The organism is Polynucleobacter sp. AM-25C3 (assembly GCF_018882335.1).
In the GTDB taxonomy this organism is placed as follows: Bacteria; Pseudomonadota; Gammaproteobacteria; order Burkholderiales; family Burkholderiaceae; genus Polynucleobacter.
On the sequence record NZ_JACVOS010000001.1, the window covers coordinates 1 to 57,671 of the forward strand.

The 57,671-nt window shown below is 46.2% G+C and carries 56 protein-coding genes, 1 tRNA gene and 1 pseudogene (1 of these 58 running past the window's edge); 25 read left to right on the forward strand and 33 right to left on the reverse strand.

Going from position 1 to position 57,671, the window contains the following annotated elements; translation table 11 throughout:
- Positions 1-444 (reverse strand): annotated as a pseudogene (locus tag ICN12_RS00005) (transposase); the annotation flags it as partial.
- On the opposite strand from ICN12_RS00005, the gene ICN12_RS00010 reads away from it, so the two are divergent.
- On the forward strand, positions 415-1,269 hold the full coding sequence (locus ICN12_RS00010) for a hypothetical protein (RefSeq protein ID WP_216269962.1): 855 nt from the start codon (positions 415-417) through the stop codon (positions 1,267-1,269). The pseudogene ICN12_RS00005 and the gene ICN12_RS00010 overlap by 30 nt on opposite strands.
- Positions 1,270-1,372: 103 nt before the next feature.
- On the opposite strand, the gene ICN12_RS00015 is transcribed toward ICN12_RS00010, so the two are convergent.
- From ICN12_RS00015 to ICN12_RS00025, 3 genes are read right to left on the reverse strand one after another with little or no spacing between them, the layout of a single operon-like run.
- On the reverse strand, positions 1,373-2,200 hold the full coding sequence (locus ICN12_RS00015) for a DNA adenine methylase (RefSeq protein ID WP_216269963.1): 828 nt from the start codon (positions 2,198-2,200) through the stop codon (positions 1,373-1,375).
- Between the two features lie 38 nt (positions 2,201-2,238).
- Positions 2,239-3,582: a hypothetical protein gene (locus tag ICN12_RS00020; RefSeq protein ID WP_216269964.1), complete on the reverse strand. Its 1,344-nt coding sequence runs from the start codon at positions 3,580-3,582 to the stop codon at positions 2,239-2,241.
- Between the two features lie 49 nt (positions 3,583-3,631).
- Entirely contained in the window at positions 3,632-3,778 is a 147-nt protein-coding gene (locus ICN12_RS00025; protein WP_216269965.1) for a hypothetical protein, read from the reverse strand.
- Positions 3,779-4,117: 339 nt separating this feature from the next.
- Here ICN12_RS00025 and ICN12_RS00030 point away from each other — a divergent pair, with 339 nt between their 5' ends.
- Genes ICN12_RS00030 through dacB form a run of 4 tightly spaced genes read left to right on the forward strand, consistent with a single transcriptional unit; the run spans position 4,118 to position 9,622 of the window.
- Positions 4,118-4,945, forward strand: a complete 828-nt coding sequence (locus tag ICN12_RS00030; protein WP_216269966.1) for a diguanylate phosphodiesterase — start codon at positions 4,118-4,120, stop codon at positions 4,943-4,945.
- Entirely contained in the window at positions 4,945-5,568 is a 624-nt protein-coding gene (locus ICN12_RS00035; protein ID WP_216269967.1) for a response regulator transcription factor, read from the forward strand. The genes ICN12_RS00030 and ICN12_RS00035 overlap by 1 nt, the downstream gene beginning before the upstream one ends.
- Before the next feature lie 7 nt (positions 5,569-5,575).
- Complete coding sequence (locus ICN12_RS00040; RefSeq protein ID WP_216269968.1) at positions 5,576-8,005, forward strand: response regulator; 2,430 nt, start codon at positions 5,576-5,578, stop codon at positions 8,003-8,005.
- A 57-nt stretch (positions 8,006-8,062) separates the two neighbouring features.
- Complete coding sequence (gene dacB / locus ICN12_RS00045) at positions 8,063-9,622, forward strand: D-alanyl-D-alanine carboxypeptidase/D-alanyl-D-alanine endopeptidase (protein ID WP_216269969.1); 1,560 nt, start codon at positions 8,063-8,065, stop codon at positions 9,620-9,622.
- Here the strand turns inward: dacB and ICN12_RS00050 are convergent.
- The 7 genes from ICN12_RS00050 to ICN12_RS00080 all read right to left on the reverse strand — a co-directional run bounded on the left by ICN12_RS00050 (position 9,568) and on the right by ICN12_RS00080 (position 17,108).
- Entirely contained in the window at positions 9,568-10,662 is a 1,095-nt protein-coding gene (locus ICN12_RS00050) for an L-threonylcarbamoyladenylate synthase (RefSeq protein ID WP_216269970.1), read from the reverse strand. The genes dacB and ICN12_RS00050 overlap by 55 nt on opposite strands.
- Positions 10,663-10,664: 2 nt before the next feature.
- On the reverse strand, positions 10,665-11,849 hold the full coding sequence (locus ICN12_RS00055; RefSeq protein ID WP_216269971.1) for a 5-(carboxyamino)imidazole ribonucleotide synthase: 1,185 nt from the start codon (positions 11,847-11,849) through the stop codon (positions 10,665-10,667).
- Between the two features lie 4 nt (positions 11,850-11,853).
- On the reverse strand, positions 11,854-12,348 hold the full coding sequence (purE, locus tag ICN12_RS00060) for a 5-(carboxyamino)imidazole ribonucleotide mutase (RefSeq protein ID WP_216269972.1): 495 nt from the start codon (positions 12,346-12,348) through the stop codon (positions 11,854-11,856).
- An 81-nt stretch (positions 12,349-12,429) separates the two neighbouring features.
- Entirely contained in the window at positions 12,430-13,326 is an 897-nt protein-coding gene (locus ICN12_RS00065) for a phosphoribosylaminoimidazolesuccinocarboxamide synthase (RefSeq protein WP_216269973.1), read from the reverse strand.
- A 7-nt stretch (positions 13,327-13,333) separates the two neighbouring features.
- Positions 13,334-14,398 carry a class II fructose-bisphosphate aldolase gene (gene fba, locus ICN12_RS00070; RefSeq protein ID WP_216269974.1) on the reverse strand — a complete coding sequence of 355 codons (1,065 nt, stop codon included), beginning with the start codon at positions 14,396-14,398 and terminating at the stop codon, positions 13,334-13,336.
- A 59-nt stretch (positions 14,399-14,457) separates the two neighbouring features.
- Positions 14,458-15,894 carry a pyruvate kinase gene (gene pyk / locus ICN12_RS00075; protein ID WP_216269975.1) on the reverse strand — a complete coding sequence of 479 codons (1,437 nt, stop codon included), beginning with the start codon at positions 15,892-15,894 and terminating at the stop codon, positions 14,458-14,460.
- Between the two features lie 2 nt (positions 15,895-15,896).
- Positions 15,897-17,108, reverse strand: coding sequence for a phosphoglycerate kinase (locus ICN12_RS00080; RefSeq protein ID WP_216269976.1), 1,212 nt, complete (start codon positions 17,106-17,108; stop codon positions 15,897-15,899).
- Between the two features lie 201 nt (positions 17,109-17,309).
- On the opposite strand from ICN12_RS00080, the gene ICN12_RS00085 reads away from it, so the two are divergent.
- From ICN12_RS00085 to ICN12_RS00105, 5 genes are read left to right on the forward strand one after another with little or no spacing between them, the layout of a single operon-like run.
- A complete protein-coding gene (locus tag ICN12_RS00085) occupies positions 17,310-18,233 on the forward strand; it encodes a branched-chain amino acid transaminase (RefSeq protein WP_216269977.1) in 924 nt (307 codons plus the stop codon).
- A 14-nt stretch (positions 18,234-18,247) separates the two neighbouring features.
- Complete coding sequence (locus tag ICN12_RS00090) at positions 18,248-18,439, forward strand: zinc-finger domain-containing protein (protein ID WP_216269978.1); 192 nt, start codon at positions 18,248-18,250, stop codon at positions 18,437-18,439.
- Positions 18,440-18,484: 45 nt separating this feature from the next.
- Positions 18,485-19,522, forward strand: a complete 1,038-nt coding sequence (gene waaF / locus ICN12_RS00095; RefSeq protein ID WP_216269979.1) for a lipopolysaccharide heptosyltransferase II — start codon at positions 18,485-18,487, stop codon at positions 19,520-19,522.
- Positions 19,523-19,556: 34 nt separating this feature from the next.
- Positions 19,557-19,991 carry a YybH family protein gene (locus ICN12_RS00100; protein ID WP_216269980.1) on the forward strand — a complete coding sequence of 145 codons (435 nt, stop codon included), beginning with the start codon at positions 19,557-19,559 and terminating at the stop codon, positions 19,989-19,991.
- A gap of 29 nt (positions 19,992-20,020) precedes the next feature.
- Positions 20,021-20,635, forward strand: a complete 615-nt coding sequence (locus ICN12_RS00105; protein WP_216269981.1) for a DUF2946 family protein — start codon at positions 20,021-20,023, stop codon at positions 20,633-20,635.
- Here the strand turns inward: ICN12_RS00105 and ICN12_RS00110 are convergent, their stop codons facing one another.
- Positions 20,636-22,315 carry a M48 family metalloprotease gene (locus tag ICN12_RS00110; RefSeq protein ID WP_255537621.1) on the reverse strand — a complete coding sequence of 560 codons (1,680 nt, stop codon included), beginning with the start codon at positions 22,313-22,315 and terminating at the stop codon, positions 20,636-20,638. It abuts the gene before it with no gap.
- 62 nt (positions 22,316-22,377) lie between these two features.
- Here ICN12_RS00110 and moaC point away from each other — a divergent pair, with 62 nt between their 5' ends.
- Positions 22,378-22,863, forward strand: a complete 486-nt coding sequence (gene moaC / locus ICN12_RS00115; RefSeq protein WP_216269983.1) for a cyclic pyranopterin monophosphate synthase MoaC — start codon at positions 22,378-22,380, stop codon at positions 22,861-22,863.
- 5 nt (positions 22,864-22,868) lie between these two features.
- Here moaC and ICN12_RS00120 read toward each other — a convergent pair whose 3' ends face one another.
- The 10 genes from ICN12_RS00120 to ICN12_RS00165 all read right to left on the reverse strand — a co-directional run bounded on the left by ICN12_RS00120 (position 22,869) and on the right by ICN12_RS00165 (position 30,399).
- The gene (locus ICN12_RS00120) at positions 22,869-23,768 is read right to left on the reverse strand and encodes an alpha/beta fold hydrolase (RefSeq protein ID WP_216269984.1); all 900 of its coding nucleotides are present in this window, start codon (positions 23,766-23,768) and stop codon (positions 22,869-22,871) included.
- Positions 23,769-23,833: 65 nt separating this feature from the next.
- Positions 23,834-24,331, reverse strand: coding sequence for a pilin (locus ICN12_RS00125; RefSeq protein ID WP_304608756.1), 498 nt, complete (start codon positions 24,329-24,331; stop codon positions 23,834-23,836).
- A 121-nt stretch (positions 24,332-24,452) separates the two neighbouring features.
- Entirely contained in the window at positions 24,453-25,160 is a 708-nt protein-coding gene (locus tag ICN12_RS00130) for a TerC family protein (RefSeq protein WP_216269986.1), read from the reverse strand.
- Between the two features lie 82 nt (positions 25,161-25,242).
- Complete coding sequence (gene sucD / locus ICN12_RS00135) at positions 25,243-26,136, reverse strand: succinate--CoA ligase subunit alpha (RefSeq protein WP_216269987.1); 894 nt, start codon at positions 26,134-26,136, stop codon at positions 25,243-25,245.
- Between the two features lie 15 nt (positions 26,137-26,151).
- A complete protein-coding gene (gene sucC / locus ICN12_RS00140) occupies positions 26,152-27,321 on the reverse strand; it encodes an ADP-forming succinate--CoA ligase subunit beta (RefSeq protein WP_216269988.1) in 1,170 nt (389 codons plus the stop codon).
- Positions 27,322-27,511: 190 nt separating this feature from the next.
- Positions 27,512-28,048 (reverse strand): RecX family transcriptional regulator, encoded by a 537-nt coding sequence (locus ICN12_RS00145; RefSeq protein ID WP_216269989.1) that lies wholly within the window; start codon positions 28,046-28,048, stop codon positions 27,512-27,514.
- A gap of 7 nt (positions 28,049-28,055) precedes the next feature.
- Complete coding sequence (gene recA, locus ICN12_RS00150; protein ID WP_216269990.1) at positions 28,056-29,144, reverse strand: recombinase RecA; 1,089 nt, start codon at positions 29,142-29,144, stop codon at positions 28,056-28,058.
- Positions 29,145-29,276: 132 nt separating this feature from the next.
- Positions 29,277-29,795 carry a DUF2878 domain-containing protein gene (locus tag ICN12_RS00155; protein ID WP_216269991.1) on the reverse strand — a complete coding sequence of 173 codons (519 nt, stop codon included), beginning with the start codon at positions 29,793-29,795 and terminating at the stop codon, positions 29,277-29,279.
- 65 nt (positions 29,796-29,860) lie between these two features.
- Positions 29,861-29,937 (reverse strand) — tRNA-Met (locus ICN12_RS00160).
- Between the two features lie 54 nt (positions 29,938-29,991).
- The gene (locus ICN12_RS00165) at positions 29,992-30,399 is read right to left on the reverse strand and encodes a hypothetical protein (protein ID WP_216269992.1); all 408 of its coding nucleotides are present in this window, start codon (positions 30,397-30,399) and stop codon (positions 29,992-29,994) included.
- A 49-nt stretch (positions 30,400-30,448) separates the two neighbouring features.
- On the opposite strand from ICN12_RS00165, the gene ICN12_RS00170 reads away from it, so the two are divergent.
- Positions 30,449-31,069 (forward strand): MOSC domain-containing protein, encoded by a 621-nt coding sequence (locus ICN12_RS00170; protein WP_216269993.1) that lies wholly within the window; start codon positions 30,449-30,451, stop codon positions 31,067-31,069.
- Positions 31,070-31,161: 92 nt separating this feature from the next.
- Here ICN12_RS00170 and ICN12_RS00175 read toward each other — a convergent pair whose 3' ends face one another.
- On the reverse strand, positions 31,162-32,832 hold the full coding sequence (locus ICN12_RS00175; protein WP_216269994.1) for an MFS transporter: 1,671 nt from the start codon (positions 32,830-32,832) through the stop codon (positions 31,162-31,164).
- Positions 32,833-33,052: 220 nt separating this feature from the next.
- Between ICN12_RS00175 and ICN12_RS00180 the strand changes: the two genes are divergently transcribed.
- Positions 33,053-34,651, forward strand: coding sequence for a gamma-glutamyltransferase family protein (locus ICN12_RS00180; RefSeq protein ID WP_216269995.1), 1,599 nt, complete (start codon positions 33,053-33,055; stop codon positions 34,649-34,651).
- Here the strand turns inward: ICN12_RS00180 and ICN12_RS00185 are convergent.
- Positions 34,638-35,267, reverse strand: a complete 630-nt coding sequence (locus ICN12_RS00185; protein ID WP_216269996.1) for a trimeric intracellular cation channel family protein — start codon at positions 35,265-35,267, stop codon at positions 34,638-34,640. The two genes, ICN12_RS00180 and ICN12_RS00185, sit on opposite strands and share 14 nt — an antisense overlap.
- A 79-nt stretch (positions 35,268-35,346) precedes the next feature.
- Here ICN12_RS00185 and maiA point away from each other — a divergent pair, with 79 nt between their 5' ends.
- Positions 35,347-36,027 (forward strand): maleylacetoacetate isomerase, encoded by a 681-nt coding sequence (gene maiA / locus ICN12_RS00190; RefSeq protein WP_216269997.1) that lies wholly within the window; start codon positions 35,347-35,349, stop codon positions 36,025-36,027.
- Here maiA and ICN12_RS00195 read toward each other — a convergent pair.
- From ICN12_RS00195 to ICN12_RS00205, 3 genes are read right to left on the reverse strand one after another with little or no spacing between them, the layout of a single operon-like run.
- Positions 35,998-36,927: an AEC family transporter gene (locus tag ICN12_RS00195; protein ID WP_216269998.1), complete on the reverse strand. Its 930-nt coding sequence runs from the start codon at positions 36,925-36,927 to the stop codon at positions 35,998-36,000. The genes maiA and ICN12_RS00195 overlap by 30 nt on opposite strands.
- 20 nt (positions 36,928-36,947) lie before the next feature.
- Positions 36,948-37,472, reverse strand: a complete 525-nt coding sequence (locus ICN12_RS00200; RefSeq protein ID WP_216269999.1) for a gamma carbonic anhydrase family protein — start codon at positions 37,470-37,472, stop codon at positions 36,948-36,950.
- A gap of 35 nt (positions 37,473-37,507) precedes the next feature.
- Complete coding sequence (locus ICN12_RS00205; protein ID WP_216862109.1) at positions 37,508-38,737, reverse strand: ammonium transporter; 1,230 nt, start codon at positions 38,735-38,737, stop codon at positions 37,508-37,510.
- 111 nt (positions 38,738-38,848) lie between these two features.
- Between ICN12_RS00205 and ICN12_RS00210 the strand changes: the two genes are divergently transcribed.
- Complete coding sequence (locus tag ICN12_RS00210; protein WP_216270000.1) at positions 38,849-39,211, forward strand: Rap1a/Tai family immunity protein; 363 nt, start codon at positions 38,849-38,851, stop codon at positions 39,209-39,211.
- Between the two features lie 48 nt (positions 39,212-39,259).
- A complete protein-coding gene (locus ICN12_RS00215) occupies positions 39,260-39,547 on the forward strand; it encodes a YMGG-like glycine zipper-containing protein (RefSeq protein ID WP_216270001.1) in 288 nt (95 codons plus the stop codon).
- Positions 39,548-39,650: 103 nt separating this feature from the next.
- Here ICN12_RS00215 and htpG read toward each other — a convergent pair whose 3' ends face one another.
- Together htpG and ICN12_RS00225 are read right to left on the reverse strand one after the other, a co-directional pair.
- Positions 39,651-41,552 carry a molecular chaperone HtpG gene (htpG, locus tag ICN12_RS00220; protein WP_216270002.1) on the reverse strand — a complete coding sequence of 634 codons (1,902 nt, stop codon included), beginning with the start codon at positions 41,550-41,552 and terminating at the stop codon, positions 39,651-39,653.
- 84 nt (positions 41,553-41,636) lie between these two features.
- Positions 41,637-42,047, reverse strand: a complete 411-nt coding sequence (locus ICN12_RS00225; protein WP_216270003.1) for a rhodanese-like domain-containing protein — start codon at positions 42,045-42,047, stop codon at positions 41,637-41,639.
- 81 nt (positions 42,048-42,128) lie between these two features.
- Between ICN12_RS00225 and ICN12_RS00230 the strand changes: the two genes are divergently transcribed.
- Genes ICN12_RS00230 through ICN12_RS00270 form a run of 9 tightly spaced genes read left to right on the forward strand, consistent with a single transcriptional unit; the run spans position 42,129 to position 52,127 of the window.
- Positions 42,129-43,391, forward strand: a complete 1,263-nt coding sequence (locus ICN12_RS00230; protein ID WP_216270004.1) for a putative Na+/H+ antiporter — start codon at positions 42,129-42,131, stop codon at positions 43,389-43,391.
- A 57-nt stretch (positions 43,392-43,448) separates the two neighbouring features.
- Positions 43,449-44,807: a tRNA (N6-isopentenyl adenosine(37)-C2)-methylthiotransferase MiaB gene (miaB, locus tag ICN12_RS00235; protein WP_216270005.1), complete on the forward strand. Its 1,359-nt coding sequence runs from the start codon at positions 43,449-43,451 to the stop codon at positions 44,805-44,807.
- Between the two features lies 1 nt (position 44,808).
- Complete coding sequence (gene ybeY, locus ICN12_RS00240) at positions 44,809-45,285, forward strand: rRNA maturation RNase YbeY (protein ID WP_216270006.1); 477 nt, start codon at positions 44,809-44,811, stop codon at positions 45,283-45,285.
- Positions 45,286-45,341: 56 nt separating this feature from the next.
- On the forward strand, positions 45,342-46,181 hold the full coding sequence (locus tag ICN12_RS00245) for a CorC family transporter (protein ID WP_216270007.1): 840 nt from the start codon (positions 45,342-45,344) through the stop codon (positions 46,179-46,181).
- A 56-nt stretch (positions 46,182-46,237) separates the two neighbouring features.
- Entirely contained in the window at positions 46,238-47,716 is a 1,479-nt protein-coding gene (lnt, locus tag ICN12_RS00250; protein WP_216270008.1) for an apolipoprotein N-acyltransferase, read from the forward strand.
- Between the two features lie 60 nt (positions 47,717-47,776).
- Complete coding sequence (gene glyQ, locus ICN12_RS00255; RefSeq protein WP_216270009.1) at positions 47,777-48,661, forward strand: glycine--tRNA ligase subunit alpha; 885 nt, start codon at positions 47,777-47,779, stop codon at positions 48,659-48,661.
- 16 nt (positions 48,662-48,677) lie between these two features.
- Positions 48,678-50,816 carry a glycine--tRNA ligase subunit beta gene (gene glyS, locus ICN12_RS00260; RefSeq protein ID WP_216270010.1) on the forward strand — a complete coding sequence of 713 codons (2,139 nt, stop codon included), beginning with the start codon at positions 48,678-48,680 and terminating at the stop codon, positions 50,814-50,816.
- Complete coding sequence (gene gmhB / locus ICN12_RS00265) at positions 50,813-51,385, forward strand: D-glycero-beta-D-manno-heptose 1,7-bisphosphate 7-phosphatase (RefSeq protein WP_216270011.1); 573 nt, start codon at positions 50,813-50,815, stop codon at positions 51,383-51,385. Before glyS ends, gmhB begins: the two co-directional genes overlap by 4 nt.
- 7 nt (positions 51,386-51,392) lie before the next feature.
- Complete coding sequence (locus ICN12_RS00270) at positions 51,393-52,127, forward strand: lysophospholipid acyltransferase family protein (RefSeq protein ID WP_216270012.1); 735 nt, start codon at positions 51,393-51,395, stop codon at positions 52,125-52,127.
- Positions 52,128-52,146: 19 nt separating this feature from the next.
- Here the strand turns inward: ICN12_RS00270 and rsmA are convergent, their stop codons facing one another.
- The 4 genes in view from rsmA to ICN12_RS00290 are tightly spaced (each overlapping or abutting the next) and all read right to left on the reverse strand, a layout consistent with a single transcriptional unit that may run on beyond the window.
- On the reverse strand, positions 52,147-52,923 hold the full coding sequence (rsmA, locus tag ICN12_RS00275; RefSeq protein WP_216270220.1) for a 16S rRNA (adenine(1518)-N(6)/adenine(1519)-N(6))-dimethyltransferase RsmA: 777 nt from the start codon (positions 52,921-52,923) through the stop codon (positions 52,147-52,149).
- Positions 52,923-53,942: a 4-hydroxythreonine-4-phosphate dehydrogenase PdxA gene (gene pdxA / locus ICN12_RS00280; RefSeq protein WP_216270013.1), complete on the reverse strand. Its 1,020-nt coding sequence runs from the start codon at positions 53,940-53,942 to the stop codon at positions 52,923-52,925. The genes rsmA and pdxA overlap by 1 nt, the downstream gene beginning before the upstream one ends.
- Positions 53,917-55,368, reverse strand: a complete 1,452-nt coding sequence (locus ICN12_RS00285) for a peptidylprolyl isomerase (protein WP_216270014.1) — start codon at positions 55,366-55,368, stop codon at positions 53,917-53,919. The genes pdxA and ICN12_RS00285 overlap by 26 nt, the downstream gene beginning before the upstream one ends.
- Positions 55,365-57,671: the 3' portion of an LPS-assembly protein LptD gene (locus tag ICN12_RS00290; RefSeq protein WP_216270015.1), read on the reverse strand. It continues 237 nt past the right edge of the window; only the last 2,307 of its 2,544 coding nucleotides appear in the window; the start codon falls outside the window, past its right edge — the gene reads right to left on this strand; its stop codon occupies positions 55,365-55,367. Before ICN12_RS00290 ends, ICN12_RS00285 begins: the two co-directional genes overlap by 4 nt.

Here is a 57,671-nt window from a genome sequence, read left to right on the forward strand (position 1 = left end):
TACGCTGGTTCTGAGTAAGGCGCACCAGCCAATCAGCAATGAGGGCATTGTCGGTCGATAGCTTCGGGTGATAGCGATAGCAAGTCTGGCTAATGACAAAGGTATCGCACGCTAAACGGATGCTCATTCGACCACTGTGAACCTGTTGGCTGGCCATCTCGCGCCTACGAGATGGCCGAGTTACTTTTTTTGTAAGACTTCTTTAAGGACATCGGCTTGGAGCTGAACCTCCGCATACATCTTCTTTAAGCGGGCGTTCTCAAGCTCTAGTTCTTTAACGCGAGACATCAGTGAGGCATCCATGCCGCCATACTTGGCGCGCCACTTGTAAAAGCTAGCAATGCTAATGCCGTGTTCACGGCATAGCTCTGGGGCTGGCATGCCAGCCTCGGCTTGTTTGAGGATGGCCATGATTTGGCTATCGGTAAAGCGGGAGGTTTTCATAGAATTTCCTTTAAATCAAACAACTTAGAAATTCTACTTTTAACTCAGGTTAAGGGGCGGGGGTATTACCAAGGGGCGGGGGTATTACCGCTCGACATCTATGCCGATCTCGCAACAACTGTTGTTCATACGAATAATGCTAGCACCTTACCTCGTATAAACGTTTATGCAGAAGATGGCGAAGGATTTGATTTTCTTAATGCCCTATTAATAAGGCACAAAGGGAAGAAATTTATTAAAGCAATGCGCCAAATAACGTTGGGCTGTACTAACTACATGCAACTTATTAAGAAAGGGATTCCTGAATTTTCAGAAAAAAGTTTAATTGCCCTTGACGGCGATGCGCAAGAAGCAAAAAAATTTAATTCCGTTATTTTACTTCCGGGAACGCTCCCGCCAGAACAACTAATATTTGAATTTTTATATAACTTAAAACCAGATGATGAAATTTGGCAGAATGGAATTAGATTCAATAGACCGGCACTAACAAATATCTCTCGTGAAATATCTCGTACGCTTTCAATCACACAAGATCCGATCAATCTTACTGATTTAATTTCAGCTTTTCGCACAAACCATGGCGGTAGCAACCCAAAAGCAAAGCACCCCTCCTTAAGGGAAATTTTTAAAGATTTCTATCAATCCCCTGAATTTCAAGCCTTTCTTAGCCTGAAGGGCCCAAAAAATCCTTGGAATAGGTGGATTAGAGAACACCAAGCGGCAACAAAGACTTTTGGCAATTCATTTAGTCAAAAGCTTGTGGCAACAATGATCAAAGGCTATGGTATTGAAGCCTCTAATATTCCAGATATTACCGAAAGGTAGGTTAGCCCTCATCAATTTTTAACTAAAATTTAAAACAAAATAAAAAATACAAGGAAAAAGAGTTGCCCATCATCCTTCTTCCATATAAATTTATCCATTCGAATTAAATACACAATTCTTTGCTGGATATAAGCAACTCAACTCCTATTCTCTTTTCTTGCGCTGAATACTGAAGATTCTTTGTATACATCGGAAAATTTGAATACAAGCTTCTAATCTCATCAACATCATCATAAGTTACCATCCACTTACGTTTTATTTTTGAAATGCCTTGGGCTAGTGATGCATGATCCGCAGGCTTATAGAAGTTTGTATATAACCCACTTCCCTTGCAAAAATATGGGGGGTCTATATTAATGAAAGAATTTTTAGCAGTTTTAGGGATATTTTTTTTAATAAATATTTCTGCATCCAACATCGTAAGCGTAATTCTATCCCCGTAAAGGGCTATTCGGCTTATTTTGCGAATCAAGTCAACCTTATTAAATCTACAATCTAACTTATAGTTTCCAGATTGCTCAAGCCCGCCAATAACACCGCCTTTAATAATTCCAGATCTATTTGTTCTATTTAAGAACAGGGTTGCAAAACCAATCTCTAGAATACTTTTCTTTTCCGGGGTAGCCAGTATCTTCTTTTGACGATGCCATTGATCAATAGTAACCTCGGTCTTATCTATAAGACGACAGAGCTCTTTGGATTCATAAATTACAGAATGCCAAAATGCATAGATTGAATAGTCTAAGTCATTTAAGTAAATCTGAGATACGTAATCATTTAACAATAAAGATACCGCAATTCCTGATCCACCAGCAAAGGGCTCAACATACTCCCCATAAATTAAGTCATTTTTTTTTAGGATTTCAATCACTAACGGTAAAAGCTGTGTCTTACCTCCTGGATAACGTAGTGGAGTGTCTGTTATTGGCATACTAAGATCCTAAACAATTTTCAAGCTGTTGGCCAGAGTTATTTATTTACTACAATTTCCTTCAAAATTTCTTCTAACGTAGGCTGAAATGTATCCCATAGTTTAATGATATAGACCCTATTTGGAATGGCTCCTCCATGAACAAAATTTCCTATCGTATCCGGAGAGTATGTAGAGTTAACATCGCTTGCCATTTTATTGAGCGCCTTTAATCCTCTGCCGCTATATCCACTAGCCTGCAATTCTTTTGAGACAGCCCCAAGTTTTAAATGTAATTTATCAGGTAAATTGGGCACCTTCATTTTCTTCAGATACAACACAGATGCTTGCTCAATCAGCGCCCTCATTAAATACACCCCCGCAAAGCTAAAGGTCTCAGCATCCAGCTCTTTCAATTCCCTGAATAGTCTAGAGAAAACTGGATCTTTTACTTTAGATACAAAGCCAGAAGGAATTATTTTCTTGTCTTTATCTCTACTCTTTGCGCTCTTTCCAGCGCTCACTCGCTTTTGAGTTACAGGCGTCAATCCATTTGATGCCTGAGAGCTCATCCTGATGCCCGGAGAGTGAATAGCTACCCCTCTATTTTTTGGAGAAAACCCACGAACTCTAAAATTTTCTGCATAAAGCTTTCTATCCTCTGCATTTGCTCTTGAGTTTATAGCTCCATCGGGATTGGATGCGTCTTCTAAAAACTTTTTTAACGCCTTATTAAAATCACTATCCTGGACATTAATCTCAATTCCACTGGTCGAAGCAAGCCCAATTGCCGACCTCACATCTGGTGTACTTAAAAATCTAGTTAAAGTAGTTATTGGAATATTTTGCAAAAGAGCCTCCGACAAAAGCCCTTCAGCTCTTGCGTAGTCCATAAGATCCAATGCTCTAGCATTGGGCGTATCCGCTCTTCCAAGTTTATTAAACCTCCCCTTTTGGCTCGCATCCCATCTCTTGGTGCCTACCCCAGTTTGAGGATCATGTCTTAGCTCCACCCAAGGCCTAGCTAATTCAAAACTTTTAAAAATAACCCCAGATACGGTTGTTATTTTTAATTTCATCCCATCTTTTAACTTTTTGAAGTAAGCCTTGTCTTTTTCATATTTAGCCTTGTCTGGATCCACCAATAATTTAAGTGCGCATAATCGTCGATTGCCTTCGGCCGTAAAGTAAGCATTTTTAATCTTAGAGTGCGGAACTAATGCCATCAACTCCAGCGGACTAGTACTCCCAATCTCTGCAATATGCTTAGCTAATACCTTCACATCCTCGTTAGCTATTAAATATTCTATTGCCTCTGACTCACTTTGTTGCTGCGTATAGCGTGGATTATTTAAGTCCAAATATATGTCCTGAATCTTCACTATAGAAGTTGCATTAACCAAAATAACCCCTTTAAAAATTGAATCAAATAAATTTCTTCAACCTATATATCTAATTTGTTAAATAATGCCACTCAAGATCCCGCCTTGCCTCATCAAGTTGCTTTTTAGCCTGTTTTTTACCCCTATTCATACGTTTTTCTGCTTTTTTAATACGTTTAATCAGTTTTATTGGCTTTTTTGAGGGGGTCAAATCCATAACTAATATTTATTAAAAATGAGTAGCTGGGTAGCTGCCTATGAATCTAATGCACAAATCCAATTTGGCAAAATCCCAACTTAAGCTTCGGAAAGCCGGAAAAATCCCAACTTAAGCTTCCAGAACAACTTGAAATAGCATTTCGGTATTTTCTCTAAGTTATTGAATTTAAAAGAAACTATAGTACCAACTTAAACTGCAAGCGATAAAATGGGCTTCCCACACTTTCTATAATAGGGGCAGGCAAGTAGGTAGATTCCTACGCATAAATAAGCCTTAAGCCCTTACCGCTCCAATCTGTCATGCCTAGACTGGCTAATCAATGATTGGAGAATGCTGATGAGCCCGAAATCCCGGCTGTACACGCTTGTAAAGGCTTGGAAGAACAAACCCTTCCAAGAAGTGCGCGATGCCTGCGGCCAGCCTTGGCTTGGCCTTAGTAGCGAAGCGCTTGAAGAACACCAATCCTGGTCCCAGCGACAAGCGATTAGTAACGAACCCATTTTTAATGCTCAAGGAACAAAGCTGACGAGCTCTTTATTTAGACCATTACTGACCGCCACCGACACGCAACTCCTCAGATTTTTCATGGAGGGCTTAGACACAATCACGTACTGGTACCGTAGCGGTCGCTTTATTCCAGGCATCTTGCCCATTCCTGCTCAGCATCTAGCATCCAGCGGCTTTATAGATGCCTTAAGCGACCTCATCCTAAACTTACGACTCCCAGTCGGTCTAGTCAATTTAGGTGTGTACAAACTGAATGATGCAGATTCCATAGATTCCTGCACGGAAGGCTTATTGCGTATGCGTCGCCTTGGCGTCTTAATGCATCTTCTCGATTTTTCTGGGGCCAGCTCGCAAATCCGCTGGATTGAAGCAATGCAACCCGAAGGTATTCATCTGGAGATAGGCCAATTCAGAGCTGCAGGACTGCCGATTGACATGATCGCTCTTGGCCAGAAATTTCAATCTCAAATCTATGTCAGCAATGTCACCTTGGTTAAGGATTTAGAAAACGTCATTGCATTAGGAGCAAACCACAGCTACGGCGGACTCATGATGCCGCCAGTTAGTCGCCATCAGATGCTACACATTAGCGATAGCCGCATCGCTAAAGCCATTTTTTCGCTGCACCCTCATAAAAACCTAAACGGAGACAAGTAATGAGAAAACGCGTGATGTTGGTGGATGACCATCCAGCTATGCTGATGGCATTAAAAAGTATGTTGCAAGATCAATTGCTTTTTGAGATAGCGGGACAGGCGCAAAACGGTGAAGAGTGTCTACGCTCAATCAAAGAAGTCAATCCCAATATGGTGATATTGGATTTAGATATGCCAAAGACAGATGGGTTTGATGTCATACGCCGTATTGGCTTAATGTATCCAGAGGTTCGCATTCTGGTTTTATCTAGCTTAGATGAAGCGGTCTATGGCGGCAGAGTGCGATCCTTAGGCGCACATGGCTTTGTCAATAAGACTGCTGGAGCAGATGTCATCTTGGCGGCATGCGTTGCTATCTCACAAGGCTATACATTTTTCACGCATGGGAAAAATGGTAATACCTCACTGAGTGACAATGACAAATTGGCATTGATATCGGATCGTGAATTGCAAGTCATGAAGTATCTGGGTAAAGGCAATACCAACCAACAGATATCGGACTTACTACACATCAGTAACAAGACAGTCGCAACCTACAAGACCAGAGTCTTTGACAAGCTAGGTATTAACAATATTGCCGATTTGATCTTGTTCTGCCGCATGAACAATATTATCGAAAGCTAAACCGAGTATGCATCGATTCATATTGAAAAATCTTGTATTAATCTGCTGTGTTTTTACAGGCTTTGCTCATGCAGGGCCTTTCAGTGCAGCGGAACAATCCTGGATCGATGCTCACCCTATCGTGCGATTTAGTATTCATGAAAAATATGCGCCCTACCTAGCTCAATCAAATAAGTCACAAGAAGCAGGCGTATTCAGAAAGCTGATATCAAAAATTGAAGAATGTACTCGTCAACAATTTATACCGGTGTGGAGAAAATCAGACCCAGAAGGTCTACAGCAAATCGCCAGGGGAGAGGTAGATTTCATCATTGATCCACCAAACATTAATGAACACATCTTGCAATTTGGCTCTCTATCAGAGGCTATCTTCTGGGGGCAGGATGCCATCATCGCTAAAGCATCAAGCAAGCTAGACTCACCTAATCTCAAGATTGGCTACTTCGATCGAGGTCTTGAGAATGCACCCTCTAGTATTGATGACCAAAGCAAAAGCAGGGAAACACAGTACCCTAATGGATTAATTCAATCCCTCATTAAGAGTGATATCGAGGCGCTAGTCATGCCCATTCGCTTGGCGCACCAACTGATAAAAAGCTCCCAAAACCCAGATCTAAAAATAGATGGCTTATACAGTCGCGATCCTTTTGCATATCGCTGGCTGATCTCAGACCAAGCTGCGCCCTTGCACGACGTCATCAGCCACTTTCTAGATGACCTAGACCCCATTGCATCACGCCAACTCTTCGCATTGGGAGGTGACTCTGAGCCCAGATCAACCATGTTACCTTGGCTGGGCGCCATCCTCTTCTTCCTTTTTGGTAGTGTGATGTTCTACCAACTCCAAAGAAAATATTTTCATCAAAAGAAAACTGCTCTTGAATTGCTGCACTCAAAGGAGCTGGCTGAAAAGGCAAATGCAGCAAAGTCTGCTTTTCTGGCAACGATGAGCCACGAAATTCGCACGTCCATGAATGCCATTCTTGGAGTTCAGGAACTGCTTCTAGGTAGTGCACAATTTCCTAAAAAAGATAAACCCCTATTGAAGAGTGCTCAAGCTTCAGCCGAATCTCTCTTAGGCATGCTGAATCAAGTATTGGATATCTCGAAGATTGAAGCGGGTAAGCTGACCCTCAATTTAGAGCCCTGCAATCCACATCAATTGGTAATGGATATTCATGCTGCATTCTCTACGGTAGCCAAGAAACAAAATCTCTTACTCCATACTTCGATTGACCCCAGAATCGCTGAAGTTCTCATGATCGATTCATTGCGTCTGCGACAAGTTCTCCAAAATTTACTGAGCAATGCAATTAAGTTCACAACTCAAGGCGAGGTGTACTTCTCCGTTACCGTTCTTGCCGATGATCATGCAGGCCAATTACTAGAATTCAGAGTCATTGATACTGGAGCAGGCATGGGGAGCGATCAAATCAAATTAGCCCTTCAAGCTTTTGAGCAACTGCCTGCAGCACAAGAATCTCACCTCTGCGAACAAAAGAAGGGGACCGGTCTTGGGCTTACTATCACCAATCACCTAGTTAACTCCATGAATAGTCATCTCTATTTTGAGAGTGCTCCAGGATTTGGGAGCAATATCCATTTTTCAGTCGCCTTTCCAAGAACCAGCATTGCCGCTACGCAGGCTTCTTGTTTTAATTCACTAAGGCAAAAATCTACAGCGTTGATTTCTAAAAGACCTGGCCGAAAAAACTGCGCCATTCAAGCTTTGGTAGTTGAAGACCACCCAGCGAGCCGTCAAATTTTGTCATTGCAATTAGAGGCGCTCGGGATCAAAACAACGGTTTGTGAAAATGCCACTGCGGCGCTGGAGCTGATGAGAGACCATCATTTCGATCTCATGCTGACAGATCAATCTATGCCTGGAATGCAAGGCTCTGAACTAGCTAAACAAATCCGATCTTTGGGTAATCGCGATTTAATCATTATTGGCGTTACAGCAGATATTTACGCTTTAGACTCACGTCATCAATTTTTATCTTCGGGCATGAATGGCGTCCTCATTAAGCCACTCAGCCTGGGCGCCCTTGAGAATGCGCTCATGCGCTACTTTGACTCTAGCAAAGCCTCCGCCTGTGTCGGGGAAGAGTATTCGTTTGACGCCTTTTCTAATCTCATCAAGGATGACCCCCATCAAATCGTTGTGATCTTGGAAGAAATTGAGAAAGTACATCTAGAAATTCTGGGTCAATTACTCTCAGACACCAATAGAGCCTCAATTGATGAAGCGCAATTTCAAAGTCTGGTTCATAAAGTTAAGGGTGGAGCCCAACTACTGAATGCCTCGCAATTTACTGATGCCTGCAAAGCCCTGGAAACGAAGGGCTTGCTTACTGAGCGCATCGAACAATTCATTACCCTTCTGGAAGAGCAAAACCAGACCATCGAGAATTATAAAAAAAGACTTCGACATTAATTTAGGATGACTAGGATACTTTTAGACTGGTGAGCGCCAAGGTTTATCCTATGGGGAATGCGCGCCCAATTCAATCCGCCCTCCACCCTATGTCTGCTGACCCTTCTTTGGGTCAGCCTCCTGATTACGAACCAAGCCCACTCTGCCGACCTGGTTTCTCAAGAGACTGCCCTGCAGTACATTCCCAAGGCCATAGCGATTAGCCTTGAGAAAAACCAAATCCCCAAAGAGGCTATCAGCATTTCCGTGGTCGAAATTGAGCCAGGACGACCAGGAAAAATAACGGCAAAAACAGAGCTGGATTGGCGCTCTAAACAGGCAATGAACCCTGCTTCAACAATGAAGCTTGTTACCACCCTCACTAGCTTAGATATCTTGGGGCCTCAATATCGTTGGCGCACCAATGTTTATACCGATGGATTAATCCGTCAAGGCATACTGAAAGGCAATCTGTATTTACAGGGCACGGGCGATCCAAAACTGATCCCCGAAGAATTAACCAAAATGATGAAGGCCTTACAAAATCTTGGTATTCAGAAAATCGATGGCAATTTATTTTTTGATCGAAGCGCTTACGCCACCAATGTCATGGAGCACAACACCATCGATGGTGAATCCTTGCGTGCCTATAACGTACCCCCAGACCCTCTGCTGTATGCTTTCAGAACGCTCTCGTTTCAGCTGGGTAAATCCCGAACAGCGGACTTCATCGACATTAGCTACACGCCACCCCTATCCCAACTAAAGGTGATCAACCAAATGCTATTGGTTGATCAATCCTGCGATAGTTGGAAAAGTAATATCCGCTTTAACTTAGATCCAGAAGGTAGTAACGCCAACACCGATCAACTGCTGACTGCGCAGTTCTCTGGCAGCTTTCCCAGCTCCTGCAAGGGAGTGAACTACAACGTCGTTGCCTTAGATGCCAATACCTTTCTCACTCAAGGATTTGCGGCAGCTTGGGAGCTAGCAGGCGGAACTTGGACTCAAGCACCCATTGGAAAGTCTGGCACGGTTCCGCTAGCAGCGCGATTACTGCTTCAGTTTGAAGGTATCGCCCTTGCAGATGATGTACAGGATATTAATAAATATTCCAACAATGTGATGGCTCGGCAACTCATGCTGACCTTAGCTTTGGAAAAAATGGGTAAACCAGCAACCACTGAAAATGGTGAGCTCGTGATTCAGAGTTGGTTAAAAGGCTTAGGATTGCAGTTTCCTGAACTCGTAATTGAAAATGGTTCTGGTCTCTCTCGAAACGAGGCAATCTCTGCAGAGCATCTCAATCAATTATTAGTTGCAGCACGCAATCTATCAATAGGTGATATTTTTTACAACAGCCTGCCAATCGCAGGAACGGATGGCACGATGCGCAATCGCCTCATGGCACATTTACGAAAATTCCTGCATTTGAAGAAAAAGCCTGAGGCGCGCATTAAAACTGGCTCACTCGCAGATGTCCGAGCAATTTCAGGCTATGTGATGAGTAAATCAGGAAAGATGTATGCAGTGACCTCATTTATTAACCACCCCAATGCTTGGAGAGGTTTAGAGGCGCACGATCAATTATTGGCGTGGCTACTGGACGATGGGCCAGAACCAAAACACGCGCGCTGAAGTCGATCTCTTACGCCATCCCACTCCTCACCGGCAGGCGGCTCCGGAAACAGAATTAAATCCCAACCCTGTTGATCAAGATCTCGTAAGGTGCGATACAAACGACTTGCGAATGCCGCACTATCACTTGGCACCAGCACTTCTTCAAAATGCACTGAGGGATGTCCATCCTCCCCTAATGAAGAATCCGAATCCCATACGGCAACAGCAACCCGGGATTTGATGTCCGGGAACTCACTGAGTGCATCTAAGACCCTGCCAGATGAATACATTCTTAATGGAGTCGTTGGGGCGTAATGGGCACGCAAACTGCCAGAAACTCTTGGTAAATCGCCGTCCTGCTTTGTTAAGCTGCCGTCACCAGGTAGATAGACTTTGATACCTGTTTTGGCAAAAATTTCTCCGGGAGTAATGAGGCCTGGACGTAATAAGACTGGGTGATCACCAGAAGATAAATCAATGATGGTGGATTCAATACCCACTTCGCAATCGCCGCCATCCAAAATCATGAGGTCCAGCATGCCTGCAAACTCACTTCGAACATCAGCGGCACTCGTTGGTGACACCTTGCCAAAACGATTGGCTGATGGAGCAACAACTCCACCCTTAAATTTACGCAACAACTCTTGTGCAATAGGATGAGCGGGTGCACGAATCGCTACCGTATCTTGGCCACCAGTCAACTCCGTCAAAACACTTTTATCTTTTTTAAATACTAAGGTGAGCGGGCCTGGCCAGAAAGCATTAATCAGCTTGAGCGCATCTTCTGATAAATCTCTTACCCATGGGGTCAATACTGGCACCCAGTCGACTTGGGTCTGATCAAATTTATCAGGTGCTGCTAAATGGACGATGAGAGGATGATTAGAAGGCCTGCCTTTGGCAGTAAAGATTTTTTTGATTGCATCGGGGTTTTTCGCATCTGCCCCCAAGCCATAGACCGTCTCTGTTGGAAACGCGACTAAGCCGCCATCCCGTAAAGTCTGCACTGCCTCATTAATCACCGCGGATAATTGGGGGGAGCTACTATCGCTGGGCATTTTTAGGGCTCGATCCCTAATTCAACGGCGACAGCAGCACAATTTTGGCGAGCCTGATTCAGTGATTCGCCCAAACAATTTATATGGCCCATTTTTCGACCCATACGTGGATCAGACTTGCCGTACAAATGTAACTTGGCATCCGGATGGGAAAGCACTTGATCCCAGGCGGGCTCTCTTGCCTTGTCTTCACTACCTTCGTACCAAAGATCTCCCAAGAGATTGAGCATAGAGACCGGCGCTAGCAAGCGGGTGTCACCTAAAGGCAAACGAGCCATACTTCTGACTTGCTGCTCAAACTGACTGCTCACACAGGCATCCATGGTGTAGTGGCCAGAGTTATGTGGGCGCGGTGCAATCTCGTTCGCCACAATGTCGCCACTCTTGAGTACAAAAAATTCCACACACAAAACACCTACGTAATCAATCTTACGAATCAGCGCTTTAGCGGCTTCAATAATTTTCTTCTCTTGCGCAGGCTTGAGTGATGGCGCCGGCACCGTAGAAGTGTGCAATATCCCATCGCGATGGCTATTCTGAGAAACAGGATAGGCCACTACGGCATCGTCATAGCCACGCACCACTAAAGCAGACACCTCAAAATCCAAATCCATGCGCTTTTCAAGAACGCAGGGAACCTTTCCTAATTCAGCCCAAGCTGCAACCAGATTGGCAGAGTCATAAACGGTAATTTGACCTTTGCCGTCGTAACCCATGCGAGCTGTTTTCAGAATGCCAGGAAATAGATCTGCTGGAACATGCTCAATATCTGCATCGTGATCAACTACAAAGTAAGGCGCAGGGCCAATATTGGTTTCTGCTTTCCAGGTGGCCAAAAAATTTTTCTCGGCAACGCGGTTTTGAGCTAGAGATACGCAACTACTGCGAGGTGCAACAAAAACACCCAAAGACTCCAACTCATCTAAAGCTTGAGCGGGAACATTTTCAAATTCAGTACTCACCGATTTACAGAAGCTCGCCATCTCTTTGAGAGCGGCAGAGTCGGTGTAATTGGCTTGAATAAATTTTTCAGCAATGGAGCCAGCAGGGCTATCTGAACCAGGATCGAGGACACAGACCTTGTATCCCATTGCTTGAGCGGCTTGTGTAAACATCCGTCCCAATTGACCGCCACCTAATATTCCTAAATACGAACCCGGCAAGATGGGTTCCAAACGATCTGCCATCTTTTTAATATCCCGGCAAATTCATTGAACGCGCAGTGTCGGACTGCTTCGCACGAAACTCTTCTAGCTGCTTTGCCAAAGCAGGATCATTGAGGGCTAAATTGGCAATCACATGCAATGCTGCATTCGCTGCGCCCGCTTCACCAATAGCAAATGTCGCCACTGGAATGCCTTTAGGCATTTGCACGATCGAGTAAAGAGAATCCTCGCCACGCAGATACTTGCTAGCGACTGGAACACCATAAACCGGAACAATAGTTTTAGATGCCAACATGCCTGGTAAATGGGCAGCGCCACCAGCACCAGCAATAATTGCCTTTAAGCCATTCTTAGAAGCATTTTCTGCATACTGGAACATATCGTCAGGCATGCGGTGGGCAGAGACAACCTTAGCCTCATGAGCAACACCAAATTGCTCAAGCATGTGAGCGGCGTGTTGCATGGTGTCCCAATCTGAATTGGAGCCCATGACTATTCCGACTACTGGCTTCTTGCTCATCTACCCCTCCAAATGCCCTGATCTAACTCATTAATCCATCTAAGACCTTATTATCCCAGCCTTTTTAGGGGCCTCAGGAAATTAGGCCTTAGTCAGACGAGTGAGGGCTTCGCGGTACTTTTCCGCTGTTTTATCAATTACATCGGCTGGCAAAGCTGGTGCAGGGGCTGTTTTTGACCAAAGCTTGCCATCCACCATAGCGGTTTCAAGCCAATCCCTGACAAACTGCTTGTCATAAGAAGGTGGATTCGCGCCCACATAATAGGTTTCAGCAGGCCAAAAACGGGAAGAGTCAGCGGTCAGGATTTCATCCATCAATACCAACTGGCCAGCATCATCCAAACCAAACTCAAACTTGGTATCGGCAATGATAATCCCGCGGGTTGCAGCATATTCAGAAGCTTCTTTGTACAAACGAATACTGACTTCACGAATTTGCCTAGCTAACTTCTCACCAATCATCTCGATCACTTTGTCAAAAGAGATGTTCTCATCATGCTCACCCATTTCTGCTTTTGCAGCAGGAGTGAAGATGGGCTCAGGTAACTTCTGCGCATTTTCCAAACCGTCTGGCAATGGAATCCCGCAAACCTTGCCGGTCTCTTTGTAATCTTTCCAGCCGCTGCCAGCAAGATAGCCACGGACCACCGCTTCAACCAAGATCGGCTTAAGGCGTTTCGCAACCACCGCACGGCCTTGAACTTGTTCCACTTCATCAGCAGGCACAACGCTTTCAGGATCAATACCAGTCAAGTGATTCGGAATCACATTAGCCAATTTATCAAACCAAAAGTTCGCCATCTGATTGAGCACAATACCCTTCTCAGGAATGGGCTGACCCATGACTACGTCAAAGGCAGACAAGCGATCCGTCGTAATCATTAATAGCTTATCGTCACCGAGCGCGTAGACATCACGCACTTTTCCTTTGGATAGCAAAGGCAGTGACTTAATAGAGGTAGCGTACAAAGCTGGCATATTTATCTCACTTCACAATCTGGGCCAATTTGCCACTCTTATACAGCTCAGCCATTTTCTCTAATGGAATTGGCTTAATTTTTGATGCTTGACCCGAGCTGCCAAAGGCATTGAAGCGCGCAATACACACTTTCTTAGCAGCTTCACGTGCAGGCTTGAGGTAATCACGGGGGTCAAACTTGCTTGGGTTTTCGAACAAATAACGACGAATAGCGCCAGTCATTGCAAGGCGAATATCGGTATCGATATTGATCTTACGTACACCGTTCTTAATGCCCTCTTGAATTTCTTCTACAGGAACGCCGTAAGTTTCTTTCATGTCGCCACCGAACTCACGAATCTCCGCGAGCAACTCTTGTGGAACACTAGAAGAGCCATGCATGACTAAATGCGTATTTGGGATACGAGTGTGGATTTCTTTAATGCGCTCAATTGCCAAGATATCGCCCGTAGGCTTCTTAGTAAACTTATATGCGCCATGGCTAGTACCAATCGCAATCGCCAATGCGTCGCACTGAGTTGCTTTAACGAAATCCGCCGCTTGCTCAACATCAGTCAGTAACTGTTCGCGCGTCATCTTGCCATCGGCGCCATGACCATCCTCTTTGTCACCTTGCATTGTCTCTAAAGAACCAAGAACGCCTAACTCAGCTTCAACAGTCACCCCAATAGAGTGAGAGAACTTCACGACCTCTCTAGACACATCAACGTTATATTCATAGCTAGCGACAGATTTGCCATCTGCCTCCAGGGAACCGTCCATCATCACACTAGTAAAGCCGCTCTTAATTGCGGCCATACAGACTGCTGGGCTTTGGCCATGATCTTGGTGCATCACGACAGGGATATGTGGATATGCTTCAACTGCTGCAGAAATCAGATGACGCAAGAACGATTCACCTGCGTATTTACGAGCACCAGCAGAGGCTTGCATGATGACAGGAGAATCCGCTTCATTCGCAGCCTCCATAATCGCCGTTACTTGCTCCAAATTATTTACATTAAAGGCGGGCAAGCCATAGCCGTTTTCAGCGGCATGATCCAAGAGTTGTCGTAAAGATACTAAAGCCATGATGATCTCTTAATTAAAATGTTAGTAATGAATGTTTAAATCAATGTTTAAAAAGTGAATTACTTCACCTGAATAATTTTGAGTGAATTCGTGCCACCAGGCTCACCCATCGGCTCACCGGAAGTCAGAACAACAACGTCATCCTTCTTCACCGCACCCAACTTCTTCAAGCAATCCTCCACTTCCTGCAAAGCGGTATCACGGTGCTTGGTGTAATCCAAACCAATGGGGAATACATTGCGATAAGTGCTCAAAGCACGCTGAGTTGCAATCTTTGAAGTTAAGGCAAAAATAGGCAAATGAATATTGTGACGACTCATCCATACCGCGGTAGATCCAGAATCCGTCAAAGCGGCAATGGCATTGGCATTGAGGTGATGCGCTGTAAATAGCGCACCCAAGGCAATGGTTTGATCAATGCGTGAAAAAGTTTGATCCAAGAAATCGGTATCCAGTTTTACGCGGTGCGACTTTTCAGTTTCAACACAAATCTCAGCCATTGCTTTGATGGTTTGCACTGGGTACATACCGGCAGCAGACTCAGCAGAAAGCATCACTGCATCAGTTCCATCCAATACGGCATTCGCCACATCGCTCACTTCAGCACGCGTTGGCACCGGAGCATTAATCATGGACTCCATCATTTGCGTTGCAGTGATCGTAAATTTATCTGCTTTAAGTGCAAGCTTGATCATGCGCTTTTGCAGGGCTGGCACGGCAGCATTACCAACCTCAATAGCCAAGTCACCACGCGCAACCATAATGCCGTCACTCTCCGCAATGATGCTGTTGAGTGCATCAGACTCAATCGCTTCAGCACGCTCAACTTTAGCAATCGTACGAACTTTACCAACGCCATACTTTGCGCTAGCAGCATCTGCCAACTTACGGGCATAGGCCATATCTGCGCCATCTTTTGGAAAGCTGATTGCCAGAAAATCAACGCCCATCGCAATTGCTGCATCCAAATCGGAAATATCTTTTTCTGTCAGAGCAGGTGCTGTTAAGCCGCCGCCAGCACGATTAATACCTTTGTTATTAGAGAGTGGGCCGCCTTGTTCTACGAGGGTAAAAATTTCACCACCCTTCACACTTTCCACACGCAGCACGACCAGGCCATCGTTCAATAAAAGACGATCACCTGGCTTTACATCTTGCGGCAGCTCTTTGTAATCCAAGCCTACGCGCTCTTGATTGCCGAGCTCACACGCTACATCCAAAATAAATTGCGCGCCTTCTTTTAAAAGGATTTTGCTATCGACAAATTTACCAACACGAATTTTTGGACCCTGCAGATCGGCCATGATGCCAACTTCTTTGCCCACTTCCGCAGAAATACTGCGCACTAAATCGTGACGGGCTTTATGGTCAGCAACAGTGCCATGAGAAAAGTTCATCCTCACTACATCCACGCCTGCACGAATCATGTCCCGCAAAACTTCGGGCTTTTCTGATGCAGGCCCTAATGTGGCAATGATCTTTGTTGCTCTCAACATATTTACTCTTTCGCTCTTTCGGCAAGTACTGCAAAGGCTGGCAAGGTTTTGCCTTCCAAGAACTCCAGGAAAGCGCCGCCGCCAGTAGAGATGTAATCCACTTGATTCTCAATGCCGTACTTCGCAATGGCTGCCAGAGTATCGCCACCACCAGCAATTGAAAACGCTGGTGAATGGGCAATTGCTGCCGCCAACATCTTAGTGCCGCCGCCAAACTGATCAATCTCAAATACGCCTAATGGGCCATTCCACACAATCGTGCCGGCATGCGCCAGCATGATAGATAAACGCGCAGCGGTTTTAGGGCCAATATCCAAAATCATGTCATCTTCAGCCACTTGATCTGCAGGAACTCGGTTGGCACGAGCCAATGGAGAAAGTTCGTTTGCAACAACCACGTCTTCAGGAATAGGAACATGCGCACCGCGCTTTTCCATGATCTCCATAATTTCACGAGCTTCATCAACGAGGTCTGGCTCAGCCAATGATTTTCCAATCGGCAAGCCTTTTGCCAACATAAATGTATTTGCAATGCCACCACCCACTATCAACTCATCCACTTTGTCAGCCAAGGCTTTGAGTATGGTGAGTTTCGAAGACACCTTAGATCCCGCCACAATTGCCACCAAAGGACGCTTAGGGCTGGCTAGAGCACGACTCAATGCATCTAACTCGGCAGCCATTAAAGGGCCTGCGCAAGCAATAGGCGCAAATTTCGCTACACCATGTGTCGTCGCCTCAGCACGGTGGGCGGTTCCGAAAGCATCATTGACATACACATCACACAGAGCGGCAATCTTCTTGGCCAGCTCATCGTTATTCTTTTTCTCACCTACATTGAGGCGGCAGTTCTCTAACAACACCAATTCGCCTGGATTAACTTCAAAACCCCCATTCACCCAATTACTGATTAATGGGACTTTACGATTTAAGAGAGTAGCAATTCGGTCGGCCACTGGAGCCAAGCTATCTTCGGGCTTGAACTCCCCTTCAGTTGGGCGCCCTAAGTGAGATGTGACCATCACGGCTGCACCAGCGTCCAAACACATTTGAACTGCCGGCATGGAGGCTCTAATTCGAGTGTCTTCTGTGATATTGCCGACATCGTCTTGGGGCACATTAAGGTCAGCGCGGATTAAAACCCGCTTTCCCTTTAAAAGACCTGTTGCAGCTAGTTCGCTAAGGCGTTTAACTTTAAATAGAGATTCCGGCATGAGAATGGGTAAATTTAGTGGTTTATGGGGAATGCTCCATTCTAAATCGTCTGAGCTTCCCACCCCAAAGGAATTGGGCTGTCTGCTCTACAATAAAGGCTTGGACGCTTTCCAGGGTCCGGGGGCCAAAACCCCCTACCTGGCGCCCCGTTTTACCGAATTGAATCACCCAATTTATTACATATTTAAAAGGTAGAGAAAATGTCGATGTCCGACCGCGATGGCTTTATTTGGTCCGATGGGAAGCTCGTTCCCTGGCGTGAGGCCAATGTTCATGTGCTCACCCACAGTCTCCACTATGGAATGGGCGTATTTGAAGGCATTCGTGCCTACAAAACACCCCAAGGCACCGCCATTTTCCGCCTTTCTGAGCACGTTAAGCGCCTATTTAATGGAACTAAGATTTTCCAGATGAATATGCCCTGGACTCCTGAGCAGATTACCAACGGCATCATCGACGTGGTCAATAGCAATAAATTGGAGTCTTGCTACATTCGCCCAATTATCTTTATCGGCTCCCAAAAGCTCGGGATCTCGCCAAAAGGTAACAGCATTCATACCGCGATCGCCGCCTGGGAATGGGGTGCATATTTGGGTGAAGATGGCCTGAATAAGGGTATCCGCGTTAAAACCTCCTCATTTACCCGCCACTTTGTGAATTCCTCACTAGTACGCGCTAAAGCCTCTGGCTATTACATTAACTCCATTCTGGCCAACCAAGAAGTGACAGCCAATGGCTACGATGAAGCCCTGCTATTAGATACAGAGGGTTATGTATCCGAAGGATCTGGAGAAAATATTTTCATTGTTAACAATGGAATCATTTACACCCCAGATCTTGCATCTTGCTTAGACGGCATTACCCGTAACTCCATTATGCAAATTGCCAAAGACCTTGGTTTCGAGTTGCGCGAAAAGCGCATCACACGCGATGAAGTATATTCAGCAGATGAAGCCTTCTTTACCGGCACTGCTGCTGAAGTAACACCAATTCGTGAGTTGGATGACCGTACCATTGGTGATGGCAAGCGCGGTCCAATTACCGAGAAAATTCAGAAGACGTATTTTGATGCCGTCTACGGCAGAAGTGATAAATACAAATCTTGGCTGACATACGTTAAGTAATAGGAAATCAGAGAATGAGTGAAGCTCAAGTTGTGATGATTGATGGCAATACCGATTTGCCTTTACATTGCCCAACCAATAAAACCCCTAGCTGGAATTCACATCCACGCGTATTTCTAGATGTTGCTAAAACGGGTCAAGCAAAGTGTCCTTACTGCGGCACTGAGTACAAGCTCATTCCTGGTACCGAGCCCCACGGGCACTAAGCCTATCAGCACCCCATACCGGGGTGCTGTATCGGGATACCTCATATGAACCGTATTCTGATCATCGCCCCCAATTGGATTGGTGATGCAGTAATGTCCCAGCCTCTACTGGCCAATATCAAGACGCTCTACCCACAATCTCAGATTGATGTACTGGCAAGTCCTTGGGTTGCACCCATTTACCGAGCATGCACTGAAGTTGGTCAAGTCATTGAAGCCGGCCTCGTGCACAAAAAATTGCAATGGGGTTTACGCAAGCAATTAGCAAGGCAGCTAGAAGCAAATCAATATGAAGCCTGCTTTGTATTACCCAATAGCTTTAAGTCTGCCCTCATTCCTTGGCTTGCTAATATTCCTTTCCGTATTGGCTATCGTGGAGAGATGCGCTTTGGGCTCATCAATATTGCTTTAGATAACCCAAGCAAAGTGAATCGTCCCCCAATGGCGAATCATTACCTTGCACTCAGCAATGCGCTAGATCACTCACATGAGATGGATACCAGTCATCGAGCCGATCCTAAACTGAATGTTTCACCGATAGCCAAACAATCGGTCAGCATAAAACTGCAAGCAGACTCCATCAATGAAAAATCTCTTTACGTGCTCTGCCCAGGTGCTGAGTATGGAACAACAAAGCGCTGGCCTACTGAGCACTTTGCCGATCTCGCGAAAAAATTAATTGGCAATGAAGCCGATGTCCGTGTGATTCTTCTTGGTAGCAAGGGAGATCATGCCTTGGGCGAGGAAATTACTTCCTTAGCAGCGAACACCTCTCAGATACATAACTGGTGCGGCGATACTTCACTCGATGAAGCGATTGCACTCATCGGCGTAAGTAAAGCGCTGGTTAGCAATGACTCTGGCCTAATGCATATCGGTGCTGCATTGAAGGTTCCGCAGGTAGCAATTTTTGGCTCAAGCGATCCGCACCATACGCCACCACTATCTGATAAAGCCAAAGTGATTTGGCTTAACTTGCCCTGTAGCCCCTGCCATAAAAGAGAATGCCCCCTAGGGCATCTCAAATGTTTAAACGATATCTTGCCTGAAACTGTATTGAACACCATCCAAGCACTCCATTAATTTTGTAGCTTCTCAGATCATCAGAAAGTAAGCCATGCCCAAACTTGCCAGACTCTTTCACAATGCCGATGATGTAGTGGAGGCTTGGCGTGATGCATTAAAGCATCGGGACGTTAAAGGTGCTCTGGCAATCTGGCTAGACGATGACTCAATTACCTGCGTTCTACCAGAGGGTCAACGCCTAAGTGGTCATGCAGAAATTCGCGCAGGTCTAGATCGCCTCCTCGCAAAACAGGCTCTCTTTCTAGAGCCGATTGCCTGTATTAGTCACTCCGTTTTAGGGGCTGCGGTCTACGACACCACTGAGGCCGTTCACCTTAAACCCGATCAAATTGAGGCAGCGTTCTTTCTCAATATCACCTTGGTCCTACTGCAGGATAGTCAAGGCTGGCGCATTGCCCATCTCCATGCCAGTCACTCTACCGAAGATACTTTTGATGCACCCTCCACTCCACACGGATTGCATTAATTAGTTAACGCTAAAAGGATTGCTGTCTGATGGATGAGCAAGTACTGCGGTCTCTGATTAAGTGGCCCAACGTTCCACACTGCTTCGGCTGGCTAGCACTAGATCGTCGTGGCCAATGGCGTATGCGCGATGAGTATGCTCAAGCAAATCAATTACCTGGTAATGTCATTCAACATGCTGCCCTGAATGAATTTATTGGTAGAAATTATGCGCATGACTCCTTAGGTAGATACTTTTTTCAGAATGGCCCTCAAAGAGTGTTCGTCACACTAGATGCCACGCCATGGATTGCAAGGATGATGCCTAGTGAAGGGGGTTATCGGCTGCTAACCCAATGCGGCACAGAAATGAAACCACATAGCGCTCTGAGTGATGAAAAAGGCAATATCTACATCACTGGCTTAATCTCGCAATCACTCTCCGATCAAATCGATGGCACGGCATTTACTAAAACAGAATCTCTATCGGTCGCGCTTTTGCATGATCATGATTTAGATCTATTTTCAGAGCAGTCCAAAGTCCAAGAAGATGCCTGTAGCTTTAAGGGGTCTTGGCAATGGGGCGGTAAAGATATGCCGATTGAACCCATCCACTCAGCAGAATTAAGTCACCGCTTTCACTTTATCAAAGCACCAAGCAATTAATTAGCTGGGCATATTCTTGCCCTGCTCCTTTAGCTCTTCTTGGTATTGCTTTTGCATTTCACGAAGCCGCGCATCAATGCTGGAAGCCTGATAGAAATCTGCCCCTCCAGAAGATCTAGCAATCTTGAGTTGCTCAATTGCAGAAGGCCACGCACCCTCAAGCGCATATTTTTCCCCAAGGGCGTAATGACGCATGGGCACATTCTTTGCCTGGTCATACGCATTAGAAAGCATGGTCCACCAAACTACTTCATTGGGCTGCAACCTAGTTCGTGCCCTTAGCCAGGTAATGGCGTCATTGGTACGACCAAGCTTGAGATAGGCATTCATCATCGCTGCACCGGCAGCATAGGACTGGGGATAGGCTTTTAAAGTAGCTTGGGCAATTTGCAATGCCTCTTCACTCTTACCCCTGGCTAATGCCAACTCTGAAGCGGTAATGTCCAAAGAAAGACTTTGCCGCTGAACAGGTGATCCTGGTGCGCTAGCGCTATTCGCTAGATTGCGCGCTTGTTGCAAGTAGCTAACAGCCTGATCAAACTTACCTTGTTTTTGGGCAACCAATGCAAGCCCATAAAACCCTTCCATTTGCTTCCCGGGGATCGACTGTTTACTCAAACCCTCAAAGGTATTTTTTAAGTCATACATCTGACTAGAGCTTCCAGATTGCTCCATACGAGCACGTGCTTTTATGAAATAAAACTCCACCGCTGTCGGTACATTTCTATTGGCGATATTGCGAGCACGGTCTTGCATGTCCGCAATACGATCAGTAGTTAATGGGTGAGTACGTACATAGGATGGAACACCGCTATCCATGATGCCTGTTGCTTTTTGTAGGCGCTGGAAAAAACCTGGTGCGCCATTCACATCATAACCACTCGCCGCCAGAATCTGAAAGCCAATGCGATCCGCCTCGCGCTCAGCATCTCTGGAGTAAGAGAGTTGGTTATTCACAGCCAAAGCCTGACCTCCCTGCATGAGGCCAGAAGCAGCGCCAGGATTACGTGAGGCAGCTAAGGCACCCAACAGTATGCCGGCGAGGGCAATCATCGTATTCGTGGTTTGCTTATCCATCTGACGTGCCAAGTGCCGCTGTAAAACGTGTCCGGTCTCGTGCCCCATAACTGAAGCCACTTCAGAATCTGATTCAGCACTAACCAATAACCCCGTATGAAAGCCGATAAAGCCACCCGGTAAAGCAAACGCATTAATACTGCTATCTTTAACAGCAAATACCTCAAAGTTGTAAGCACCACCTCCTTGCTCGTTAGCGCCACCTAATTGCAAACGTTTTGCTGCCTGTAATAAGCGTCGCTCCATCTGATTTAAGAAATCATAGATGGGCAAGTCATTGGAATAATCAGGATCAGGACGAATCTGGCGCATGATCATCTCGCCATATTTTTTCTCATCCATGCGGCTTAAGCTATCACCCCCAGGATCGCCCATATCTGGCAATACAAAACTCGGTTGTATCAGGGGTGTATTGCGTGAAGGCAAATTCGAAGAGCGAGCATCTGGCGACTGAACTGCTCTGCCCAAGTTTTGCAGGGCAGCAGAGTCGCCTTGCACTGAGACATCTCCCGTAACCGAGGTAGGCGCAGGTCCAGCCGCATAAACAAGGCCAGCGCTTGGCCAAGCCAAGGCCAAAATCAATTGGCCAGCCAAAATTCGCATAAATAACGATGATTTTTGTGATCTCTTTATGACTTGCATCCCTATATGGTAAAACTTATCCCATGAACAAACTAACTCATTTTGATGTCAGCGGCCAAGCCCATATGGTCAATGTTGGGGACAAGCCCAATACCCATCGAATTGCTATTGCAAGCGGCAAGATCACTATGCTGCCAGAAACCTTCAGCATGATTGAGGCAGGAACCCATAAAAAAGGAGATGTTTTAGGTATCGCCAGAATTGCAGGTATTCAGGCATCCAAGAAGACATCGGACTTGATCCCGCTTTGTCACCCACTAGCCCTGACACACGTCAGTCTGGCATTTACCCTAGACAAAGACACCAGCAGCATTAGCTGCCAGGTCAGAGCTGAAACCACGGGACCTACCGGGGTGGAAATGGAAGCCCTCACCGCAGTTCAAGTTGCCCTCCTCACAATCTACGATATGGTCAAAGCAATCGACCGAGGCATGGTCATGGGCGACATCAAGCTGCTTGAGAAGAGTGGAGGCAAGTCTGGGGAATGGAAGTCGGTAAACCCGATTTAAGAAACCTACCTCCGCTTCAAAAACCCAATATACCTAAGACTAACTTCTTTGGGTTTTTCTAACATCAGTAAATGTCCGGCGTCGGGCATGATGTAATGTTGATTGCCTGGGTACTTCAATTGCAAGGCACCCACCCCGCCAACAGTAAAAATTTCATCTTGCTTACCCCAGATTATAAAGGTCGGAATACGGGCTGGAGAACTCTTTGTAATTTGGTTCATATATAAATTCACAATATTCCAAACCTGCTGGTAATGTTGATTGGATTGCTGATAATCCGTTAGCAATTGATCCCTGATCGTTTCTGGAACTTCTGGTGGCTTGTAAAACAACAGCTCCATCTCTAAATTGAATTGGTCTATGGTGATCGGAATGAATGGGTTTATACCTTGAGAGAGTGCATCTTTGACTTTGACCCCCCATGGACCTATGCCTAGCGGAGACCCAACAAATGCCAAGGAATAAACCTGGCCTGGGTACTTATTGACATACATGCTAGCAATAGCACCACCCATCGAACTCCCTGCAATATGTATTTTCCGAAGTTCCAGTAAATCGATAAATCGATGCAAGAGCCCTACTTGATTCTCTAAGCGGTAATCCTCTACTGGAAAATCAATACTTTTTCCATATCCCGGTAAATCTGGCGCAAACACCATAAAACCAGCAGAGGATAGCTTGCAGGTCACTTCAATCCATTGCTCCTTTTGCGCAAAAAGTCCGTGCAATAAGACGACCGGCGTACCTCCACCGGCTTTCATATACTCAATTGACCCGGCCCCAACTTGCTTGCTCTCTACCTCAATTGCACATGGTGCACCAAGCAGTGGCTCCGCTTTCGCAGTAGCGAGCAACATAAAAATAATGGCAAAGCATTGGATTAATTTTGCAAATAACGTATTCATGTGCTTAGCTTAACAAATGCGACCTGAGGGTGACTTCATTTCTATTAGATCCGCTGTTAATAACTTTATTTACTACTGCGGCACTCAGAAGGTAAAAGCTGAGGCAGTAAATTGGCTTCTGTCGAGCGACATGACCAACCACCAGCCCAAGCAGAGCCGCTTGGTTTGGATAGATCGATGGGCTTCGGAACGCTGGCATCCGGATCATTCGTGGGCACGAGGTGCAGAGTATTTTTGCCTTCTGGCGCCACATTATTCTGAAAATCGATTGTAATCACTCCCGAAGGTGCTACTTCAATAAGCTTCACACTGCGTGTTGGCACAAAGGTAAATGAACCATGAGTTGCCTCATCCATTGCTACAGTGCCCCTGCTTGCAAAAGCTTCTGTCACTGCCAGCTTAGCGCTAGAGGAAAGATTCATACCCTCTACGATCCTGCTGCGGGCAATGTAATCTTGGTACTGAGGGACTGCAACGGCAACCAAGATGCCAATGATGGCAACCACCACCATCACTTCGATTAAGGTAAAACCAGATTCTTGCTGCTGATCTTGTGTAGACATATTCATTGGCTCCTGAGCTTAAATATCCCATCATCCAGTCTATACCCAGTCAACTCAAGATATCCAAATGTAAGAAAAGCCGGCTTTAGAAGTCGGCTTTTCTGATTAATGCAAAAGAAAATTAGTGCGCTGCTTTAGCTGCGTTCCTTTTCTTCATATAGCTACCTAGAAGAATCACTATAGCAACACCGACAACCTCAAATGCCAACTTTGCATCACCAAGCGCGGCCTGGATAGCATCTTTTATTGCCGGATCATCAACCAACATGCCGCCAGCCAAGAAGCCCAATAGACCTGCGCCCAAAGTAATGATGAATGGGAAACGCTCCATCACCTTAAGCAACATGGCGCTACCAAAAACAATCAGTGGAATAGACATCCCCAGACCAATAATCAACAACAGTAGACGAGTTTCTTCTGGACCCTTTTGGGCTGCAGCAGCAACTGCCAACACATTGTCCAAGCTCATAACCAAGTCAGCAATCAAGATCGTACGGATAGCGCCCCAAATGCTGGTTTTGGCCTCCATATGTTCTTCACCTTCACTATCAGCTAACAACTGAACGCCAATGTAGACGAGCAAAATTCCGCCAATAATTTTTAGGTATGGGAGCGTTAGCAGAGCGACAGCGGTAATCGTTAGAACTACCCGCAAAATGATAGCCGCGGCACTTCCCCAAAAAATTGCTTTCTTTTGTTGAGCTGGTGGCAAATTGCGTGATGCCAATGCAATCACTACTGCGTTATCCCCAGACAAGAGAATATTCGCAACGATGATGGAGAGTAAGGCCGCCCAAAACGTCGCATCAGAAAATGCTGAAAAATCCATAATGTCTCCGTACTTTTATATTTTTTAATTTTGACTGCTGGGTACTACAAAAGCATGCTGACGAATCAGCATGCTTTTTTGATTACAACATAGCTTTAAGCAAAGCTGCCATTTCTGAAGGATTTCTTGTAACTTTGAAACCACACTCTTCCATAACGGCAAGCTTGGCATCTGCAGTATCGGCACCACCAGAAATCAATGCGCCAGCGTGGCCCATACGTTTTCCAGGAGGCGCTGTTACACCAGCGATAAAGCCAACTACTGGCTTCTTCATGTTTTCTTTGCACCAGCGAGCTGCTTCAGCTTCATCTGGACCGCCGATTTCACCGATCATGATGACTGCATCAGTATCTGGATCTTCATTAAACATTCTCATGATGTCAATGTGCTTCAAGCCATTGATTGGATCGCCACCAATACCTACTGCCGTGGACTGACCTAGACCAATCGCTGTCAATTGACCAACCGCTTCATAAGTCAAGGTACCGGAACGGCTAACAACACCGATGCGACCTTTCTTATGAATATGGCCAGGCATGATGCCGATTTTGATTTCATCTGGAGTAATAATTCCAGGGCAATTTGGGCCAAGCAACAAAGTCTTCTTGCCACCAGCAGCTTCTTTTGCAGTCATCTTGTTACGCACTTCCAGCATATCCTTGACTGGAATGCCTTCAGTAATACAAATAACAAAATCCAGGTCAGCTTCAACGGCCTCCCAAATTGCAGCAGCAGCGCCAGGAGGCGGAACATAAATTACAGAAGTAGTGGCACCAGTTTGCTGAGCAGCTTCTTTTACAGTTCCATAAATTGGAATATTGAAAATAGACTCGCCTGCTTTTTTCGGATTTACACCGGCTACAAAACAGTTCATCCCGTTTGCGTACTCCTGACACTTCTCAGTGTGGAATTGGCCGGTCTTACCAGTAATACCTTGGGTAATTACTTTAGTATTTTTATTTACCAAAATAGACATATTGAAGTTCCTTGATTATTTGTTTTTCGCAACAGCAGCAACTACCTTAGTAGCAGCTTCAGCCATTGAATCTGCGCTAATGATTGGCAAACCAGAGTCTGCAAGAATCTTCTTGCCCAACTCCTCATTGGTACCCTTCATGCGCACAACCAAAGGTACAGTCAAGTTCACCGCTTTACACGCAGTAACTACGCCATCGGCAATCACATCGCAACGCATAATGCCGCCGAAAATGTTCACCAAAATCGCTTCAACACTCTTGTTCTTGAGCATGATCTTGAATGCTTCAGTAACCTTCTCTGCAGTAGCGCCACCACCAACGTCCAAGAAGTTTGCTGGCTCGCCGCCAAACAACTTAATCGTATCCATCGTAGCCATTGCCAAGCCAGCACCATTCACCAAGCAACCAATGTTGCCGTCAAGTGAAATGTAAGCCAAGTCAAATTTAGAAGCTTCGATTTCTGCTGCATCTTCTTCATCGATATCACGGTAAGCCACGATTTCTGGATGACGATACAAAGCATTTGGATCAAAATTGAATTTAGCGTCAAGTGCTTTGATCTTGCCATTACCTTCAAGAATCAATGGATTGATTTCAACCAATGAAGCATCGGTTTCCCAATAGGTCTTGTACAAATTCTTAAATACATCACTTGCCATTGGAATGGAAGCATCTGGAACGCCAATGCCTTTTGCAATGATTTGGCAATCAGCATCTGTCAAACCAACCAATGGATCCACAAATACTTTAATAATTTTTTCTGGGTGAGATTCTGCAACCTCTTCGATATCCATGCCACCTTCGCTAGACGCCATGATCACATTCTTTTGTGTGCCACGGTCGGTAACGATACTAAAGTAGTACTCTTTTTTAATATCAGCGCCATCTTCAATCAAGAGACGATTTACCTTTTGACCTTCTGGTCCAGTTTGATGGGTTTTTAATTGCATACCCAAAATTTCAGAAGCGTACTTCTTCACTTCGTCCATGCTTCTAGCCAATTTCACGCCGCCGCCTTTACCGCGACCACCCGCATGAATTTGCGCTTTAACAACCCATACTGGGCCACCTAGTTTTTCGGCAGCTTTAATTGCCTCATCAACACTAAATGCAGGGATGCCATTTGGAACAGGCACATTAAATTGGCGTAGTAATTCTTTGCCTTGGTACTCGTGAATTTTCATTATTACTCCCGAAACGGTATCTTTTTTAGCAAGCGATGAGGATTAGTAAAACCGATCTCACCTTAATCGCCTATTTACCAAATGATGAACTTTAAAAAAATTCACCTCAATAAATGGGAATGGCTTGACCGACTCCATAAGTCTATCATGCTGCAATGCGGCAACATGGCATATTGGCTCCGTACTTGCCCTAGTCGAGGCGCCCTGCCACCACCTTGGACACCACGCTCGAGCTAAAACCCTTGGAGGCCAGAAAGCGATACTGGCGAGCTCGCTCTTTTTGCTCTGTTGCCAAGGCCCCAAACTTGCGCAACCACAGCTCATAAGCCCTCTGATATTCAGTTTCTTTGAGATTCTTGAGGAGATCTGCCGTCTTTGCGCTGTCTACCCCAGCCTGTGCAAGCTCGTCTTGTATTTTTCGGGCGCCGAACCGCTCGCTCCGGCGCCGAACCAAGGCCTCCGCAAAGCGCTGATCAGAAAGCCAGCCGCGAGCCTCAAAATCATCCAAAACTGCTTCTATCTGAGTCGCAAGGGGTATTTCTGGCGCCGGCATCTCAGAATCCCCTTCAGATGGTTCAAACTTCAACATCCTCGCTGCGGACTCTTGAAGTTTGGCAGCTAAGCCCTTGCGGCTGTACTCTCGCATCGACAAAAGGCGCAAAGCCCGAGCTTTGAGACTCGGGCTTTGTTTATTACCTTTTTTAACGGTGCCGCCAAATCCTGACATCGAAGGATTACGCTTCCTCTTCTTCGCTCAAAACATCGCTCACTACCGCTGTTCCAGCTTTTACGCCCAATTTCGCACGAATCTTAGATTCAATATCTTGGGCAATGGCTGGGTTCTCTTTTAAGAACTCACGCACATTGTCTTTTCCTTGACCAATGCGGTCACCGTTGTATGCATACCAAGAGCCTGATTTCTCGACGATATCGGCCTCAACACCCATATCGATAATTTCACCTTCTCGTGAAATACCATGGCCGTACATGATGTCGAAGATCGCTTCGCGGAATGGAGGGGAAACTTTGTTCTTCACTACCTTCACACGGGTCTCGTTACCAACCACTTCATCGCCCTTCTTGATGCTACCGATACGACGAATGTCTAAACGCATAGAAGCGTAGAACTTCAACGCGTTACCACCCGTAGTGGTTTCAGGCGAACCAAACATCACACCAATCTTCATGCGAATCTGGTTAATAAAGATCACGGTGGTATTGGTACGCTTGATTGCACCAGTGAGCTTACGCAAGGCCTGGCTCATTAAGCGGGCTTGCAGGCCCGGTAATGAATCGCCCATATCGCCTTCGATCTCCGCCCTCGGAACCAAGGCGGCTACAGAGTCAATGACGATTAAATCGATGGAGCCTGAACGCACTAAAGCATCAGCGATTTCCAAAGCCTGCTCGCCTGTATCTGGCTGTGAGATCAATAAATTATTAACATCTACACCAAGGCGTGAAGCGTATTGAACATCTAAAGCATGCTCAGCATCGATAAAGGCACAAGTTCCACCAATCTTTTGCATCTCGGCAATCGCATGCAAAGTGAGTGTGGTCTTACCTGAAGACTCGGGGCCATAAATCTCAATCACGCGCCCACGCGCCAAACCGCCGACTCCAAGTGCAATATCTAAACCTAAGGATCCACTTGAAACCACTTGAATATCTTGATGAATCTCTGCATCGCCCAATCTCATGATTGAGCCCTTTCCAAATTGTTTCTCAATTTGTGCCAAGGCTGCAGTCAATGCTTTTTGCTTATCTCCGCTCATGCCGTCAAATTCTGATGAGGCTGATTTTCTCTTATCGTCCAAGGCCATGTTTGCTCCCTTTTCACTATTTGTTAGGCTGTTTTTTGAGTTTCTTGAGTTTTTTGTCAACATACGACTTACTGTATATAAAAACAGTACTATTTGCAAGCAACTTTTTAAAAGAATTTACTGATTTCGCACTCAGGTAGAGCCCACATGGCAACGATGCCAATAGAAAAAAATTGGTATGGCAGCACCCCAAACGATTCCCAATAAAATAAGACCGCCTAACTGCCCATGAGCCCCCCATGAGCCTGCGCCCATACGTATTCCCGCCTCATAAGATAGGGGTCCGGCGATAGCGCCAAGAACTGCCCCAAGCACTGGTCTGCCACGGAGCCAAGATAAAGACCCATTAATAGTGCTTGCTACCAATGCCCACAAAGTCCACATCCAAACAGGTGACAAATAGGCACTAGGCCAAGCATCTTCAAAGCTCAAAAAACCTAAATTGGCAACCAGGGTATCAACTGCCACCCCAAACAATGCCGCTTTGAGAACCAGCTTGAGCTCCAAAATTGGCCGAGGGGAGTAGTAAATATGAATCGCAATGTAGAGCAGGGTACCCGCCACAGGCCAAAATACCTGCTGATTAGCAGCCCCAATAATGCAGGCAAACCAACCGATTTGGAAAAGTACGAAATTCCAAAATTTAGCCATCGATCAGCTCCAAGCGAAATTACCTAAGAAAAAGGCCACTGCCGGAAGGCAATGGCCATTTGATTTGGTGGCGATTCAGGGATTCGAACCCCGGACCTGTGGATTATGATTCCATCGCTCTAACCAACTGAGCTAAATCGCCGAACTCGTAATTGTAAATGATCGGGCGCCTTATGTCTAAACCAAAGGGCTTGCTCTACTTTATCTGAAAGACGCTAACCGTCTCATCACGGTTATAGCGGACGAAAACCTCTATTTTCTTAGCCAAAAAGAGCTTTTTAAGAACCTCATCCTTATTTTCAAAGGTGATGGCGGTTTGCTCCGGGAAACGCGAAAAGGGATCACTCATGACCTCTATGGGCTGACCATCCACCTTAATTTGTCGAATAGTGCGCTTGTGGAGACGATCAGGCTGAATAAAAATCAGACGCTTGACGTATTTATCCAAGACTAGCTTTTGCCCTTGATCATTGGCCTTGTAGTAATAAACCAACTCGTCTTTGCCGTTGGTGGTGACATCCCGCTCCTCATCCCACTTGGCAAATGCTGGCTGACTTGCAAGGGCGCAAAGAATTGCTGTCACTACTAAGCTATTAAGATGCATTATTTACTTTCCTAGTTCGATCATTTCATCTTATCAGTCATCTGCACTTATGCGCCTTCTATCAATCTCTTCTGGCAAAGTAATACCCCTCTTTGGCTCTCATCATCCGAACTACTCCAAAGTCGCCTCGGCTATTAACAAACAATCGATCAGTAATCTTGCCTCCCCCACCCCTATTGAAATCACTCGACTCGGCGTTTCGGGGGACGAGCAAGCAGACCTATCGGTACATGGCGGACTCGAGAAGGCAATCTATGTTTACCCAAGTGAGCACTACGCTTTTTGGAACGCGCTCTTAACTCGAGAAGCAAAAGGGGTAGTGGATCTTCCTGATTTTTCGTATGGCGCTTTTGGTGAAAACTTCACCATCGAAGGTCTACTAGAAACTGAAGTCTATGTTGGAGACAGAATGCAGATTGGCGATCTTGAATTCACTGTAGTCAAACTACGTGAACCCTGCTTTAAGTTCAATGCCAAGATGGGCTACAAAGGCGCAGCCAAAGCAATGCTGCAATCGGGCTTTAGCGGGTGGTACTTACGCGTCAATCAAATAGGCACACTTTCAGCAGGCACTGAAATACAGGTGCTACCCGGCCAAAGACTGACGTCCATCGCCGATCAAAATCATGCCCTCTTTAATCGAGGCAATCAAAAAAATATTTGGAATTAATCTTTTGAATTAATCACTGGAGTTCATTCAGACAATAAAAAAACCCGACCACTTAGTGGTCGGGTTTAGTTTTTGAAACAGACTAGTGAAGCTTAGTCTTTAGCGTAGATATCTACGTCTTTTGTTTCTTTAACAAACAGTACACCGATTACCAATGTCATCGCTGCGATGATGATTGGGTACCAGAGACCGTAGTAAATGTTACCGTTTTGCGCTACCAAGGCGAAGGAGATCGTTGGCAACAAGCCACCGAACCAACCGTTACCAATGTGGTATGGCAAGGACATAGAAGTGTAACGAATGCGAGTTGGGAACATCTCAACTAACATCGCCGCAATTGGACCATAAACCATGGTTACCAAGATCACCAAGTACACCAACAAGAGCAATACAGCAACATAGTTAATGTCAGCTGGGTTTGCTTTAGCTGGGTATCCAGCAGCATTCAATGCCTCACGAATTGCCTTCTTGAACTCAGCATCTTTTGCTTTCGCATCAGCTGGAGCCAAGCCTTTAGCAGAGTAACCAGTGATTTCTGTATCACCAATCTTCACAACAGCTACACCGCCAGCAGGACCAGCAACAGTGCTATAGCTAGCAGAGTTGGAAGCCATCACTTGTTTTGCGATATCGCAAGAACTTGTGAACTTCGCTGTACCTGTTGGGTTGAACTGGAATGTACATTCATTCACGTCAGCAGTAATCGTAGCTGGTGCAGTGGCCATTGCTTTTTCTAACGCTGGGTTAGCAAAGTGGGTCAAAGCATTAAATACGGAAACTGGTGTATTTGGAATGTATGTAATAACAGCCAATAACAAACCACCCATGATGATCACTTTACGGCCGATCTTGTCAGACCAAGCACCGAAGACCACGAAGAATGGTGTGCCGATTACTAATGAAGCAGCAATCAACAAGTTTGCAGTCTTAGCGTCTACCTTCAATACTTGCGTGAGGTAGAACAAAGCGTAGAACTGACCTGTGTACCAAACCACCGCTTGACCTGCAACCAGACCAAACAATGCCAAGATAACAATCTTCAAGTTCTTCCATTGACCGAATGACTCTGTCAAAGGCGCTTTAGACAATTTGCCTTCATCTTTCATCTTCTTGAAAGCTGGGGATTCGTTCATTGATAAACGGATCCAAACTGAAACAGCTAACAAACCGATAGAAAGGATGAACGGAACACGCCAGCCCCAAACATCAAAGTCTGGACCAGTGAATTCACGTGTGAACAAAATCACTAACAAGGATAAGAACAAGCCAAGAGTAGCTGTTGTCTGAATCCAAGCTGTGTATGCACCACGACGTCCGTGAGGAGCGTGCTCAGCAACGTAAGTTGCAGCACCACCGTACTCACCACCCAAAGCCAAACCTTGAAGCATACGCAATGCGATCAAGATCACAGGAGCAGCAACACCGATAGTGGCGTAGTTAGGCAGAATACCAACGATAAACGTAGCACCACCCATGATGAGGATCGTCACCAAGAAGGTGTATTTACGACCAATCAAATCGCCTAAGCGACCGAATACCAAAGCGCCGAATGGGCGAACGATAAAACCGGCTGCGAATGCAAGCAATGCGAAAATGAAGGCGGAGCCTGCATCTAGGCCTGAAAAGAACTGCTTGGCGATAACGGCAGCCAATGAACCGTAAAGATAAAAGTCGTACCACTCAAAAACCGTACCTAAAGAGGAAGCAAAAATAACTTTGCGTTCTTCAGCGGTCATTGGGGCTGCTTTAGTTGATGTTGACATCAGTAGCTCCTAACTATTTTTATTAAATAAAAAACAACGGGTCGATTATGCTTTGAAAAAATTCAAAGAAATCCACTACTTAGGGTAATTCCCCATCAAATCGGATCGGGGTTTTCCCGAGAAAACAGCAAACTAGAGGTGATAAAGCAACATTTATTGGCCTAGCGTCTAATAGAAACATCGAACAACACCACACATTCATTATTTGGAACCAATAACCATGCAACAAAAATGGGGAATTCGAGGAATGGCGGTAGCGCCACACTCACTAGCATCTGAATCAGCTTTAGCAGTTCTGCGCGATGGTGGCAATGCATTAGAGGCTATGGTTGCTGCTGCAGCGACGATTGCAGTTGTTTATCCCCACATGAACTCTATTGGCGGTGACTCATTTTGGGTGATTCACTCCCCAGGCAAAGCGATGGGCGGCATTGATGCCTGCGGCGCAGCGGCTGGCCTGGCAAGTAAACAGTGGTACGCCGAGCGTGGCATCACCTCCGCCATCCCCTTTAGGGGGGCCGTTGCAGCCAATACTGTTGCAGGTACTATTTCAGGCTGGGATGCAGCTCACCAACTCTCAAAACAAGGTTTGGGCGGCAAACTCCCTTTATCGCGCCTTCTGGCGGATGCGATTCACTATGCCGAAGCTGGTGTACCTGTCACATTCAGTCAATCTAGCCTCACCACCAAAAAACGCGGGGAACTCATCGACATTCCTGGTTTTGCAGACACGTTTCTAGAGAATGGCCAAGCACCCAAGGTGGGCAGCATCTTTAAGCAAGAACGTCTTGCAAAGACTTTGCGGCAAATTTCTCGCAAAGGAACGCAGGATTACTACCGCGGTGATTTGGCAGACCTGATTGCTAAAGAACTGGCGGAGATTGGTAGCCCCCTCAGACTCGGAGATCTTCATCGCCACCAGGCCAAACTGATTGACCCACTTGAACTAAAGCATAGCCTGGGCAATGTGTACAACATGACGCCACCAACCCAAGGTGTGGTGTCTTTAATGATTATTGGCATATTGGATCAACTCAATCTCAAGCGCTTTAAAGTGGACAGCGCCCAATATGTGCATCACTGCGTTGAGGCTACCAAGCAAGCATTCAAGGTACGTGACCAATTTGTTACTGACCCGGCGTACATGAAAAGAAATGCACAATCTTTCTTATCCCCCGCTTTCTTAAAGAAGTTGGCGAAAAATATCGATCCCGAAAAAGCCTTGCCATGGGGTCAAGGCAAAGGACCGGCCGACACGATTTGGATGGGCGTCATTGATGGAAATGGGAATTGCGTTTCCTTTATCCAAAGTATTTATCACGAGTTTGGTGCCGGTATCGTTCTACCCAAATCCGGCGTGAATTGGCAGAACCGTGGCTGTAGCTTCTCTTTGGATCCAAAGACACTGAATCACCTTGAGCCCTATCGCAAGCCATTTCATACACTGAATCCAGCGATGGCTTTATTTAAGGATGGCCGGTCGATGGTCTACGGCACGATGGGTGGTGATGGTCAACCCCAAACCCAGTGCGCTGTCTTTACACGCACAGCAACATACGGACTTGACCCACAAGATGCGATTAGTCGTCCACGTTGGTTGCTAGGGCGAACTTGGGGTCAAACCAGCGATAGCTTGAAATTAGAGTCACGCTTTAGCCCCTGGGTTGCCAAAGAACTCCATGCTCTAGGACATGAGATTGAAATGCTGGATGCCTTTGATGAAACCGTAGGTCATGCCGGCTGCATCATTCGCGATCCATCTGGCACTCTGCGCGGCGGCTGGGACCCCCGTAGTGATGGCGCCGTTAGCGCGTTTTAGTAATAAACAATTTGGGTACGCGCAGATCCCAATGAATGGCAGCTGCGCGCAATCCAAAAATTGCCAGCATACAAACCACTGAGCCCACGAGCGTGTACTCGGGCAAGAAATTCAAAATCAGGATGTAGATACAGCAACCCAAAGTAACAGGGATTGCGTAGAGCTCATGCGACATCAGTAATGTTTTTCTGCCGGCCAGAATGTCACGCAGTAAGCCGCCGCCAATGGCGGTGACAACTCCCAAGATCACCGGGGCTACCGGCAAACCAAATCCTAAGCTCCAAGCCTTATCTGCACCCTGAATACCAAACAGAGCAGCACCAAGGCCATCGATATAGAGCATCCAGCGATAAATCTGTGGTTGCGTAAAAAAAGACTCAGCTACGAAAGTGACTATGCATGCGCCTAGCGCAACCCAAATATAAATTTGGGCAATAGACCAAAATACAGGAACATCCAAAATGATGTCGCGTACCGTTCCACCGCCAATGGCAGTTATTACACCCAAAACCAGCACTCCAAAAAGATCGACACCACGATCGGCAATAGCGAGCACACCAGTCACTGCGAAAGCAATCGTGGCAATGATGCCAATCCAGAAATTAATTTGATCCATAAAGCTTAGTCTAAATCACCGAAGGGGGTGCTCAATCAAACCCTGAATATACTAAGGGCTATGCACCCAGGAATTCCTCATGAAAACTCAGCTTTATAGTTTTTGGCGAAGCTCGGCAGCCTTTCGTGTTCGCATTGCCCTCAATTTAAAAGGTCTCGAATACGAGGTGCTTCCTGTACATCTTGTGCAGCATGGTGGGGAACAATCTTCTCTTGAGTACAGCAATAAAAACCCCAATCGCTTGGTGCCCCTCTATGCCGATGGCGAACACACCATTCATCAATCCCTCGCCATCATTGAATACCTCGAAGAAGTTCAGCCAAACCCTCCCCTGTTGCCGAAGAGTGCAATCGATCGAGCGTGGGTGCGTGCAGTAGCAATGGATATTGCGATTGATATTCATCCGATCGGGAACTTAAGGGTGTTGCGCTATTTGATGAAAAACTTAGGCGTTAGCGCGGAAGCGAAAGATGCCTGGAGTCAACACTGGATGGTTTTGGGTCTAGAAAGTTTAGAAAAGCGCTTGAGTGCAGCTCTAAGGGTGGGTCGTTTTGCTTACGGAGATCAGCCTGGCTTGATCGATATCTGTTTGGTGCCACAAATATTTAATGCGCTCAGCGCAAAGATGGCGGTGACTGCCTACCCAACCCTCATGAAAATCTTTCACGAGTGTATGACGCTACCAGCGTTTATTGATGCCTCTTGGGAAAATCAAATCGACGCTGAGGGATCAAACCCCCTTACTCCACCACAGGAATAAAGACAGTGTTAACAAGGATCCCATCGTCGTTAAGAGCACTATCCGAGAAATCATCCTGCCATCTGCGTTGTAGTACTGCGCCAACATAAATGGGCCGGTACCAGTAGGGAGAGCAGCTAGTATCACGACTGCGCTTACCCACAATGCCGGTAAATCCAAGATCGGACCAGCAATCACCCACGCAATCAGCGGCTGAATAATCAATTTTGCAAAACTAATCCCCCATGCCTGCCTAGGGCCGGCACTTTCTTTTTGCATCAAAAATAAACCGATTGAGACAAGTGCGCACGGCGTAGCGGCAGCTGCTAAAAATCCAATCACCTGAGTTAAAGGCTCATATAAGGCTAAGTCTGTAGAAGACCACAACAGCCCCGCCACAGGAGCAATCAATAAAGGATTTGTGCACAGTGACTTCAGCACACTCCAAATAATTTCATGGGATTTTTTATGCGACAAGAGACCAATCTCAATGAGTACAGTTGCCAAGGCAAACATTACAAACACAATAAAAGTAGCAATGATTGCTGGGGCTAAGCCATCTTGACCAAGAGCCAAGACGCAAAGCGGAATGCCCATGTATCCCGTGTTGGAGTAGGATGCACTCAACCCAGAAAAACTCGCTGCCGCCAAATCTTGATTGCGCAACCGACTCACTGCCAGCACGAGAATAAAGACGGCTAAGCAACTCAGAAAAAAAGCGGCAATAAAGCCTGGCTGCCACAACGTTTGCCAACTACTGCTGGATGCGAAATTAAATAACTGTGCAGGCAAGGCAAGCCAGACGACAAAGCGATTTAACTCTATGGATGCGCTTTCACCTAACTTACCTGTTCTGCCACAAATGTAGCCAATCAGAATGAGGGCAAATACCGGAAAGACGACATTAAAGACGTAGGGCAATTTAGGTATGCTTTATTTGATTAAGCAATCTTCTTCAGTGTCTGCTGATATCGCTGTGCATTTTTGACATAGCGCCCAGCAATGTCTTCAATGCCGGCAATCTGCTCCGGCGTGAGTGTTTTGACCGCCTTAGCAGGTGAACCCAAAATCATCGAGCCATCAGGAAATTCTTTACCCTCAGTCACTAACGCACCAGCGCCCACTAAACAGTTCTTACCGATTTTGGCGCCATTCAAAATCACTGCGCCAATACCAACTAAACTGCCATCGCCAATATGGCAACCATGTAACATCACTTGGTGACCGATGGTGACTTGCTTGCCAATCACGAGAGGGTAGCCAGGGTCAGTATGCAAAATAGAGGCATCTTGCACATTGCTGCCCTCACCAATTTGAATGAGATCGTTATCACCACGGATAACTACCTTAGGCCAAACACTGGCATTTTTATGCAACTCGACCTTACCGATCACTTCTGCGCTCTCGGCAACCCAAGCTCCATCCGCTAATTGGGGAGCATTTCCATCTAGTTCAAATATAGCCATGACTCATTATAGGTAATGGCTATATTTAAGAAAGCCTACCAGTTAGGCTCACGATCTGGCGTAGATGAAATACGGTGAATACTAATGTCCGCACCGTCAAACTCTTCTTCATGCGACATCCGGATACCTAAAACAGCCTTAAGTAATCCATAGACCACAAAACCGCTAACTAATGCAATAGCAACTCCTAAGCCACTACCAATCAGCTGACCCAAGAAAGTCACGCCGCCAAGACCGCCGAGCGCTTTTGCCCCAAAAATACCCGCAGCTAAACCACCCCACAGACCGCACAAGCCATGTAAAGGCCAAACACCCAGAACATCATCAATCTTCCAGCGGTTTTGCACCAAGGTAAACATATACACAAAGAGAGCACCAGCAATTAAGCCAACTACTAAAGCACCCATGGGATGCATTAAATCCGAGCCTGCGCACACAGCGACAAGACCGGCTAATGGGCCGTTATAGGTAAAGCCGGGGTCATTACGACCAATCACCCATGCAGCCAAGGTGCCACCAACCATCGCCATCAACGAGTTCATCGCCACTAGGCCGCTGACCTTATCAATAGTCTGCGCACTCATCACGTTAAAACCAAACCAACCTACCGCCAAAATCCACGCACCTAAAGCTAAGAACGGAATACTTGAAGGAGGATGTGCCGCAACGTTGCCATCTTTGGTGTAACGACCACGACGCGCTCCGAGAAGGATGACTGCTGGCAACGCGATCCAACCGCCAACTGCATGCACCACAACCGAGCCGGCAAAGTCATGAAACTCTTCGCCAGTCAGTAACTTAATCCACGCTTGAATTCCATAGTGCTGATTCCAAGCAATGCCCTCGAAGAAAGGGTAGATGAAGCCAACCAAGATAAAGGTGGCAATGAGCTGAGGGTTAAACTTCGCGCGCTCCGCAATACCGCCAGAAATAATCGCTGGAATAGCAGCAGCAAAAGTTAGCAAGAAAAAGAATTTAACTAACTCATAGCCATTTTTCTGGGCCAGCAATTCTGCACCCGAGAAAAAGTCCACGCCATAAGCAATGCTGTAGCCAATAAAGAAATAGGCAATTGTCGACACTGCAAAGTCGACCAAGATTTTGACCAAGGCATTCACCTGGTTCTTTTTACGGACTGTGCCCAATTCCAGAAATGCAAATCCCGCATGCATCGCCAGAACCATGATGGCACCGAGCAAAATGAATAAGACGTCGCTGCCTGATTTCAAAGTTTCCACTGAAACAACCCCCCATGTTTTTTGCATCATTATGGGGAATATAAAGACCAATTTCAGGCACGATTGCACTAAATTAGTGCAATTAAAGACGCAAAATATGGTTTATTATCAAATTCATATACACCCAAGGGAGAACCCATGAAAAAAGTTTTAGTTGTTTTAGCTGCTTTAGCCGCATTTTCTGGCTTAGTTCAAGCTCAAGAAAAAGTTCAAGTACTAAGCACCCAAGAACTCGTTAATGTTTGCAAATTACCAGCAAGCCCAGAATCCCGCAGTTTCTGTGTTGGTTACACAACCGCTATTTATGACACGTATTTAGCCACCCGCCATCCACAGCGCGCAAAGCCTTACATTTGCGTCAAGCAACCAGCACCATCACGCGATGAAGTGATTGGTGAATTTGTAAAATTTGGGCAAGCAAACCAACAGGTTTCTGATAAACCAGCGGCTGGTGTTTTCTTGGGCTTCTTGGCTGCACGCTTTCCTTGCGCCAGAAAATAATCGCAGTTCATTAGCCAATTCAATATTTAGACTTAAGGAACACTTGATATGAAAAAAATTATTGCTATTACTGCTGCAACTTTAGCAATCGCAGGTTGCTCTAATATGAGCAATACTGAGCAACGTACTTTATCTGGCGCCGGCATCGGTGCTGCAGCTGGTGCAGTTGGCACGGCCATTTTCCATGGTAACCCAATCTGGGGTGCAGTAGGTGGCGCTGCAGTTGGTGCAGCTTCTGGTTATGTTTACGACGCTTACAAAAAAAATCAGGCCTCTGAGTACAACTCTGGCTACAACGCTGGGAAAAACAATCAGCCAGCTAAAGCGCCTCAGTAAAAGTTAGAAAGCTTTACACGCTAGATTGAGTTCTAGTCGCAGCAAAATAAAAAACCCGACTTGCAAATAACGCAGTCGGGGTTTTCTTTGGAGCTTTGACGAATTAAGAAAGCAATAGCTGATTAATGCGTTTTACATAAGCAGCAGGATCATTCAATTGGCCACCCTCTGCCAACAGAGCTTGATCAAACAAGACCTGAGTCCATTCATCAAATTGCTTGTCATCTGATTTCAACTTCAGCAGCAAAGGATGCTCAGGGTTAATCTCCAAGATGGGCTTGGTATCTGGTGCTTGCTGACCCGCCGCCTTGAGCATGCGCAACAAATTACCAGAGAGCTCATTCTCATCGGAGACCAAGCATGCTGGAGAATCAGTCAATCGGAAGGTGACGCGCACATCCTTGACTTTATCTTCTAAGGCCAACTTCATGCGATCGAGCAAATCCTTGAAATTCTTTTCAGTTTGCTCATGCTCTTTCTTTTCCTTCTCATCGCTTAAGTTACCGAGATCCAGCCCACCCTTGGCGACTGAAGTCATGTGCTTGCCATCAAACTCGGTAAAGAAAGACAGCATCCATTCATCTACGCGGTCAGATAGCAACAGCACCTCAACGCCCTTTTTACGGAATATCTCCAAATGCGGACTATTTTTAGCGGCGTTAAAAGTATCACCAGTAACGTAATAAATCTTGTCCTGACCCTCCTTCATGCGTGCGACATACTCAGCTAAAGAAACGGTTTGATCTGCAGAATCCGTATGGGTGCTTGAAAAACGTAAGAGCTTTAAGATGCGCTCTTGGTTTGGCTGATCTTCACCCATCCCCTCTTTAAGCACTTGTCCAAACTGGCTCCAGAAGGTCCGGTATTTTTCTTTTTTTGCCTCGTCTTCGCTGTTAGCCAAATCCTCCAGCATGCTCAGTACGCGCTTTGTTGAACTTTCACGAATCACTCTGACATCGCGTGACTCTTGCAGGATTTCACGAGAGACGTTGAGAGGTAAATCGGTTGAATCAATGACACCGGTGACAAAGCGCAGATACATCGGCATCAATTGCTCAGCATCATCCATGATGAACACGCGCTTCACATACAACTTAATACCGCCACGCTTATTGCGATCCCATAAATCAAAAGGTGCGCGTGCTGGCACATACAGCAGTTGCGTAAATTCGCTACGACCTTCCACTCTATTTAAGGAGTAGCACAAGGGGTTTTCGTAATCATGTGAAAGATGCTTATAAAACTCGTCGTATTGCTCTTCCGTGATTTCGGATTTAGCACGCGCCCACAAGGCGCTCGATTGGTTAATGCTCTCTAATTCATCTTTAAGGACATGTTCACTTTTCTCAGCATCCCACTCCTCTATATTCATCTGAATCGGCAAAGAGATGTGATCGGAATACTTGCGAATAATCGATTTCAGTTTATGAGTCGAAAGGAAGTCATCCTCACCTTCACGAAGATGCATCGTGATTGATGTCCCGCGCTGCGGGCGATCAATACTTTCTACCGTGAATTCACCTGAGCCATCAGACTCCCAACGAACGCCATCGGTCACTGGCAGACCTGCACGACGGGTTTCAACAGTAATGCGATCAGCCACAATGAAAGCGGAATAGAAACCCACACCAAACTGTCCGATTAAGGCAGCATCCTTTTGTTGATCTCCGGAAAGCTTAGAGAAAAATTCTTTGGTCCCAGAGCGAGCAATCGTTCCGAGATTGGAAATCACTTCATCGCGACTCATGCCAATACCGTTATCGGAAATTGTTACCGTTCTAGCGGCTTTATCAAAGCTCACTTTGATCTTCAAATCAGGATCGTCACCATACCAATCGGGATGCGCAATGCCCTCAAAGCGGAGTTTGTCTGACGCATCAGATGCATTCGAAATCAGCTCACGAAGGAAAATTTCCTTGTTGGAATACAAGGAATGGATCATCAGTTGTAAAAGTTGCTTTACCTCAGCTTGAAAGCCTAAAGTTTCTTTGCTAGCTACAGTCATGCGAATACCCTCTTCATTAATGAACTTAACCCCCTATACATTGGGGCTATTTAATACATTTCAAGATCTAAGTAATTAGAAAATTTAGCCTGGGTGTGGCTTTGAATGCTTTTCAGCTACAGGCAATTCAGCCTTTTTCCAGGCGCTAAAGCCGCCTTCTAGATGACAAATCCCAGGCACCCCCATTTTCTGGAGGGTTTCTGTTGCTAGGGCGGAGCGCCATGCGGATGCGCAATAGAGCACTAAACGCTTGCCCTCTCCAAAAATCGGCTTGAAGTAAGGGCTATCTGGATCAACCCAAAATTCCAGCATGCCACGAGGCGCATGAATTGCGTTGGGGATCATGCCATCACGCTCCAACTCCCTTACATCCCGAATATCTACAAAAACGGTATTTTCATCATCCAGGAGTTTTTGCGCTTGCCCCAATGGAACGGTCTCAATTTGTGCCATCGCATTTGCAATTAATTCTTGATAGCCTAACTTCAATTTCATCAATATCTCCTAAATTACTAATACTTTTATCCAATTAACACTAAGCACATTCTGACGTGCTTGCCCTGATAATATGTCTCCATGAACTTTACCCCTACAGAGCTTGGCGCAAGCATCATTTTTGCTATCGCAGTGTTGCATACTTTTTGCACTTCTTATTTTGAAACGCTCGCTAAAAAATCCCCAAGGCATGCTGGTTTATGGCATCTACTGGGTGAGGTCGAAATCGTCTTTGGATTTTGGGCTGCCATCCTCATCATTTTTATGTGGCTTGCAAACGATCTGGCAACTGCAAAAGAGTACGCCAACAAGCGTAACTTTACAGAACCGCTGTTTGTTTTTGCCATCATGGTTGTGGCGGGTAGCAAACCCATTCTGCATTTTGCAACTCAGCTTCTTCAGCAGCTCGGTAAGTTGGTGCAATTGATTTTGCGTACTAAGCAGGCACCTACGCTGTATTTCTTAACTCTCAGCGTCACTCCTTTGCTTGGCTCATTGATCACCGAACCTGCCGCCATGACACTTGCGGCCTTCTTATTGCGTGACCTGGTCTATCGCCATAAATGCTCTACACCACTTTTGTTTGGCACCCTAGGTGTGTTATTCGTCAATATCTCGATTGGTGGCACGCTCACCAATTTTGCTGCGCCGCCCGTCCTCATGGTGGCATCTACTTGGGGCTGGAGTACGGCTTTCATGTTTGCGAACTTTGGCCTTGAAGCCACGATTGCCATTTTTATTAACGCGGCAATCGCAACCCTACTCTTTCACAAACAACTCATTGAGCCTACGAGTAAAGCCGATCACGTTCGGATTCCACTGACCATTACGGCAATTCATTTGCTATTTTTGCTGGGAATTGTGGGCTTCGCGCATGACCCAGTGATCTTTATGTGGCTGCTACTGTTTTTCATTGGCTACACAACTGCCTACCCAAAACATCAAAGCCCGCTCATTTTGCGCGAAGCATTGCTAGTGGGATTCTTCTTGGGTGGATTAGTCGTCCTAGGTGCACTGCAAGGATGGTGGCTACAACCGATCCTCGAAACTATGAGCCCAACAGCGGTGTTTTATGGAAGCCTGGCATTAACAGCGATTACCGACAATGCGGCGCTCACCTATTTAGGCTCGCTAGTACAAGGCACCTCACCAGAATTCAAGCTGGCTTTAGTTGGCGGCGCAGTGGCAGGTGGTGGCTTAACCGTGATTGCGAATGCCCCCAACCCTGCAGGACTCGCGATTTTGCGCAGCTACTTCCCAAACGCAGCGGTTTCTGCAGGATTACTGTTTGTAGCAGCTATTCCGCCAACCATTGTTGCAATTCTGGCTCTCCGTCTACTCTAAACGTCTTATCCCGTAAAATCTGAGCTTCGCCCCCAGCTATAAACCTGAGAACGGCATATGAAAAAGCTTTATATCAAAACCTTTGGCTGTCAAATGAACGAGTATGACTCGGGCAAGATGGCCGACCTCTTACATGCCAATGAAGGCATGGTCATGACTGATACCCCAGAAGATGCAGATGTGGTTCTGCTGAATACCTGCTCGATTCGCGAAAAAGCAGAGGACAAAGTCTTCTCTGACTTAGGGCGGCTACGTGAGCTTAAAAAAATTAAGCCCGATTTATTGATCGGCGTGGGCGGTTGCGTTGCCAGTCAAGAAGGCCAACAAATTATCAGTAGAGCGCCATATGTTGATGTGGTCTTCGGCCCTCAAACACTACACCGCTTATCCGACCTCATTGCTCAACGTCGCGAGACCGGTAGATCTCAGGTAGACATCTCCTTTCCAGAAATAGAAAAATTTGATCACCTCCCTGCCTCACGCCAAACACGCGGCTCTGCTTATGTCTCCATCATGGAAGGCTGCTCAAAGTATTGCAGCTACTGCGTAGTTCCCTACACTCGTGGCGAAGAAGTATCGCGCCCCTTTGATGACGTATTGACTGAAGTAGCTGGACTTGCAGCTCAAGGCGTGAAAGAAATTGTCTTACTCGGTCAAAACGTCAATGCTTACCTTGGCAAGATGGGGGGCAGCGAAGAGATCGCAGACTTTGCACTACTGATTGAATACATCGCAGAAATTCCGGGCGTTGAAAGAATTCGCTTTACTACTAGCCACCCCAAAGAATTTACACAGCGCTTAATTGATGTCTACGCAAAAACTCCTAAGCTAGTGAGCCATTTGCACTTACCGGTACAACATGCATCTGACTCCGTTTTGTCTGCGATGAAGCGTGGCTATACCGCACTGGAATACAAAAGCATTATTCGTAAGATGCGCGCTGTGAGGCCCAACCTGACGCTATCCAGCGACTTCATTGTGGGCTTTCCTGGCGAAACTGATGAAGACTTTGCCAAGCTACTGAAGATGGTTGAAGAGCTCAATTTTGACAATAGCTTTTGCTTTATCTTCAGCGCACGCCCTGGTACACCCGCAGCCAACTTAAGTGATGACACGTCTTACGAGGTCAAACTGAAACGCTTGCAAACCCTGCTAACTCTCGTAGAGTCACAGGCAACTCAGATTAGCCAGAAAATGCTCGGCAATACTGAGCGAGTTCTCATTGAAGGTTTAGCAAAGGATGGCGTGAACCTACAAGGTCGCGCCGCCAATAATCGCGTAATTCACTTTACTGCACCAGATGAAGATATCGAATCACTCATCGGTCAAATGGTAGATATTCGTATCACCGAAGTGCTCAATTACACCCTCCGAGGTGATCTCGTTAGCGAACTCTCCCCTATTCGCGCTCATTAAGATGACGACCAAGCAAGCATCCCCCTCTAAACTAGATATTGATATTCAATTTGCTAGCGCCGTTATCAAAGAGAAAGTTCTTACAATTGCATCTCTAACGGCAATTAAAAAATGGGTGAAAGCAGCCATTCAATTGAATGGGCTCATCACCTTGCGCTTTGTGAATGCAGCTGAAGGAAAGAAGTTGAATTTTGCTTTTCGCAATAAAGATAAGGCGACCAATGTGCTCACTTTTCCATATGAGCTCACTAAAAAGGCTTTATCCGCCGATATTATTTTTTGCCTTCCAGTTATTCAAAATGAGGCGCCCGAACAAGGCAAGGCTGTCAAAGCGCATTTGGCCCACCTCATTATTCATGGCTGCCTTCATGCACAAGGTCTAGATCACGAGAACGATAAAGAGGCTAAGAAGATGGAGTCTCGAGAAATCAAGCTCTTGAAATCCCTCGGCTTTCCAAACCCTTACGCACCTATTTAAAGCAATCTTCCCAGCCTCTTCATCGAATTTACTTATTTCTGCGATATTCTTGCTATATGCCTGACCCCAACAAATCCCTTTTAGAGCGCTTGGCTGATTTTTTAACACCACAGCCAACCAGCCCAGCAGAACGACGTCAAGAGCTCATTGATACACTCAGAGAAGCCCAGACCGAGGGCCTAATTGATGCAGATGCCCTCTCCATGATCGAGGGCGTCTTTCAGGTTGGCCAATTGTGCGCCCGCGATATTTTGGTGCCAAGAGCCCAAATCGACTGGATCGACATCAACCTGCCTTTATCTCAAATTATCAAAAGTGTCATCACTGCCGCCCACTCTCGTTTCCCTGTTTTTGAAGGTAGTCGCGACAATGTCATTGGCACCTTGTTGGCAAAAGATTTATTGCGTCATTCCACCGAAAAAGATTTTCAAGTACGTGATTGGCTCCGCCCAGCAGTATTTATTCCGGAATCTAAACGTTTGAGCGTTCTGCTCCGTGACTTTAAAGACAACCGCAATCACCTAGCCATTGTTGTAGATGAATATAGCGGGATTGCTGGCGTCATTACAATTGAAGATGTGCTTGAGCAAATTGTTGGTGATATTGAAGATGAGCATGATATTGATGAAGAGGCAGATAATCTGATCTCTTTAGACAATGGCGACATTCGGGTTAAAGGTATTACGGAGCTCGAGCAATTTAATGAGACGCTGGGCACTCAATTTCATGATGACGATATCGAAACCGTTGCCGGCCTTGTCATTCAACATCTTGGACGGGTGCCTAAAATTGGTGAACTCATTAAGATTGATGGTATTGAATTTGAGGTTCAGCGGGCCGACCCAAGACAAATTCATATTCTGCTCGCACGGCAAATTCCCAAAAAGCCCGACTGAGAACTCCTTTGATTGATCGGCCACTGCCAAGGCTTAGCAACAGCATCGGCTTACTCATGTTGTTCGCTCTTGGCGCAATTCTTGCTGGAGCTGCAGAGTTGCCATATGGGGGATGGATTCAGATTCCGATCATGAGCTTGGTCTGGTGGCAAATCAGAAAATATCAATCTACGCGCCTCAAGAATTCTCTTTTGCTTGGGTTTTCATTTGGCCTAGGCTACTTTGTCTTGGGGCTCTGGTGGATCTTCATTAGCCTGCATGACATCGGGGGGATGAATCTCATACTCTCCTGCATAGCCGTCATCTTGCTCTCTGGCTTACTGGCACTCTTTTTCTCTTGCGCCACCCTTGCACTACATTGGTTTAAGGGGAAATATTTTTTAGGTCTGCTACTAGCAGCAAGTTGGGTGCTAACTGAATATCTCCGAGGAATGCTTTTTACCGGCTTTCCTTGGATGGGTTTAGCGGAGGCTCAAGCCTATGGTCCTTTTGCGCCAATCGCCCCTTATCTCGGGGGATTGGGCTGCACTTTTTTTGTGGTGCTGGCCTCTTGGCAACTACTCTCCATAAAGACACACTTCAAAACAACTGCCCTGAGCTTGGTTTGCCTCATTGGACTTAGTCAGACCCTCACTCTTTGGTCTTTCACAAAACCAACAGGCGAGCCACTTAGCGTACAACTCATCCAGGGAAATGTTGCTCAGAGCTTAGTTTTTAAACCAGAGGGGATGTTGCAACAAATTGCATTTTATAAATCAGCTATGGCCGATTCGCAGGCAGACTTGGTGGTATCTCCGGAAACGGCACTTCCATGGCCAGAGACAAACTTACCTGCGGGTACTCTTGAAGATCTACAAGGCTATGCAACTGAGAAGAAGAGCTTTCTGTTGTTTGGTATCTTGGGGCGCCACTTTAATCCCGCAGATGGCAGGGAGTTTTCTAATCGAGCGATTGGCCTTAGCCCAAGCAACCCGCCATATCGTTACGATAAATCCCACCTAGTTCCTTTTGGAGAATTTATCCCCCCTGGGTTTCGCTGGTTTGTAAACGCATTTAGCGTTCCCTTGAGTGATTTTTCCAGGGGGTCTCAAAATCAACCCTTCTTCTTGATCAATAGAGAAGGGCAATTGCCACTATACGCAGCCATCACTATTTGCTACGAGGATGTATTTGGGGATGAGTTAGCTGCGCGCTTGCGCAATAGCAAAGAGTCAGCCAACCTCCTGATCAATATGACCAATCTGGCATGGTTTGGGGATTCTCAAGCGCCGACCCAACAATTAAGACTTTCTCAATTGCGCTCACTGGAGACGGGGCTTCCTGCGCTACGTGCCACTAATACGGGAATCACGGCATCATTAGGGCCAGATGGAAAAGTCTTGGCAGAGCTACCCAAGTTCACCCAAGGCATCTTAAAGACTAGTGTACAAGCTTTCTCCGGCAAAACACCGTATGTCATCTGGGGGAATATCCCCATTTTGAGCCTTTCTTGTCTCCTACTCATCCTCGGCTTCATTCGCCAAAGACGGATTTAATCGCTATTTCATGGTTTGCTCGCTAAGCCATGTAAAATCAAAGGCTTAGCCAGGTTAATCATGCTTACTTTTCAGCAAATCATTCTCAAACTCCAAGATTACTGGGACCAACAAGGTTGTGCCCTACTGCAACCTATTGACCTTGAGGTCGGTGCCGGTACATCTCATACAGCCACTTTCTTGAGGGCCATCGGGCCTGAGCCATGGAAAGCCGCTTACGTCCAACCCTCACGTAGACCCAAAGATGGTCGCTACGGCGAGAACCCGAATCGTCTGCAGCACTACTACCAGTACCAAGTAGTACTTAAGCCCGCTCCAGAAAATATTCTTGAGCTTTACTTAGGTTCTCTTGCCGCTTTGGGCTTAGATCTCCAAAAGAACGATGTACGCTTTGTGGAGGATGACTGGGAAAACCCAACTTTGGGCGCCTGGGGGCTGGGCTGGGAAGTTTGGCTGAACGGCATGGAAGTCACGCAATTCACTTATTTCCAACAGGTGGGCGGTATCGACTGCAAACCCGTTTTAGGCGAGATCACATACGGTATCGAGCGCTTGGCAATGTATATCCAAAATTGTTCCAACGTCTACGACCTTGTTTGGGCAGACGGGATTTCTTATGGTGACGTGTATCACCAGAACGAAGTGGAGCAATCTTGCTACAACTTTGAGCACTCCAATACCGACATGCTGTTTGCAAACTTCACTAACTATGAAAGTGAAGCCAAGCGTTTGATGGAGGTGCCCCTAGCCTTACCCGCTTATGAAATGGTGCTCAAGGCCGGACATACTTTCAACTTACTCGATGCCCGTGGCGCTATCTCGGTTACAGAGCGTGCGGCTTATATCGGACGCATCCGCAATCTTTCTCGCGCAGTAGCGCAGGCTTACTTTGAGTCTCGAGAGAAGTTGGGGTTCCCGATGTGCCAACGCCAATCCAAAGCATAAGCAATACAAACTAATTATGAGTACAACGAACCCTCTCTCTCAATCAGACAATCTCCTGATTGAAGTATTCACTGAAGAGCTTCCCCCAAAATCATTGCGCCGCTTAGGTGATGCATTTAGCGATGGTATTTATTCCGCCTTAAAGATAGCCGGCCTACTGAGTGAGAACTCCGTTGCTACTGGCTACGCTACACCACGTCGACTTGCCGTTCAGATCAGCAATGTCTTGAGCCAAGCCTCTGACTATGCCGTGCGTGAAAAATTACTTCCTACCAGCATTGCTTTTGATGCTGATGGCAAACCTACTGCACCATTGCAAAAGAAATTGGCTTCTTTGGGCTATGCGGATATTGATATTGCTACGCTCGAGAAATCTGGCGAAGGTAAAAATGAAGCGCTCTATCTCAACGTCATCGCAAAAGGTGCAGTATTAGAGCAGACTGCTCAACAAGCACTCGAGCAGACATTAAACAAATTACCCATCGCCAAAATGATGCACTACCAAGTGCTTCAGAAAAATGGCGAATTGGCAGATGTTGAGTTTGCGCGTCCTGCACACCGCATCATTGCCCTGCATGGCAAACAAGCACTGAATATCAGTGCACTAGGGATTAATGCAGCAAACCAAACAGAAGGCCACCGCTTTCTGGCTCCGGGCGTCATTACGATCGCCTCTGCTGATCAGTATGAATCTGACCTCACCACTAAGGCAAAAGTATTGCCAAGCTTTAACAAGCGTCGTGAATTGATCGAATCTGCTTTATTAAAGGCTGCCGGCACTGATTTAGTGTTGATGCCAGATAGCTTGCTAGATGAAGTGACAGCTTTAGTAGAGTGGCCAGCAATTTATGAATGTCATTTTGATCAAGAATTCTTGGAAGTTCCACAAGAATGTTTAATCTTGACCATGCAAACCAATCAAAAATATTTTGCATTGACTGATAAGCAAGGAAAGTTGCGCAATCGATTCTTGATCGTTTCCAATATTGAAACTGATCAGCCTGAAGCGATTATTTCCGGCAACGAGCGAGTGGTTCGTCCACGCCTATCTGATGCACGCTTCTTCTTTCAACAAGATCAAAAGCGTCCGCTGGCATCCCGTGTAGCCGATCTTGGAAAAGTGGTTTATCACAACCAACTTGGCAATCAATTGGATCGTACAAAGCGTGTTCAAGGAATTGCGGTAGGTATTGCTAAAGCCTTATCTGCAGATACAACACTTGCTAGTCGCGCCGCTGAAATTGCTAAAACGGATTTACTGACTGATATGGTTGGTGAATTTCCAGAACTCCAAGGCATCATGGGTCGCTACTATGCAACGTATGATGGCGAGAATTTGGAAGTAGCATCAGCCTGTAGCGAACATTACATGCCTCGCTTTGCTGGTGATGCATTGCCTCAGACTCAAACCGGTACGATCTTGGCCATCGCTGACAAGTTAGAGACTCTAGTTGGTATTTGGGGGGTTGGTCTCGCACCTACCGGCGATAAAGACCCATATGCCTTGCGTCGTCATGCCTTAGGTATCTGCCGACTCTTGCTAGAGAAGAATCTCAGCCTGAGTCTGCCTGAGTTAATTGAGCTGGCTCGCAAACAATTTCCACAGCAAGACGTTCAAGAAAAAGCAAAGGCTGAAGATATCTACGCCTTCATTATTGATCGTCTGCGCGCTTACTTGCGTGATCAAGCGGTTGCTGGCAAGCCATTCACGACTGAAGAGATTGATGCAGTATTGAGCCAGTCACCCGCTCAACTAAACGATTTGATTGATCGCCTGACTGCTTTGCGTGAGTTTAATGCCCTAGCAGAAGCCGCACAGTTAGCTGCTGCCAATAAGCGCATTAGCAATATCCTTAAAAAGAATGCTACAACCATTCCAGCGGCTTGCTCAAGCAAGCTCTTGCAAGTGCCCGCTGAAATTGCATTGCATCAGGCGCTTGAAAACATTACCCCGAAACTGACTTCAGCTTACGAGAAACGTCAGTTTGTAGATCTACTGAAGGCGCTTGTAGCACTGAGCGCTCCAATTGATCAATTCTTTGCCGATGTCATGGTGATGGACCCCAATCCAGAGTTACGCGATAACCGCTTAGCCCTCCTGCAACAACTTCACCAGAAAATGAATCTCATTGCCGACCTCGGCAAGCTAGCATGAGCACCAGCTCTTCTAAATTGATCATTCTTGATCGCGATGGCGTGATCAATGAAGATCGAGATGATTATGTGAAGTCGAGTGAAGAATGGATTCCGCTGCCAGGCAGCCTAGAGGCAATTGCACTACTCAATCAAGCGGGCTACCAAATTGCCGTAGCAACCAATCAGTCAGGTTTGGCGCGGGGCTATTTCAATATCAACGATCTGCATGCCATGCATGGCAAGATGGATAAACTCTTAAAGCCCTTAGGCGGGCATATCGACAGCATTTTCTTCTGCCCACATACCGATGCCAATAGTTGTGACTGTCGCAAACCCCTGCCAGGGATGATGAAAGAAATCGCCCTGCGCTATAAGAAAAACAATAGCAGCACCCCTTTATTGGGTGTTCCGATTGTGGGGGACTCTTTGCGGGACCTTCAGGCAGGAATCGCTCTGGGTGCTAGCCCCCATTTAGTATTGACGGGTAAAGGTAGAAAAACCCTCGATAAAGGTGATCTCCCAGAAGGCACGCAAATTCATGCGGATTTATTGGCATTTGCTAATGCACTCTTACAAGATAGGGTTTAATGCAAATATGACTTTTATCCGCTCCGCCCTGTTTACACTCTTCTTGCTGATATTCACGCCTATTTGGTCGGTACTTTGCATTCTCGTTTTTCCGTTCTTAAATCCTGAGAATCGCTATCGCTTTATCGGTCTCTGGAACAAAGTAGTAATTTGGATCTTGCAACCCCTCTGTGGAATTCGTTACGAGATTCGTGGCATGGAAAACATGATGGCGGTTTTGGATAAGCCCGTTGTCGTACTGAGTAAGCATCAATCCGCTTACGAAACTATTTTCTATATCGCCTGTCTTCCCAAACAAGTCTGCTTCGTTTTCAAAAGAGAATTGCTTTGGATCCCCTTCTTTGGCTGGGCTTTGGCTTTGCTCAAGATGATTCACATCAATCGTAATAGCAAAGAAACTGCCGCCCTCTCAGTAGTGGGTCAAGGTAAAAAACGTTTAAGTGAGGGTAGATGGATTTTGCTATTTCCGGAAGGCACTAGAACAGCTACCGGATCACATAAGCCCTACAGCAAAGGTGGCGCAAGGCTTGCGAGTGCCACAGAGGCCTTGGTTATTCCAATTGCCCATAATGCAGGTCGTTGCTGGCCTAAGAATAGCTTTCTAAAGCAACCTGGAACAGTGATCTTCTCAATCGGCCCTGCTATTACCTCCGCCGGAAAAACAGGCGGGCAACTTCATCAAGAAGTAGAAAAGTGGATTGAAGCAGAGATGCGGGTAATCGATCCGGCTGCTTATCAGTAGCTGATTTCTGCTTGCTTATTTATGCAGCTAAGACCTTAGCCCATTCAATATAGCGCTCTACTGGAATATCCTGAGCGCGTGCCTTTAATTCAGACTCTGATAAAGCCAGTCGATCAGCAAAAACGGATAAGTTCGTGCGCAACATTTTTCGTCTTTGGGAAAAAGCTGCTGCAACCACCTTTTCTAAAGCATGCCACTGGGCATCACTTAGGTTGAAATCTCGCCTTGGAATCATTCGCACTACAGCCGAATTGACTTTAGGTTGCGGGTCAAATGCCTCGGGAGGAACTTCTAAGACAAGTTCCATGTCGTAGCGCGCTTGCAGCATGACCGAAAGCCTGCTGAATTCAGAACCACCAGCCTTAGAGACCATGCGCTCCACCACTTCAGCTTGCAACATAAATACTTGCTCATCAATCGCATGAGCCGCCGAAACCAAATGAAAGAGTAATGGGGATGAGATGTTGTAAGGCAAATTACCCACTACCTTGCATAGCCCACTATTGGCTGGACGTGCACTTGCCCACTCCAGAAAATCAAACTTGAGAGCATCTCCCTCAATAACATTGAGTCCTTTGAGATTTTCTTGATTCCAGTAGGCAACCAAATCTCGATCAATCTCCAGGAGATCTAAGTGATCAAGATTGTTTAGCAAAGGTCTAGTCAATGCACCCAGTCCCGGGCCAATTTCAATCACGTGCATATTTTCACTGGGATTGATTGCGGCCACTATCGAGTAAATGACTCCTGAGTCTTGCAAAAAGTTTTGACCAAATCGTTTACGAGCGCGATGCATCATATTTTTGCATTCTGAGAATGTACTGCTAGCTGATAAGCAAGTCTTAAGGCTTCAAGCATGCTGCCAGAATCTGCAATTCCTTTACCGGCAATATCTAGCGCAGTACCATGATCTACCGAAGTACGAATAATCGGCAAGCCTAAAGTGACGTTGACGCCACCACCAAAACTCACAAACTTGAATGGTGCCAAACCTTGATCGTGATACATCGCAATAAATGCATCCACACTATCCAAAACATTGGCATCAAACATAGTGTCCCCTGGATAAGGTCCGCTCACCTGAATACCTAAACTTTTAGCCGCTTCGATAGCCGGCGCAATGACATCAATCTCTTCGCGCCCAAGGTAGCCCGACTCACCCGCATGCGGATTTAGACCAGCCACTCGAATCACAGGTCTAGCGATAGCAAATTTTGTACGCAAGTCATGCTCAACAATTCGGATGGTTTCTAGAATATGCTCACGGTTCAATGCGGAAGATACTTCCTTTAGTGGCAGATGCGTTGTTACTAGAGCCACTCGAAGCTCACGACTTTTCCGCAAACCTAGAAAGCCTGCTGGCAAAGTCGCACACAACATCATGACAACATGGTCTTGATTGCAGAGCTTGGCCAGATATTCGGTATGTCCAGTAAACAGCAAATCACTTGAAGTATTTCCTTCATTGATAACGCTCTTTTGTATTGGCGCAGTCACCATGGCATCAAAGCGTCCATCAAGACATCCAAGAACTGCAGTATCAAGGATATTGAGAACATATTGCGCATTAGCGGGATTTAGCTGGCCCGGCATTACCGGTGAAGCTAATAGGATGGGCTCCACCCTTAAGCGAGCCGATAGCTCTTTAGGGATATCAGATGCTGAAAATAGACTGGGATCGCCAAGCAAGGTAATACTCACCTCAGACCGCTCTTTCAGGAAGGCAAGTGCAGCTGCGATAGAAACCTCTGGACCAACCCCTGCAGGCTCGCCAGAGCTTATAACTAAATTAACGGGGACTTGATGCTGGATCATCTGCGTTAATGATCTTGACCGTTGCCGTATCGCGTAATTCACGTAACCAATCTTGGTAGGCCTGCTCAAACTTGCGCTCACGAATTGCTGCGCGAGCAAATTGACGTTGCTTCTCCACAGTCAACTGCGCTTCGCGACGCTCGAGCACTTGAATTAAATGCCAACCGAATTCAGATTTGACTGGATTGCTCACTTCACCAATTTGGAGGCGATTCATTGCTTGATCAAACTCCGGAACCAAATCACCAGGACCCATCCAGCCAAGATTTCCACCGTTTGCAGCGGATCCATCTTCAGAATACTTTTTAGCTAACTCACCAAAATCAGCAGTCTTTGTGCGAACCTGATCACGATAGCCCGCCAGACGTCTTTCCGCATCCTGATCGGTCAATCCAGCGCGACTACGCAACAAAATATGACGGGACAGAGTCTGCGTCACCATAATGTTCTGCGGCGTTGATGGTGTGCTCTCCTGTGGGGCAGCCTGCTGTGGTTCAGGGGCGCCTGCTACCAGCGCACGACGATCCAGAACTTTGAGAACGTGATAACCAGCAGGGCTCTTCACGACCGTATTGGCAACTTGACCGCTACCAGTATTTCTAACAGCCTCATAAAATAATTGCGGCAAGCGATCTGGAGTCCGATAACCCAACTCCTGAAACTTAATCTTTGGATTATCTTTTGCGGCCATAGCACCGAGTTGCAAGAAATCCACATCGCCACGTGCTTCACGTAATAGTGCTTCTGCTTTCTTCTTTGCCTCAGCTTGGGCACCAGCACCTGCGCCAGCGTCAGCAGGAACAAAAATTTGCGCAACATCAATTTCTTCTGGCTCACCCTTTACAGCTGGAGTTGAACGCGTTGCTTTTCCTCCGCCAGCTACCGCACGATTTCGGTCGGTAATGAAATTATCAATTTCAGCGTCAGAAATCTTGATCTTGCCCTCAATTTCACGCTCACGATAGCGACTAATAATTACATCATCCCGCAACATTTGGCGATAACGCTCATAAGTACTGCCAGTAGCGGCAATTTTTACTTTTAACTCAGCAACGGTTAATTTATTTTTAGCAGCGATATCACCAATAATTTTATCGATTTCCTTATTGCTAACTACGACACCTTCTTGCTCAGCGTTTTGCAACTGAATCTTTTCAATGATGAGGCGCTCAAGTACAGTCTTGCGCAACGTGGTGGCATCAGGAAGCTTGGTTCCCTGCTTTTGCAGCGCCGCAATACGATCATCAATCTCTTTGCGGGTCACATAACCCGTATTCACCACTGCCGCTACACCATCAATATTGCGAATTTTGCTATCGCCAGAAGTCTTTGAGCCATCTTGCGCAAATGCAAATTGAGGCATGAAAGCAGCGCCAGCCAAAATCATGGCTGCAAGAGCTTGTTTAAATCGATTCCTACGCATCATTGATAGTTCTCATATATTGAAGGTGGTATAGGCTTAGAAGTAGGCATATATCCGGGAACATTAAGCTTCATGATATCAACTGGATTACTTCCAGCACTACCAAAGCCCCTAAATTCTATTTGGAATAAAACTTGAGTGGTGGTTATTTGTGAGGTATTGAGCATCTGCGAGTAGGCCCCACGCAAAGTCCAACAGTCTCGCATCCATTCCAAAGCCACCAGGGTATTGAGCGTTTTGGTCGTTAAAGCGTCATAACCCCAGCGGCCCAAGACTGAAACCTCACGAGTAAGCGGCCACTGGCCCGAGATGTTGTATTGATCAGTGGTTGTTTGTGCCAATGTTGCGGGAGTAGGGCCAAAAGCCTGTGTTGGGGGAGTCCAAACGTTTCGATACCCAAAGTTCAAACTTCTACCTGGTGTAGGGCGCCAACTGCCACCAACTGTGGTCTGAACAAATTTATTTAATTGCGTGTTGTACTGACCGAACATGTCTGCACTAAAGTTTCCAAGCAGACGAACTGAACCCGACCCCAGGGTATCTGAATAGGTTGTGGGATTAGCGATATTGCCATTAAGCCCCACCCGTTGCCCAGTAAAGTCTTGTCTTTGCGCAATGGTCACGTTTGCACGTTCAGCACCAGTATTGGCCTCAATCATGCGACTAGTAATACCGCCTGTTAACTTATTGTTATCCGCAATACGGTCATTACCAATAAACGTATTTTCACTAAATATCTGGGTCACACCAAAACCAGCATCCGTTGTATCAAACAAGGGAGTGAGGGCCTGACTTTGATAAGGGGTGTAGACATAAAAGGCCCTCGGCTCCATGGTGAGGAGCATGTCTCGCCCAAAGAAGCCTTTTAATTCAGCCGCATCTCTCTCAAAAGCAAGACCTGAGTCCAGACTAAAAGTGGGGATAGTAAACCCCTGTACAGGAGGGGCAGCACCCAAGGGGTTATTGCTAGTCACCGCTGCGGTAGCAGCATAGGTATTGGACTGAAAACTTACCTTAGGGGTAATGTAGTAACCAGGGGTAATCTGCGGCAAAGCCATCGCGCCCTTAATTACGGTCCGATCTGCTTGGCTATAAAGGTAGCCCGCTGGCGCTGCCGCTAAATTACTATTAACGTTATAAGCAAATCGCGTGAAATCAGTAGAAAACGTGGTCACAGGCCCCGAGGGTAAGGCTAAATACTTCCCACTTGCATCCGCAACCGTGGGCGTTAGGCGATTGCTATAGCTTGCATTGATGTTTGGCAGTACGTTGTATGGAGATTGCACCGTGCTAGTTGGGTCAGGCTGCAAGGTCTGAAAAGTAACTGCCTTAGCAGCCACATTCCAATTACCTAGGCTGCCCGTCAGATTTTTGGTTGTTCCGACCTCTTGACGGAACTGACTGGTAACAGCGCCCGCAATACTTTGAGAAAAGTCTGTGGGGTATAAATTATCCGAAACTCGGGCAACGTTCGCATAGCCCGTCCATGAGCCCGGCATCGGAATACCGCCGAGCCCAAGGCCGCCAGAGAATGATTGCCTCTGCTGCCAGTCATAACGCCAACGATCTGTACCAGTTTTACGGTCGTAGGGAAGATAATCACCACCAAGCGTGCCGGAATACAGTGGGTCCAAGAATTGGTATTTGGCACCTAGTTGAACACCTCGCTGACCCATCACTCGAGGTACCAATAACAAATCACGATTCGGTGCGATATTGACATAGTAAGGTTGCGTGACATCAATACCATTGTTAGAGTTATAGCCAGCAACCGGGGACAATATGCCAGAGCGACGCTGATTCGATGTTGGGGCGCTGAAGTAAGGCGCATAAGCAATAGGTACATCAAAGAATCGCATGACGCCGTGCGTACCAACCATTTCTTTTTGCTCGTTATCAATCTCCAGCGTACTGGCCGTGAAATACCAATCCAAATTTTCTGGGGTGCAGGTTGTATACGTAGCCTTATCAAACACAAATACATCAGAGGTTTGAATTGTTAATTTTTTGGCATTACCACTTGCACGGTTATCACGTAGTTCGTAATTAGGAGTTTCCATTTCTCCTTCACGCGCATCTACTCTGAAGCGTGCTTTCGGCCCCTTGAATGATGTATTCCCTTTTGAAAATTCGGTATTGCCCAATAAATTTGCAACATCAGAATCGGGATCATATTTAATTTCATCAGCTTTAATGACTGTGCCATTTCGACGAATTTGCGCACGGCCTTTTAAACGCATTTCTCTATCAACGATTCCATCAATCGAATCACTAGATGTAAAGGTTAATGCATTGCCATCCTCAAT

Coding starts and splice junctions, on each gene's coding strand:
- ICN12_RS00080 (WP_216269976.1), bottom strand. CDS start 17,108: ATGCCGGAATCTCTATTTAAAGTTAAACGCCTTAGCGAACTAGCTGCA.
- ICN12_RS00085 (WP_216269977.1), top strand. CDS start 17,310: ATGTCGATGTCCGACCGCGATGGCTTTATTTGGTCCGATGGGAAGCTC.
- ybeY (WP_216270006.1), top strand. CDS start 44,809: ATGACGACCAAGCAAGCATCCCCCTCTAAACTAGATATTGATATTCAA.
- glyS (WP_216270010.1), top strand. CDS start 48,678: ATGAGTACAACGAACCCTCTCTCTCAATCAGACAATCTCCTGATTGAA.
- dacB (WP_216269969.1), top strand. CDS start 8,063: ATGCGCGCCCAATTCAATCCGCCCTCCACCCTATGTCTGCTGACCCTT.
- ICN12_RS00030 (WP_216269966.1), top strand. CDS start 4,118: ATGAGCCCGAAATCCCGGCTGTACACGCTTGTAAAGGCTTGGAAGAAC.
- ICN12_RS00035 (WP_216269967.1), top strand. CDS start 4,945: ATGAGAAAACGCGTGATGTTGGTGGATGACCATCCAGCTATGCTGATG.
- ICN12_RS00205 (WP_216862109.1), bottom strand. CDS start 38,737: ATGCAAAAAACATGGGGGGTTGTTTCAGTGGAAACTTTGAAATCAGGC.
- ICN12_RS00175 (WP_216269994.1), bottom strand. CDS start 32,832: ATGTCAACATCAACTAAAGCAGCCCCAATGACCGCTGAAGAACGCAAA.
- moaC (WP_216269983.1), top strand. CDS start 22,378: ATGAACAAACTAACTCATTTTGATGTCAGCGGCCAAGCCCATATGGTC.
- ICN12_RS00170 (WP_216269993.1), top strand. CDS start 30,449: ATGCGCCTTCTATCAATCTCTTCTGGCAAAGTAATACCCCTCTTTGGC.
- miaB (WP_216270005.1), top strand. CDS start 43,449: ATGAAAAAGCTTTATATCAAAACCTTTGGCTGTCAAATGAACGAGTAT.
- ICN12_RS00100 (WP_216269980.1), top strand. CDS start 19,557: ATGCCCAAACTTGCCAGACTCTTTCACAATGCCGATGATGTAGTGGAG.
- ICN12_RS00180 (WP_216269995.1), top strand. CDS start 33,053: ATGCAACAAAAATGGGGAATTCGAGGAATGGCGGTAGCGCCACACTCA.
- ICN12_RS00110 (WP_255537621.1), bottom strand. CDS start 22,315: ATGCGAATTTTGGCTGGCCAATTGATTTTGGCCTTGGCTTGGCCAAGC.
- ICN12_RS00185 (WP_216269996.1), bottom strand. CDS start 35,267: ATGGATCAAATTAATTTCTGGATTGGCATCATTGCCACGATTGCTTTC.
- ICN12_RS00130 (WP_216269986.1), bottom strand. CDS start 25,160: ATGGATTTTTCAGCATTTTCTGATGCGACGTTTTGGGCGGCCTTACTC.
- pdxA (WP_216270013.1), bottom strand. CDS start 53,942: ATGATCCAGCATCAAGTCCCCGTTAATTTAGTTATAAGCTCTGGCGAG.
- ICN12_RS00285 (WP_216270014.1), bottom strand. CDS start 55,368: ATGATGCGTAGGAATCGATTTAAACAAGCTCTTGCAGCCATGATTTTG.
- ICN12_RS00270 (WP_216270012.1), top strand. CDS start 51,393: ATGACTTTTATCCGCTCCGCCCTGTTTACACTCTTCTTGCTGATATTC.
- fba (WP_216269974.1), bottom strand. CDS start 14,398: ATGGCTTTAGTATCTTTACGACAACTCTTGGATCATGCCGCTGAAAAC.
- ICN12_RS00050 (WP_216269970.1), bottom strand. CDS start 10,662: ATGCCCAGCGATAGTAGCTCCCCCCAATTATCCGCGGTGATTAATGAG.
- ICN12_RS00120 (WP_216269984.1), bottom strand. CDS start 23,768: ATGAATACGTTATTTGCAAAATTAATCCAATGCTTTGCCATTATTTTT.
- ICN12_RS00015 (WP_216269963.1), bottom strand. CDS start 2,200: ATGCCAATAACAGACACTCCACTACGTTATCCAGGAGGTAAGACACAG.
- glyQ (WP_216270009.1), top strand. CDS start 47,777: ATGCTTACTTTTCAGCAAATCATTCTCAAACTCCAAGATTACTGGGAC.
- maiA (WP_216269997.1), top strand. CDS start 35,347: ATGAAAACTCAGCTTTATAGTTTTTGGCGAAGCTCGGCAGCCTTTCGT.
- ICN12_RS00025 (WP_216269965.1), bottom strand. CDS start 3,778: ATGGATTTGACCCCCTCAAAAAAGCCAATAAAACTGATTAAACGTATT.
- ICN12_RS00155 (WP_216269991.1), bottom strand. CDS start 29,795: ATGGCTAAATTTTGGAATTTCGTACTTTTCCAAATCGGTTGGTTTGCC.
- ICN12_RS00200 (WP_216269999.1), bottom strand. CDS start 37,472: ATGGCTATATTTGAACTAGATGGAAATGCTCCCCAATTAGCGGATGGA.
- pyk (WP_216269975.1), bottom strand. CDS start 15,894: ATGTTGAGAGCAACAAAGATCATTGCCACATTAGGGCCTGCATCAGAA.
- waaF (WP_216269979.1), top strand. CDS start 18,485: ATGAACCGTATTCTGATCATCGCCCCCAATTGGATTGGTGATGCAGTA.
- ICN12_RS00105 (WP_216269981.1), top strand. CDS start 20,021: ATGGATGAGCAAGTACTGCGGTCTCTGATTAAGTGGCCCAACGTTCCA.
- ICN12_RS00065 (WP_216269973.1), bottom strand. CDS start 13,326: ATGCCAGCTTTGTACGCTACCTCTATTAAGTCACTGCCTTTGCTATCC.
- ICN12_RS00230 (WP_216270004.1), top strand. CDS start 42,129: ATGAACTTTACCCCTACAGAGCTTGGCGCAAGCATCATTTTTGCTATC.
- ICN12_RS00145 (WP_216269989.1), bottom strand. CDS start 28,048: ATGTCAGGATTTGGCGGCACCGTTAAAAAAGGTAATAAACAAAGCCCG.
- ICN12_RS00215 (WP_216270001.1), top strand. CDS start 39,260: ATGAAAAAAATTATTGCTATTACTGCTGCAACTTTAGCAATCGCAGGT.
- purE (WP_216269972.1), bottom strand. CDS start 12,348: ATGAGCAAGAAGCCAGTAGTCGGAATAGTCATGGGCTCCAATTCAGAT.
- ICN12_RS00245 (WP_216270007.1), top strand. CDS start 45,342: ATGCCTGACCCCAACAAATCCCTTTTAGAGCGCTTGGCTGATTTTTTA.
- ICN12_RS00225 (WP_216270003.1), bottom strand. CDS start 42,047: ATGAAATTGAAGTTAGGCTATCAAGAATTAATTGCAAATGCGATGGCA.
- sucD (WP_216269987.1), bottom strand. CDS start 26,136: ATGTCTATTTTGGTAAATAAAAATACTAAAGTAATTACCCAAGGTATT.
- gmhB (WP_216270011.1), top strand. CDS start 50,813: ATGAGCACCAGCTCTTCTAAATTGATCATTCTTGATCGCGATGGCGTG.
- rsmA (WP_216270220.1), bottom strand. CDS start 52,923: ATGCATCGCGCTCGTAAACGATTTGGTCAAAACTTTTTGCAAGACTCA.
- ICN12_RS00210 (WP_216270000.1), top strand. CDS start 38,849: ATGAAAAAAGTTTTAGTTGTTTTAGCTGCTTTAGCCGCATTTTCTGGC.
- ICN12_RS00055 (WP_216269971.1), bottom strand. CDS start 11,849: ATGGCAGATCGTTTGGAACCCATCTTGCCGGGTTCGTATTTAGGAATA.
- ICN12_RS00165 (WP_216269992.1), bottom strand. CDS start 30,399: ATGCATCTTAATAGCTTAGTAGTGACAGCAATTCTTTGCGCCCTTGCA.
- sucC (WP_216269988.1), bottom strand. CDS start 27,321: ATGAAAATTCACGAGTACCAAGGCAAAGAATTACTACGCCAATTTAAT.
- recA (WP_216269990.1), bottom strand. CDS start 29,144: ATGGCCTTGGACGATAAGAGAAAATCAGCCTCATCAGAATTTGACGGC.
- ICN12_RS00125 (WP_304608756.1), bottom strand. CDS start 24,331: ATGTCTACACAAGATCAGCAGCAAGAATCTGGTTTTACCTTAATCGAA.
- ICN12_RS00090 (WP_216269978.1), top strand. CDS start 18,248: ATGAGTGAAGCTCAAGTTGTGATGATTGATGGCAATACCGATTTGCCT.
- lnt (WP_216270008.1), top strand. CDS start 46,238: ATGTTGTTCGCTCTTGGCGCAATTCTTGCTGGAGCTGCAGAGTTGCCA.
- htpG (WP_216270002.1), bottom strand. CDS start 41,552: ATGACTGTAGCTAGCAAAGAAACTTTAGGCTTTCAAGCTGAGGTAAAG.
- ICN12_RS00040 (WP_216269968.1), top strand. CDS start 5,576: ATGCATCGATTCATATTGAAAAATCTTGTATTAATCTGCTGTGTTTTT.